We start from the raw sequence: 57,671 nt of genomic DNA on the forward strand, positions 1-57,671 counted from the left end.
ATCTATGATGGTTTCTATGAGAGTTTCCACTTCCCTCAATAAGGAAGAGAACCGCTTAACCCAGAGTTGTTATATAAACCGTTTTGAACATAATCAAAGCCAGGCTGGTTTTGGCCGGGCACTTGGGCGCTGCCGTTATTAAAAATCACTTTGGCGTTCGTTGTATCCGTATCCGCAGGAAGCGTCAGCGTGTAAATACCATCCGCATTCTTGGTCATTGCTTTTCCCGGCCAAGATCCGGTCAACTCTATTGCGCGGCCTCCATCATCTTTATAGATATAAGCATTTACTTGGCCCCAATGATTTGGATTTTGATAGCCGATGATTTTGGCTGAAGACGGGTCTTTTTTGACAAACGTGTATTCTTGGGTCCTCGTTACACCATCACCGTTCGTTCCTTTTAACGTAACGGTGTATGTTGTGCCAAATGGAGCTCCTTTTCCGATTGTTAATTGGTCTCCATCCTTAAACGCTGTCTCTTGCCCATTATTGATTTGATACACGGCTTTTGCTGTATTCGCATCTGCACGCAGGGTAATCGCCAGCTGATCATTGAAAGAATGTGTGACCCCTGTTTTATAATTCTCAAGGAAGACATGAGGCGCATTTGCGATATCGTCAGGATAAATAACAACCACAGATCTGGCATTGATCGTGCCCGTCAGTTTACCATTCGTTACTTGAAATGAACCGTCTCCAGCTTTATTATCATAGCTGCCATCAGGTAATTTTGTTGACGTATTGATAGTGACAGAAGATGAACCTGCATTTGCCAGCACAACGCCGTGCGAGCCGCGCTGATTCATAAATATCTGATTGTTTCCATTCGGATTCGAGAGCTCCTCAGGCTGTCCATCCATCACATTGTGAAATGTATTGACCGCAACGATAGCCTGATCTTCAAATAAACCACTCCCTCGATCGCCGATTTGGCTTTTCCCCGGGAAGCGCACACCATTTCCGCCGCCCTCGGGTCTGGAAAAGAAGAGAGGCGTACTGCCTGAGCGGGAAGCAATCACCGCCCAGCCTAAACGAATATCGTCATCGCTCATCCATGTGGACTCTTCCTCATCATTGGCATACGTATCATGCGATTCCACCCATGTGACTAACTTGTCCGCAGACACAGCAGACGCATAATGGGAGACATTCGACACGCTCAGATTACGGTTCCTTAAAGCAGACCTCATGGAATGTCCATAATTAGATGCTGTTACATTCATATATTTCGCATACGCAGCATCTCTGGAGGCACTATCTTGCAGGATTTCTCCGTATTGGAACTCGGCAGATGTATTTGTGATATTCGGCCAAAATGGACTGCCGTAATTCCCGTCATCCGGCAGTTCTATATGTTTGGCGGCGTCAAAGCGAAATCCGTCAGCGCCGTCAATTAATGCTCGTTCTAAGAAGCCTTTCAGATAGGACTGTACTTGTGTATTTTGTGTATTCCAATCATACAGCCCGAGCAATGAATTCTGCGTGACATCCCATCGATCGGACCAGTTTTTAATTTGTGTGTTTCCATGAGTCCAATTTGGAATACTCTTAATCTCGTTAGAAATCGCAGCATAGTCACTGGTGGTATGATTGATCACAGCGTCAACAATGACCTTTACGCCATATTCTTCAGCAGCAGCGCACATTTCTTTAAATTCTTGTTCAGTACCTAAGTAACGGTTGCCAATTTGGTACGATGTCGGCTGATACAGCCAGTACCAGTTCGACATGCTTTTGTTTCCTTGGTTCCCTTCCTTTACTTGGTTAATCGGAGACGTCTGAATGGCTGTATATCCTGCATCATGAATATCCTTCATATTGTGTTTTAACGTATTAAATGACCAATTCCAGGCATGAAGTATGGTCCCGTCTTTGACCGATGGCGCTGTAAGCTCATTCGATTTGTCCGCTGTTTCAGCATTCGCAGCCGCCGGTCCTGCCAGAACCAAATGAAACAGCAGAAAAAATCCAGCGAATAACGGCAGTAAAGAGGTTTTGAATCGTTTTTCAAACATTATTGACACTCCTTATTTAATTATTAAAGACTTAATGCGGAGTCAAACATATCCCTCTTACTTCATTCTTCCGCTTCCTCCTTTCAAACTGATGTGAAGACTGGAGAATTTTGTTAACGCTTACATTTTAAATTATCACAATCACTCTATCAAAACAACTTAGTAGAGTGAATTCAAATCCATGTGCCTATCCAACTAGAAAACGCTGCCCGGAACATGAGCCGTTTTCCCAAACAAAAAAAAAGAAACCATCTCACCTAAGATGATTTCTTCTCTATTTCTTCTTTTACCGCTCTTCTGTAAGCCCACTTCACAATAACATACCGAAGCAGAAACAGTGCGCCGCCGCAGACGATAAAAAGAAGGATCATTTTCAGCCAAGCGAAGAATGTATGGGGAATCCCCCTGTCGTACATCGTAAGCATCACTACCGCAAAAGCAACCGCAATTGAATCTATTCGCTGCTGCTTCACCCGTTTTTTCAATTCTTCTTCGGTGTTTATTCTCGGCAGGAGCATTCCAGACGCCGCTGCCCTGATGCAGTAATATAAGATCATAACAAACAAAAACACAAGGCTTGCAGCCCATTCGTTAAACGGAAATTCAAACATAATACCGCGGATGATCACATCAAGGAGTGCAAACGCTCCCGCTATCATCCCAATCTCCGTCCAGATTTTTTGTTCTTTTTCTTTTACTCTCTTATTTTCCCCATTCACGCCTGAAAGTCTATTACGCAGATTATTCATGACCTTCCTCCCGCACTTTTACGAATGGCTTTGGCTTACATCTTACAATAACAGCCTGTGCTTCTGCAATGAATAACTCAAAAGCCCGTCGTACAAGCCGGCGGGCAGCATCATAGAAAAACGCTCCCTAGTTACAACTCAACACAAAGACCGCTTAAGACCGAATCAGAGCAAGCAGGAGCATATACCGAAGCCACTTCACTTACGAAATCCCGCTTGCGGCATGCACAGCCATACAAGATATCTGCACCCGGACTTGGCTGCGGCCTTCAGCCAGGTTTTCACCATTCGCCACTGCCTATGTAAGAGCTGATCATGTAGAAGCTTTTCCTTTTTCATTAAAATTTCGATCATCAATTTTTGAACAATGGGCAACAATAGGTTCAAACGGTTAGCTTAGATGGTTGTAAATTCGTTTCTCCACCAATTTCCAAAAGCAAATCAAACAAGCGTATCAGAATCTTACATAAGTAATGCGGCTACAAATGTGAAATGAGGGTAATGGATGAATGAAATCATGCTAAGATATAAAAACTTTTTTTCAGTTCTTGTTCGATGGATTATTTTTGGAAGCATTATTGGTATCATTGTTGGCTCGACAACAACTTTTCTTTTAGAGACAAACGATTATCTAGGAGAAATACGAGAAAAAAGGGATTGGTTAATTTTCCTTCTCCCTTTAGGCGGGTTGGTCTTAGGATACATCTATATGAGCTACGGAAAGGTATTTTTGAATAATACCTTAAATGATACTGCTGAATTAAATAATCTAGTGATAGACGCGGTTCATGGAAAAAAAAGCGTTCCGCGGAGAATGGGACCTATCGTCTACTTGGGAACCTTCATAACAGTCTTTTTTGGCGGTTCTACAGGAAGAGAAGGTGCGGCTGTTCAAATGGGAGGAAGTATCGCCGCAGCAGTAAACAGGTTCTTTCGTTTAAACATATTCGACAGTAAATTGTTCATCATGAGCGGCATAAGCGCCGGGTTTGGCGCCGCCTTTGGAGCCCCCATAACAGGTGCTGTTTTTGGGATGGAAATGGCTGCTTTAGGAAAGCTGAAATTTGAAGCACTTGTTCCTTGTCTGGCGGCCAGCTTTGTCGGTCACTTTATGACAACAGCAGCTTTGGGACATAAACACGAAGAATTCATTATACAAATTGTGCCGCAACTATCTGTTATAACGTTTATAAAAGTGATTCTCGCAGCTGTTATGTTCAGTCTATTAAGTGTTTTATACTGCCAAATGAGACACGGTATACAAACATTTTCGGAGAAGCTTTTCAAAAAAAATCATATGAAGAGAGCCTTTGTTGGCGGGATAGTCATTGTGGCATTAACGCTAATAGCAGGTTCACAAGATTACAATGGCCGGGGATTAGAGATGCTGCAGCAATCCTTTAAAGAAGATGTTCCTCCTTTTGCCTTCCTCGCCAAACTGGTTTTTACAGCAGTTACGCTTGGAACCGGCTTTGTTGGCGGAGAGGCCATACCTTTATTTTTTATGGGGGCAACATTAGGGAACACCTTACACACATTCATGGATTTACCTATGTCATTTCTCGCTGCATTAGGATTGATCGCTGTTTTTTGCGGCGGTGCCAATACTCCTATAGCAGCCTTCCTATTGGCAATGGAGATGTTTGACGGAAAGGGGTTAGAGTACTTTTTTGTCGCTTGTATCGTTAGTTATTTATTTTCAGGACATCATGGACTATGGCCTTCTCAAAAAATATATGAACCTAAAAGCAGGTTATATCAAATCGCTCACGGAGAAACCATTGAAAATGTCGAAAAGAAAAAAAAGCCTTAGGCATAATGAAATTAAAAAAGCAGTCTGCTGCATTTAGATTCCGTTTGGTGATTATCGCTGAAGAATAGAATTCAAAATTTAATCCACAATAAAAACAGCGCAGGAATTTATTGATTGGTTGAAAAGAGGGGATGTTTTTTTGGATTTCAACTTCATATGGAAATCTATAGTGGTCGTCGCAGGAGGAGTTCTTATTTTGCGGTTAGCTGGGAGAAAATCCGTTTCTCAGCTTACGGTAGCTCAGACTGTCATGATGATAGCTGTTGGATCATTAATTATTCAACCTGTTGGCAACAGGAACATTTGGATTACAATGGTGATTACGTTTTTAATGGTACTCACACTTCTTTTCATTGAATATATCGTTTTGAAATCGGATACCCTTGAGACGTTTATTTATGGAAAATCACTTACAGTAGTCGAAAACGGCGAAGTGAATGAAAAAAATTTAAAAAAACTGCGCTTAACAGTTGATATGCTTGAAGTAAGGTTAAGACAACAAAATATTCAGCACTTGGCTGATTTACAATGGGCTACAATAGAATCGAACGGCCAGTTAGGTTATATGTTAAAATCCGAAAAACAATCCGCGACGAAAGAGGATATTCAAATGCTAAAATCACTGATTGAATCACATCACTCTAAGCCCTCCAATGAATTTGAAAAACCTGCAAATAATATATTTACGGAAGTGAAAGCTAGAAATCATAAAGAAAAACCTAAAGACCATTTGGATTAGGAAAAAGTGATAAGTGACTAAGTCATCATAACCTTTTTACATTCTCACTTAAGGTTTTCTTTGTTGGCTTCGCTTTTCTTGAAGGAAAAAATGAAGGCTGTCGAGAATTACTCGGCAGCCTTCATTATCTTTACTTCTTCAAATCTTCAATTGAGTTAACGTTTTTCATATATTGAGGCACAACAAGTCCCATCTTCACGCCAGTCATACTGGTGCCAACATCGTCATATTTGCCCTTATATTTGGCAGCGTATGCTTTATGGGTATTCGGCAGCCATGCGGAAAGGGATGCATCCGCGCTTCCCGTGGCAATCGCGGTCCACATCGGGCCAGCCTCTACCTGAGTAAACGTTACGTCATAGCCCAAGTCTTCAAAGACTTTGCCAATCACGTTTGTACTGGCAATCTCACTGTCCCACGCCACATAGGCAAGGTTGATTTTGTCTCCCTTCACCTTCTGAACGCCTTTTGTCCACTCCCCAATTTGATCTTTGTGGTTCTTCACATACTCAGCAGCGGCTTTGGCAGGTTTCTCGCCTTCTTCCACCTTGATCATGACTTCACCCATGTCGTCTTGCGTCCATTTAAACTGGCTCAGAAGCTTAGCGGCATTCGGCTGTTCTTTGCTGAAGCCTTTGCGTGTGATCGTATGGATTTCCTCTGCGCTGCCATATGATTGTTTCGGATCATCGAGATATTTCAGCTTATATCTGGAGAACATCCAGTGCGGTGTCCACCCTGTAATGATAATCGGTTTCTTACGGTCGTATGACTTTTTAAGTGTTGCGGTCATCGCGGCGCTTGACGCCGAAATCAATGTCCAGTCGTTCAGCTCATAATCCTTCATCGCTTTGTCGGTCAGGGCCATAATCCCTGAACCGGGATCAATCCCGATGATGGTCTTATTCACCTGTTGAGCCGCGGTTGCATTTTCATCGCTTTCTGAACCGCAAGCCGCAAGTGAGAGCGCCAGCATAGCGGAAACGCCGATACCGATGATTTTTTTAAGCATCAGGCATTCCCCCTGCTTTTCTTCTTCACTTTAATGTTTTGAGTAATGCGGTCCAGCGTAATGGCAACGATAACGATGGCGATACCGGCCTCTACGCCGACCCCGGTTTTCAGCTGTGTAACGGCACTGTATACTTCAGAACCAAGTCCCGGTGCACCGACCATTGCGGCGATAACAACCATTGATAACGCAAGCATGATGCTTTGGTTGATTCCGGCCAGAATGGTTTTTGTCGCAAGCGGAAGCTGAACTTTAAACAAACGCTGAGCTGTCGTAGAACCGAACGCCTCAGTTGCTTCAATCAGATCTGCCGGCACTTGCTTAATACCGAGAACAGTCATGCGGATTGTCGGCGGCATCGCGAAGATAACAGATGCTACAACCCCCGGCACAACACCGATGTTGAAGAAGAAAATCGCCGGCAATAGATATACGAAAGCAGGCATTGTCTGCATTAAATCAAGAATAGGTGTTACAATACGGCGAACCGTTTCTTTCTGGGACGCCCAAACTCCGATCGGTACCCCGACCACAATCGAAATAATGACCGATGTCAGAACAAGCGCCAATGTTTGAAGCATTGGGTCCCAATATCCTAAATAATCGATCAAGAGGAAACCAATCAACGTAAATAACGCAATTCCCCTTGTGCTGATCCACCACGCAAGTGCGGCGAAAATAATCGTTAACAAAATAGATGGTATAAATCCAAGTCCGCTGACAATTCCATTTACAAAAGCGGCAAGTCCATTTGAGATTCCGTCGAAGAATCCGCCAAACGTCATCGTAATCCAGTCAACAAAACGGTCAATGATATCTGCTAAAGGTATTCTAGGCAGTCTATCCATCTTACTTCACCTCCTGTACAGAAGGATCTTGTGTTTGTTCGTCAGTGCTTTCAGCATTGATATACTCGTTATTGCCGGCAAGCGCGCCAATCAGTGCGCCTTTTACGACAATCCCTTTCATTCTTTGCTTCTCATCTACAACCGCAATTGGAATATTTGCGTCAGAAACAGCATCAAAAATCTCTGTCAGATACGTATCTTCTGGTACAGTCGTAAATTCTGTATTCAAGATATCTTGAAGTGACAAATCAGACTCAGCCGCTTTTTTCGCATCAGACGCATAGATAACACCTAACAATTTCTTTTGTTTATCCACTGCGTAAATCGAAGAAATTCCAAGGTTTTTCATCAGTGTCAAAGCTACGCGAGGCCCTTTATCAATCCGCACCGTTTCAGCGCGTTTCATAATATGGCCTGCTGTGAGGACTTTAGATAAATCAACATCCTCGACGAATTTCTCAACATATTCGTTAGATGGATTCATCAGGATTTCTTCAGGCGTGCCGATTTGAACAATGTTACCGTCCTTCATTAGAACAATTCTGTCACCGATCCGCAACGCTTCGTCCAAGTCGTGCGTAATAAAGATAATTGTTTTCCCGACATTTTCGTGAAGATCAAGAAGCTCATCCTGCATATCTTTACGAATCAATGGATCGAGCGCACTAAACGCTTCGTCCATCAGAAGGATGTCCGGATCATTCGTCAACGCGCGGGCAAGGCCGACACGCTGCTGCATTCCGCCGGAAAGCTGGTCAGGATATTGCTGTTCAAATCCTTCAAGTCCGACAAGCTTAAGGGACTCAAGCGCTTTTTGCTGACGTTCTTGTTTGTCTATACCTTGAAGCTCCAGCCCGTATTCCGTGTTTTCAAGTATCGTTCTGTGCGGGAACAGAGCGAACTTTTGGAAGACCATACTGATTTTTTTCCGGCGGACTTCCCGGAGCTGGTCTTTAGACATATTTGTTATCATGTCACCATCAATGTAAATGTTTCCGGCAGTCGGTTCAATCAAACGGTTTAGCAGCCGTACTAATGTTGATTTACCGCTCCCTGATAGACCCATGATGACAAATATCTCACCATCATACACATCAAAATCTGCTTGATTTACCCCAACGGTTGATCCAGTCGCTTTCAGGATCTCTTTTTTTGTCTTTCCGTTGGCAAGCATTTGAGCTGCTTTCTTTGTTTGTTTCCCAAAAATTTTAGATACTTTCTCGACTTTTATCTTAATTGATTTCTCATCTACACTCATATTTTCCCTCCATATGAAGCAATCTTTATTACCGTAACACTTATGTAACATTCCATACAAACAGCATATACGCTTTTATTCTGTATCATTTCTCTATATTCTTTATTATAGCTCCTTAACCTTGTGAATACTCCTAAATACTCTTTAATCCTTCTTAATTAGTGCATATTGCAGATAAAATTCAGGCTTTTTCTACTATTAAGCGCTTACAAAAAATCTTTTGTTCTTTATATTTCAGGACTTATTGCTCTCGATCTGGAAAAATAAGTTGACTTATTTGCAGTTTCACGACTAGAAACAACCAAATGATCAAACAACTGCCAAATTTTTAAAATGCTGTCTGATAAATCAGGACTTGCTATTATTCGTACGCTTGATTACAGCGGAAAAGAACTCACCTACCGACATGCAGGTCAAAATGCAACATTGTCAAAATCACCGCATCTTACTCATGTGAGAAGCGGGGTAGACGCACCCCGAAAAGATTCGTGGACGAAATAGAGGTTTCTCAATACATATCTGTTTCATATTTTCAACATTATAAAATTTATAGGCGTGATAAGAAGTGATGGTGTCTTTCAATCCATTTTGCGGCGAGGAACCACTGTCGGCACATGTCTTGCAGGTTTTCTATATCAACACACACCGTTTCGGTACTTTACACGATTCTGTTTATACTGCCATGGCGCTCTGCCAGACAAACACGATGATCCGCAGCCCGGGTTCAAATGTAAAAAAGCACCTCAATCGCGAGGTGCTTTTCCTATTCAAGCTCAGTTTGTTTCGTTTCTTTTCCCATAATCAAAATACAAGCAACCGCGAGTAAGATCGCAATGCAAAAGATTGAAAAAATCACTGAAAACGAAATATGGCGAGCGGCGAGCGTTCCAACGAGCAGCGGCCCGAAGATACCGCCGATTCTTCCAAACGCCGCTGTCGTCCCTGAACCTGTGGCGCGAATCGCTGTCGGGTATTGCTCCGGTGTATAGGCATACAGCACGCCCCACGCACCAAGATTGAAAAACGATAACAGCATTCCAGCTGTAAGCAGAAGGCCTAATGAATCCGCAGTTCCGAAGAAATAGGCGCTTCCTGCTGTACCAATCAGGTAAAAGACGAGTATCCACTTCCGTCCCGCTTTTTCGATCAGCCACGCAGCAGAAAAATAGCCCGGAAGCTGAGCAAGCGTCATCAGCAGGACGTATTCAAAGCTTTCAATCATGCTGAAGCCTTTGAGCAGCATGACACTAGGCAGCCATAGGAACATGCCGTAATAAGAAAACACCACGCAAAACCAAACGATCGACAGCATCACAGTCGACCGTAAGTACTGTCTTGCCCAAACGCTTTTTACATTCTCCCATACCGATGTCTTTTTAGCAGAAAGCGACTCATATTTCGGCGAATCAGGCAGACTCGTCCGCAAGTACAGAGCATAAAAAGCAGTCAGCGACGTCAACAGCAGGGCGGCCTGCCAGCCGAAGCTCGGTATCACAAAGTAAGAAATCAGTGCTGCTACGAGCCAGCCTACTGCCCAAAAGCTTTCCAGTAGCACAATCACTCTGCCCCGCTTTTCAGGCGCAACCGCTTCAGAAACAAGAGTTGAAGCGACTGGCAGCTCGCCGCCAAGCCCCATCCCAATAACAAAACGCAGAATAAGGAATGCAGATAAGCTTGTCACAAAAGCTGATATGCCGCTTCCGATGGAAAAGCACAAAAGGGTAATGATAAACACCTTTTTTCGGCCGATTCGATCAGCCAGCAGCCCAAATAAAAACGCACCCACAGCCATGCCGATGGAATTCACGCTTCCGATCCATTTCATTTCTTCAGGCGCAAGATTCCACTCCACGTGGAGCGCGGCGATAATAAACGATAATATTCCGACATCCATTGCATCAAACAGCCACCCTAAACCGGCGACACCCAGCAGCTTACGCTGGGATATAGGCTGTTGTTTTCCCATTGTCAACACCTCTGATATGCAAAATGATTACCGTTTAAGTTTACAACTGTCTTTACACAATGTCATTAACTAAATGGTGTAAATGTAGAACCCCCGCTTATATTTCACAAGCGGGGGGCTTTTTATTGCTGCAATGCTGCTTTTTTAATATTATCCTGAAGCTCGGCAATTCGTCTTGCACCATCTTCGCGGAGACGTTTGTTTTCTTCTTCAATTTGTTTTGTTTCCTGCATACCGCTGACGATCGTGTTCCAAGACGATTCAATCGTTTCAATATCTATGCTCGGTCTGCCGGCCATTCTGGCAATTTCAACACTCTGGCTCGAGATGTTTTCCGCATTTCGTTTCAGCATCTCGTTTGTCCGGCGATCAAGCTCGCTCATGGAGTCAGCCACAAGCTTTTGCCGTTTTACTGTGACAGCCTGAATAATGCCGTTTTTGAAAATCGGAATGGTGATGATGAAAGCGGAGTTGATTTTTCCGATCAGCTTCGCATTACCGCGCTGAAGAAGGCGGATTTGCGGTGCGGTTTGAAGTGCCACCATTCGCGCCATATCAAGGTCGTATACCCGCTCCTCAAGCGCCTGAATGCCGTTGCGCAGCGTATCAAGCTGCATTTGCGCTAGCTGATTTCCGCTTGCTGCTTTTTCTTCATATGAAGGGAGAGTGGACTGCATCTCTTCCAGCTTCATTTGTCCGGCAACAACGTATTTTTCAAGCTCCATATAGTAATTAATATTGTTTTCATACATTTCATCGAGCGTATAGTTTGTTTTGGTCATCTCATCTTTATATTTAGAAATCTCAACGTTGATTTTTTCAATTTCTCCGCCGAGCGTCTGGTACTTTTTAAAGATTTTCTCAATCATGCTGCCGCCGCGTTTGAAAATCTTAGCCATCAGTCCCTTTGGCTCGTCAAAATCGTTTTTGTCAAAACGGTCCATGATTTTTCCAAGCTGGGTCAGCATCGTGCCTGAGTCTGTCACGCTTGTCGTTTTCATCATCCCCAAGATGCGGTCAGAGAACTTAGAGATTTCAACGGCCGGCTCCTTTCCGTACTCAAGCAGCTCCATTTGGTTTTTAACGTCAATTTGTTGTACTAGCCGTTTCACCTCTGGTTCCTGGCGGAGCTGCAGGCGGATATCGTCAGCTTTTTGCTGGGAAATTTCTTCGTTTTTATCAAGAATAAGCGGGTTTTGATTTTCTGTTGTCATGCTTTTCTTCTCTCCTTACTTTTGGGTAATCGTTCTGAACAGCCTTTTTACAAGTGAAGGCTCCTTATAGTCCTGCTGAAACACCATGTCGTCCAGCCAGTGGATATCATACTGATCCTCTTCAATAAACTGCTCAATGTCTTGATGGCCGGGAGGGTTATACATGATGATATCGATTCCGATTTCATTCAGGAACAGCAGGGCGGCAGCATCTGAACGCGTGAGTCCGCCGCTCATTTCCGTATGATATAAAACGAGTTTCGGAACAGTTTGCGCATAGTCGAACATCTGAATCAATTTCAGCAGCTTAGCAGACAGGTTCGTTGTTTGTTTAAACAAGTAAATTTGAACATCCTTGACTTGTTCCTGATGCAAAGCTTTAAGACGCGGGTGCCTGCACATTCTCGAAATCGTTTTGGCAATGGCAGCCTGAACGCCCGCCGGAAGCTGCTTGTACTGCCACACATTGCTTGCCATCAGCTTGTCCGGATCAATGTTCCCTTCATGGTCTAGCGCGTGGCTGTAATGAAATTGATAGTTCGATTTGATTTCTTCTGTAAACGGAAAGCTTCTGATCATTTCTGTTTCCTGGTAATCCTCTAATGTATGAAGCCTGTTCCAATATTCTTTATGGTCTTTCGACACGCCCATGATTTTGGCGAATACATTCGGAATCTCAATGGAATGTTTATCGGCTTTGAAATTCGGCCGAATGAAGGCCCGCTCTTTTGCGATTAAAAACAGTTCATCATAGGTCGTTTTCAGCGTAACAGACATCGGTGTATGATCCCTGAACTGCCATGGCTTGTACAGCATGGATTCCTCATGATTCAGCACATGTTCAATTTCCTTTGTTGAGCGGTAGGCTACGGTTGATTTCCGATCCGGTTTTTCTTTTGGAAACGGCTGAAGCTCCGAAACATCAGGGAGCTTTTCCGTAAAACTGAGCTCCTGCTTCGGATCGACAAGCGCCAGCTGATCGGTTCCCGCCGGATGGAACAATAGGACATCGCAGCCGGCTAACATCAGATAATATAAGAAATAGAGCTGACTCTTCGTTGCGTCTCCGTACCAAACAACTTTTGGCATCTCCCGTTCTATATCGGTTTTTTCCAGCCAAGGATTCAGGTGATTCAAAGAAAACTTAGAGACATCAAGCAATACTCTGCGAAAATCAGGATGATTCAGCCCCTGCTCATGATGGTCTGCAAAGGTATGTAAAAGCGTCATCAATGCTTTTCTCAAATGGCGGTGCATGAGGGGGTTTGTATGCTTCGCAATCAGCTGCTCCCCGTCCAGAAAGGCGACAAAACGGCTGACCGACAGCCCTTTTTCTTTCTGGTTGATGGAATGAATATGCTGAAGCGCCTGAAACGTTTCCGGCGCGATCGTTTTATCAAGCGTCTCGCTTAAGATATAAATATGATCCTTAACCGATAGCTCATACAAGTCGTTATAATAGTCCGTTTCATCTATGGGCGTACCCAGTATTTGTCCGGCGAGCCTCGAAAAAGACAGCCCGTTTTCCTTCTCATAGCGCTCCCGCTCGGGCAGCGTCTGAAACAACATGTTTTTCCAATCCCCGTCGGCGGGAACTGTTTTATGAATGATTAACTCTTCTTGTCTCATCATATCCTCCTTTCTGGTCTGTTTGTATGCATTATACTTGTTTTAATCGGGTTATTCGGGATAAAACAGACGCTGTGATTTCTTCACCTGCCATCATGCCGCTTGCTTTCGTTTTGCGTAATTCCGGACAGTGGCGCAGCACCTCGCCATGAGCGGGCGCGATGCCGAAATCAGCTTCCTGAATCAGTTCAAGATCCAGCAGCGAATCTCCCGCTGTATAGATTTCATCAAGCGAAAGCCTCGATTTCAGATATTCGACCGCCCTCCATTTATTAAGCGGCTTCGGAATAAAGTAAAGCTTTCGCCCCTGCAGGGATACCTGCCATCCTTTTTCAGCCCCCCACTCCTTCACAGCAGCGGGATCGAGGCCGGCTATTTTCTCTTCGTTCAAGATAAGATAGACAAAATAATGATGTGCCGTTCGGGTTCTTTCAACCGCTTGCGCTACAGGCAGACTTGCGATTTCTCTCAGCATAGCCTCAATCGGCAGACACGATGCGAGCTGCTCTTTTATGAACTCGTCCCACTCTTTCAGAGGCTGGCCGTCCTTTAAAATACAGCCGCCATTCGTAGTCACAGCATATTCGGGCACAATGTCCTGCTGAAAACAAACAATTCTCTTATACTGCTCATTTGTGCGTGTGGTGACAGGAATAAAATAGTGATCCTTCTGAATTTGCCTTAAGTTCTCTTTTGTCACTCCCGAGATATAAGAGATGTCACGGCCGTTCAGTGTTTCTATCAGCTCAACCCCCGCTTCCTTATCAGGATTGCTGATCATGCGCCTCGAGTAAATTAATGTTCTGTCTAAATCACTGGCGAATGCGTTCATAGGCTTTTCTCCGCCGGACGAATCAGCCCGCAGCAGCGATATGACATATTCTTGTATTCTTCCACAGGCACGCCCCGATCCTTCGCAAGCAATAAAATATGCTGCAATGCTTCTTCAGCACCCGGCTGAATGAGTATTTTCCAAGGCACTCTTCGCAAAAGCACGCGGGTCGTTTCCCCAACACCCGGCTTAATCAGATTTGTGTTGCTGATGCCGAATTGCTTTTGGATAGTCTCAATGGAAGCTAGACCGTTCCAATCTGGTTTCACACGATCGTTTTGCAGCCTAAGTGCCAGGCGTTCTGCTTCTTTATGAATAGACGGAAATTGCTCCGCTATCGTTTCAATATAGAGATTGGATACATCCTCTTCGCTGAGCTCTTTGTAATATTTCGCCCCATGAAAGTCAGACGGCCCGATCCACTTTTCATTTAAAACTGTGCGGCTGACAAGTCCTGATACAGTAGAATTCAAGCAAGCGCTCGGAATCAGAAAGTCTTCCTTCGTACCATAAATATCCGCGCAATGCCCCGGATCGGCAAGCACCGCGATTTCAGAAGACAGCCTTGTTCCAAAGCGTTGATTAAAGCGTTCTACAGAGCGGATCAGTTCTTTCGTGATGGCGCCTTTGCCTGTCCATCCGTCGATAAACGCAACCTTGCCTTCCGGATGATGCTTCAACATATAATGCAAGGCAATCTCATCAATTCCCCTGTCCCGAATGATAGAGATGCTATAGTGCGGCAGCGAGACATGATACTTCATTTTGATATAACGTTTGATCAAGACACCGATCGGCGTGCCTGCTCTTGCCAAACTGCACAAAACCGCATCTTTCCCGCTTTTTTCATAAATCTGCTCCGCAACAACTCCCGCCGCTAATGCGACCTTCTGTTTGCTGTCTTCCAGCGAGGCATAAAACAGTTTCATGTATTCATCTGTCGGCTTGTATTCGATCGGCAGCATTTCTGAATAATGGATGCCGCTTTGAATTGACTTCTCCCGTTCTTCCGTACTTTTTTCAATGGATACAGCGGACAAGTCTTTTAATAGAAAGGTCACATCTTCTTCTGGATAGCTCCCAATACGGTCAATAACGTCTTTCAAATCAGATCACGCCTTTCCTGAGAGAGTTACAATGTGGATATGAGGCACTTCTTTTTCTTTGAAAATATCAAAAATCGGCTGTAACGCCTCATCCGAAACGTTCTTTTCCAGACAGAAAAAGACTTCGTCATACGCTCCGGCAGGAAGGTTATAGACAAAATGGCGAACCGCCTCATCTTCCGGATTCATAAATGAATAACCGTTTTGCACGGCATAACCTTGTTTTGCAACCGGGTGAATCGGACTGCGCGTGGTAGAGTGATAGGAAACCGAACCGCCAAGCTTTGAGGCGATTTTCATTGGCAGATACATCAGCTCTCCCGTTCCAAGCACGAGTGTTCTTTTGCCCTTCCGATATTGTTCGATGTAAAGCGCTGCTTGGCGGCAAGCTTCGTGAACAGCCTTTCGCTCAGACGGCTTTACGCCGAATCGCCCTGTTTCTTTCACGTAAGAATGAACGTTTGCGGATGTTTCCGGCTGATAAGGAACGGATGTGAAGAAATCCGATATATCAATGTCCGTTCTGTTTATCGCTGTTCCTTGCGGCTTCGGGCTGTAGTTGCAGGAGGACTCGGACAACGGCACACCCTTAAAGGAAATCCGCCCTGATAATAAAGCAACGGTTGAAATTGTGACGCCTAATTCCCGTTCAGCCTCTGCGTATGCCTTCTTATGCTCCTCCGTCCGCCAATCCAATAAAGACAGGACAGCGTATTCTTTGCGCGGAAATTTGGATTGGATATCCCGAATCATATGTAATGCGGTTTTCCCTGTGGTGATTTCATCATCTACAAGAAGAATCGGACAGCTGTTGTTCATCATATCTGGTTCTGCGTAACACAGCTGATCAGTGGCATGGGAATGCTCTTCCACAAATGTGATCGAAGGCTCTGTGTTTCGGATCTGTTCACGTGTTGTATGGACAAACGACGCTTGTTCAATGCAATCATAAACCGCGTGTCCAAGCGCCGTCGCCGTTTCCGCAAACCCGATTACAAGCGGCGCTTCGTCCAGTGTAACAGGGTGCTGTTGAAGCGTTTGATAAGCAGCTTGAAGCTCGCTTTCCGTTTCTGAAAGAAGTCCGTTCAAGATCTCGTTTTTTTCCTTTAGCTCCTGTCCGGTTTTCCGCTCAGCGTATTCCAAGGCAAGCAGCCCGGACGCTAAAAGCGGCTTCAGCGGGTGAACCGGGATATGTTTGCCCAGCACTTTGCTGACAAATAAAAAGCCCCTTTTTTTATTCACTCTTGCCGCCATCTCGAATAATGCTTGTTCAGGTATGAAAAGCGGGTTGTCTGTGACCGACAGATCAACCGCCATATTGTCCAATATTTGAAGGGTTTTGCTGTTCGTTGAGCAAATCGGTGAAAGATCGGTTTTCATGATACACCCCATAAATTTCTGATTTTAATAAGATTTTTTCAGCCCATTTCATATGAGGCTTGATTTCATTCATTTTGTTAGAAAAATGGCTTTTCATCACGCCGATTGAACCGTTTCCGTGATGAATAATGCTTAACGCATCCATATAGTCTTCCTTTGTTACAACATACAGGCTGTTTACAATTTTGAGATGGGTCGGATGAATGACCGTTTTTCCGTGAATGCCGTTGGCGATGTCAAGTTCGGTTTCCTTCACCAAACCTTTTACATACTCATTCAGCTCAACTGGCGGGTGCGCCGATAGCAGATGGGGCTTTTGCGATGCCTGAAAATACTCCCATACAGGGCCTGAAATAACGAACTCCCGGCCGAAGTAATTGATGATATCTGACATAAAGTCCGCAATCATACGGATATCATATATCGTTTGCTCCGACTTTCTTCTGATGCCGTATAATCCGCATAAATCAGTCGCACCGATCCGCACATTTAAGATCAAGTCCTGATGCTGATGCAAAATCATACTCATTTCAGACAAAGCAGCAGCCCTTGTCTCTTTCATTAACAAATCGGGTGTTTCCAATATCGGCATGCCGTAAAGCGGCACCGTCATGTCACCGGATATGCCTTCAAGTGCTTCAACATAGTCACGGGCGTTTTCCGCTGAGAATTTTGGGAAGACAAATCCTGTTAACAAATGGAGTGCAGGTTTCAGGGTATCGGCTAATTGCAGCAGCTGTTTCGGAGACCGTACACGCACAAACATAAACGGGAGATGGTCCGGCTTTATCTTGCGGTGCTGGATCGCCTGCTCAATCAACTCTAATTGGCGGCTCACATTATGTTCAGCCCGCTTGACCTCATGATCTCCAATCGCATCCTCCAGACAGAAAACAATAGATGATAAATCCTCATATTTGTGTTCCGTTATCATCGCCGCTATGTCCGGGCGGGTTGCCGGCATATATAATACGGCCCCCAGTGCGTGCTCAAGCAGCTTCTTAGGCGCCTCTTTCGTGACCTGTTTCGGCGCTTGATAAAATACATTTTCTTCTTGATGTGTTGATAAATAGTGGAAATACCGCACACACGTCACCTCTTTTCTGTAACAAAAAAGGAAGGACATAAACCTCCCTCCTTGTTTTGTTTTATTCTTCTTTTGACGCGGCTGTCTGTTCGCGCACTTGCTTTTGTTTGTTGATATAGTGAATGATAAATGTAATCGCAAAAGCAGCGATAATGATAATGAAGAATACAGAGTGCGGCATTTCGTAATGGAAGGCACTCCCGGCCATTTTCAGCGCGATAATTCCGATTAACACGAATGCTGTGTTTTCCAGCTCAGGAATTTTATCAATCAGTACAAGGAATACTTTTGCCACTGTACGCATCATTAATATACCGAGCATACCGCCGACCAGAAGCACCCATACTTTTTCAGATACCGCAAATGCGGCCAGAATGCTGTCCACAGAGAAGGCAAGGTCCATCAATTCAACTGAAATAACAGTCGCCCAGAAAATACCGAACGTGCGGACCATCCAAGAGTTTTTCTTCATGCCGTCCGTTTCCTCATCTTTTTCGCCGATCCAGAAGTGCTTAATGACGAGCCAAGCCAGATAAAGCGCGCCAAGCACCTTGATCCACCAAAACTTGATGAGGAGCATACCGAGCCCGATAAAAATAAACCTGAAAATATAAGCTCCAAATAAACCATACGTTAACGCTTTTTTCCGCTGTTTTTCCGGCAGGTGTTTGACCATCACCGCAAGAACAAGCGCGTTATCGGCCGATAAAAGGCCTTCCAAAACAACAAGAGAACCAATCAGACCCCAGGAAACAGGATCAGACAACACTTCCCCCCACATTTTCCAATCGAAAAATGAAGCATACGTAGACATGATATGATGTAAAAAGTCCAAATTTTTTCCTCCTATTAATTGAAAACGGTGACTTCTCTATTTGTCACTCGCTTACACTTGCAAACCGTAGTTCCGGCACAATGCAGCCAGCCCGCCGGAAAAACCGCTGCCGATCGCATTGAATTTCCACTCCTCGCCGTGTCTGTAAAGCTCACAAACGACAACGGCTGTCTCAATAGAGAAATCTTCTCCCAAGTCGAAGCGAAGAAGTTCATTCTGCGTCTCTTCGTCCACAACGCGTACAAACGCATTGGAAACTTGTCCGAAGTTTTGGCTGCGTGCTTCAGCGTCGTGAATGGTCACTGTGATACCTATTTTCTCAATGTGAGCAGGGATTTTTGAAAAATCAACGATGAGCTGCTCATCATCTCCGTCACCTTCACCCGTGCGGTTGTCACCCGTATGGATGACACCGCCGCTCGGATGCTCAAGGTTATTATAGAAGACGAAATCGAGATCATTCACGCAGTTGTCATGCGCATCAACTAAAAAAGCTGAAGCATCCAGGTCAAAATCGTCTCCGCCTGAGTACTTATTTGTATCCCAGCCTAAACCGATCACCGCTTTTGTGAGTCCCGGATTTGTTTTCGTTAAATCAACACGCTGTCCTTTTGCTAATTGAATAGCCATACTGCCTCTCTCCTTTCTGCTCTTCGTAATCTGTCCTAACCAACTTGCAAGCCGAAGTCTGTTGCGATACGGGCAAGACCGCCTTGGTAGCCTGAGCCGATAGCGGAGAATTTCCACTCTCCGTTATGCCGGTAAAGCTCTCCAGCGATAATTGCTGTTTCAATAGAGAAATCTTCCGCCAGATCGTAACGGATGAGCTCTTCATTTGTTTCTTCATTGACGATGCGAACGAACGCGTTTGACACTTGTCCAAAGTTTTGGCTGCGCGCTTCTGCTTCGTGAATCGTGATGACAAATGAGATTTTGTCGATATTGGCAGGTACGGCGCTGAGATTCACTTTTACATTCTCATCATCGCCTTCACCAAGACCTGTCAGGTTATCGCCTGAATGAACGACTGAACCATTGCCGCCTTCAAGCTGGTTGTAGAAAATAAAATCATTTTGAGATGCGCATTTTCCAGACGCATCTAAAAGAAATACACTTGAGTCAAGGTCAAAGTCATGTCCGCCGTCATACTTATTCGTATCCCAGCCTAAACCGACAACAACCTTTGAAAGACCTGGATTCGTTTTTGTTAAATCTACTTTTTGTCCTTTTGCCAATGAAATTGCCATGTTTCATCCACTCCTTTTTTCTTTTATACGTATTTGCTGATAATATCTTCTAATCTCGTATCGTTTGTGCCTTCACCGATCGCCGCGAATTTCCACTCGCCGTCCTGGCGGTAGATTTCAGCCGTAATTAAGCTTGTTCTGCCGGCATAATTGTCTTTTAAATTGTATTTGAGCATTTCTTCATTTTTAGATTGATCGACCACACGGATAAACGCATTTTGAATCATGCCGAAATCTTGTTTTCTTCTGACACAATCATAAATATTAACAACAAATACAAGCCTGTCGATATTTGCAGGCACTTTTTCCAAATCTATCATAATTTGTTCGTCATCACCCGCACCGTCGCCTGTCAGGTTATCGCCTGTATGTTTGACACCGCCGCAGCGGCTTTTCAGGTTGCCGAAATAGATGATATTTTTCTTATCGGTGAATTTGCCGTTTTCGAGCATCAATACTGAAGCGTCACAGTCGACATTGGGTCCGCCCCCGCCGAGCAGCTTTCCGAAAAAACCGCCTCCGCCTGATGAAACCGGGTCCCAGCCGAGACCGACCATCAATTTTGATAAGCCCGCTTTTCCTTTTGTTAAATCAATACGCTGTCCTTTTTCTAAAGAAATCGCCACACGATTCACTCCTAATCATCAAGATGTGAATATAGTCACATTTATTTTTACGTACAAAGGGAAGATGAGTATGCCGTAAATTATTAATAGATACGTTTGTTATTATAGCAAAGTTTCATAAAAGTTAAGAATAATTGACGAAAATCCTCGAAAAAAACTTCCATATTTGATGTGATTTTTGCAAATCATATGAATTGTGATTCTAAAACAAACCATTTGACGTGAGCGAGTCATTTTGCCTATTCTTGTGTCACATTCTAAAAACAGACAGAAAGGAAGCGGCCTTTTGATTCATTTCAGCATACTAGACCAGGCACCTGTTTCTAAAGGAGAAAGCCCTGTGACAACTCTTCAGCATTCGGTTGAGCTTGCCCAATTAAGCGAACAGTGGGGCTATAAGCGTTATTGGTTTGCCGAACATCACAGCACGAAAGGACTGGCAAGCACGGCGCCGGAAATTATGATCGCCCGCATCGCGGCACAGACAAACACGATCCGTGTCGGGTCAGGCGGCGTGCTGCTGCCCCAGTACAGCCCGTTTAAAGTGGCCGAAACCTTTCGCCAGCTTGAGGCCCTGTATCCCAACCGGATTGACCTCGGTGTCGGGCGTTCCCCCGGCGGCACGACAAAAACCCGCCTTGCGCTAACGGACGGGGTGAAAAAAAGCTTAACCGATTTCAACAGACAACTGCAGGATGTCTCTTATTTTCTCACGAATTCGCTTCCTGCCGGGCATCCGTATGCCGGAATCAAAGCGGCGCCGCTTATTGACACTGCACCGGAGCTATGGGTGCTCGGTCTCGGTGAAAACAGCGCAAGACGCGCGGCGCATCAGGGGATTGGATATGTATTTGGGCATTTCATTAACCCCGAGCGAGGAGAAAATGCATTTCGTGTTTACCGGGAAAACTTTCGGCCGTCAGCTCATTTCTCGTCTCCGGCCGCATTGTTTACGATTTTTGTCATTTGCGCAAAAACAGATGAGGAGGCAGAAGAGCTCGCGTTAAGCCAGGATTTATGGCTTCTTCGCGTCGGAAAAGGCTTGGACAGCCGCGTGCCGAGCAGCGGGGAAGCAAAAGCGTATCCCTACACAGAGTCCGATAAAAAGCTCATAGAAGAAAACAGAAAGCGAATGGTGATCGGTTCTCCAAACACTGTCAAACAGCAGCTTTTAGAGCTCACAGACCGTTATGAAACAAATGAAATCATGGTTCTTTGCAATGTGTTTGATTTTGAGGCGAAAAAGGAATCATATGAGCGTCTTGCCGGGTTGTTTCTATAAAAAAAGCAGTTTTTCCGATGGAAAAACTGCTTTTCGTGTTACCGGCGCCCTTTTTTACGCAGGGCTTCTTTTTTGATAAACGTCCAAACTCCCTGAACCGCGAATCCAATCAAAAGCAGAACGATCAAAAGCAGGGTAATAGACGGCCCTGGCGGCGTTCCGAGCTGATAAGATGATGTCAGTCCCATAAAAACGCTGAATAACGAAATGAGTATAGCTGCGATAAATACCATGTTAAAGCCTTTTGCAATTCTAATGGCGAATGCTGCCGGCAATACGAGCAGGGCTGATACAAGAAGAACCCCGATGATCGGAATAATGACTGAGATCGCCAGCCCTGTGACGATACTGAATGACATCGACAGGACGTTTGTATTGATTCCGGACGTTTTTGCTGTTGCTTCATCAAACGTCAGCAGGTAGAGCGGTCTTCTCAGTACGATAAAGTAAAGCAGGATCAGCAGTGTAATGATGCCGATAATATAGACCTGCTGCTGGTTTACGGTCACGAGCGATCCAAATAGGTATTGGTCAATGCTCATATTGGCTGTGCCTTTTGAAAGGCTGATTAAAAACATCGCGAAGGACAAACCAGCCGCCATTAAGATGGCAATGGACACTTCTGAATATGTCCGGTATGCCCGCCGCATGTATTCAATCCCGATTGCGCCGACGGTCACGACGACGATGCTCGCCGCGGTAATATTGGTGCTGAGAAAAAAGCCGATGGCCACACCTGACAATGAAATATGTGATAGTGTGTCAGCCATTAAGGCCTGTCTTCTGAGAACGAGATAAACCCCTAAAATCGGGGCCATGATGGCGATCATGCCGCCTGCTAGAAAAGCTCGTCGCATGAATTCCAAGTCAAACATTTCCATCCGCCTTTTTCTCCTCTCTCTAATCGAATTACTTTATCTAAAAATTGCTGCACTTCATTTTGTTCATGAGTGACCATCACAACTGTGCGGTTGTGATTTTTCACGAGATGGTGCATAAATTCGTAAAATCCTTTTCTGCTGTCATAGTCAACGGCTGTTGTCGGTTCGTCCAGCATTAAGAGATCCGGATTGCTGGCAAGCATTCTTGCGATACAGATTTTCTGCTTCTGTCCGCCTGATAAGTCGCCGATTTTCCGCTCGCGGAGCTCCCACATTTCCACCATTTTCAACGCTTTTTCCACTTCGATATGATCTTCTTCATTTAAACGTTTAAACCATTTCCCTTTTGTGTATCGGCCTGACTGCACAAGCTCCAGCACCGTACTTGGAAAACCGGCATTAAATGAAGAAATTTGCTGCGGGACGTAGCCTATCGTCAGGCGTTTTCCTTCTGTATTCCTTTTACTGATCGTCACCGTGCCTTCCCACGGTTTCAGCATGCCGAGCATGACTTTCATAAGCGTCGATTTAGCGGCGCCGTTTGGGCCCGTGATGCCGACAAACTCACCGCTTTCAATATCAAGTGATACTTTATCCAAAACAGGCGTATGGGAATAGCCGAAAACGATATCTTTCAATGAGACGAGATTCATGTCAATCTTCCTTTCTCACAAAGAAATAGTGTGCACCCTCCGGCGCACACTATCTTATGATTTATCCAATAGTGAATCTTTAAGGGCATCGAGGTTTTGTTTCATAATGTCGATATACCCTAAACCTTTATCTTGTTCTTCTTTGCTTAAGCCCTCCAGTGTATTGAGCACTTCAGTCTTTGCGCCGATTTCACTGGCCAGCGTTTCTGCGACCTTTGAGGATGCAATTTCTTCAAAGTAAATGACTTTTACGTTATGTTCTTTGGCATACGTTTTCAGTTTTGCTAAGTCGGCTGCGCTCGGTTCTTGGTCAGGCGAAAGCCCTGCAATCGGAACCTGCGTCAGACCGTATTCTTTTGCCAAATAGCTAAAAGCTGTATGCTGTGTGATGAATTCTTTCTTCACCGCTTTTTTTACGGTTGTACGATATAGTTTATCAAGATCCTGCAGTTTTGCAATATATTCTTTACTATTTTTCTCATAGTATTCTTTGTTATCCGGGTCCTGCTTTACGATCTGCGCCGTAATATTTTCAACTTCCTTCTGCGCCAGAACAGGGCTGAGCCATACGTGAGGGTCCATTGCATGGCTATGGCTGTGCTCATGCTCCTCGTGCTCTCCGTGTTCTTCATGCTCTTCGTGTTCTTCTTCTTCCGAACCTTCCATTAAATCAATGCCTTTGCTCGCGTTGACGAAAACGGCATGGCCTTGACCCATGCTTTTTTCAGCTGACGGAACCCAAGTTTCCATGTATTCACTATTATAAACGAACAAATCAGCATCTTGAATGTTGGCAATGTCTTTTGGCGTCGGTTCCCAATCATGCGGTTCAATGGAAGATGGAATTAACAAATCCACATCTCCTTTATCTTTTACAATTTGTTTCGTAAATTCATACATCGGGTAGAACGTTGTGACAATGTGCAGTTTATCACTCTTAGAATCCGCCGACCCTTTTGTTGATGAATTGCCGCATGCTGCGACTAATAAAAAGCACGCTGCAATCACAAACAAGCCGCTCCATTTTTTAAACATATCGTATATCCCCTCTTTTTCACATGAACTTTAAATCAAAATGATAACGATTTTGTAATCCTATATCATAATAAACCGAAGTCATTACGTTTTGCAAGAGTAATTTTCGTTTTGATGTTATTCTTCCCGTCTATGGGGCGAATATATGTACTTAAAAAACCCGGCTAAAAAGCCGGGCGGGCTGAGTCATTTGATTGTTTTGTCCAGAAGATATACTCTGCTCTCGTAAGGCTGAAACACCATTTCGTCAGCCAGATCACCGTTGTTTTTATAATTGCTGAGAAGCAAGGATGCCTGATCCTTTCCGCAATACTTAGGCCAACGGAAAACAGCCTGCTCTTTTGAAAAGTTATTGACCGACAAAAGCTGCTGTTTTCCATTTTCTCTCATGTATACAAACAGCTGCGGATCATCCGGAAGCAAAAGATCATAGCTTCCTTTCATGAGGTCAGCGTACTGCTTTCTCAGGCTGAACAGCTTTTTGTAGTAGGTTAAGATCGAATCAGGATCTCCCTGTGCTTCCTCCACATTGATAGTCGAGAAGTTCGGGTTGACCTTCAGCCAAGGCGTGCCGTCAGTAAATCCGGCATTCTTGCCGCTGCTCCACTGCATCGGCGTCCGGGCGTGATCCCGGCTTTTGGCTAAGATCGATCTCATCACATCTTCTGGATCATAGCCTTTTTCAAACACCCGTTTATGATACATATTGACCGTTTGGATATCTTTATAGTCCTCAATTCGGGTAAACGGCGCGTTTGTCATCCCGATTTCTTCTCCTTGATAAATATACGGCGTGCCCTTCATGAAATAAAGAACGGCGGCCAGCATTTTCGCGGATTCTTTCCGGTATTCCCCATCGTCTCCGAATCGCGACACAATCCGGGGCTGATCATGGTTGCACCAAAACAATGTATTCCACCCTTCATATTCAAGCTTCTTTTGCCATGTTGTCAAAACAGACTTTAAATCAGAAAGCTCAAGGGGCTTTACATCCCAATGTTCTTTTCCCGGCTGCTGGTCAAGCTCCATATGCTGAAAGTGAAAAATCATGTTCAGTTCATGCTTATCTGTTCCCGTATACTTCAGGCCTTCCTCCGGTGTGGCAATTCCTGCCTCTCCGACGGACATGACATCATATTGAGAAAATACTTTATCTGTCATTTCTTTTAAATAGTCATGAATTCGTTCGCCATTTGGCTGGAAAGGCTTGGGCTCTGCCTGCCGGTTGATATAGTCCTCATACGGAGGAAGATAATCTTTCTTAGAGATGAGATGGAGCTGATCAATCCGTAACCCGTCCACCCCTTTATCAAGCCAAAATCTCATCATGTCAAATACCGCTTGGCGCACCTCAGGATGTTCCCAATTTAAATCAGCTTGTTTGACGGCATTCATATGGAGATAATATTCTCCCGTGTGCTCCTCGTATTGCCAGACCGGGCATCCGTAGTCAGACACCCAGTCCGTCGGTAGGCCGTTCTTTGTGCCAGGGCGCCAAATGTAATAGCTGCGGTATTTGCTGTTTTTGTCCAGCTCCGCTTCTTTAAACCACGGGTGCTCGACCGAGGTGTGATTTAACACAAAATCCATCACTAGCTTTAATCCTCGCTGATGCACCTGGTCAAGCAGCTCGTGAAAATCGTCCATCGTTCCGTATGAATCCATAATCGTCTTATGGTCTGTCACATCATAGCCGTAATCAACATTCGGAGAAGGATAAATCGGGCAAATCCAAATCACGTCTGCTCCGAGCTCCTTTATGTAATCAAGGCGGGACATAATTCCCCGCAAATCTCCAATTCCATCTCCATTGCTGTCCTGAAAGCTTCTCGGATAAACTTGATAGACCACCGCATCCTTCCACCAGTCTGTCTTCATCCCGCAATCCCCCTGTTTTATGTTCTATTCAAGCTGAGACGGATAAATTGTCATTCCGCCATCGACGAAGAGTGTGGTGCCGGTTACATAGCTCGCTTCCTCAGAAACAAGCCAAGCCGCTGCTGCTGCCACTTCTTCCGGCTTTCCGAAGGCATTCATTGGGATTTTTTTCAATTGTTTTTGTCTGCTCTCTTCCTTTTTCGTATCCACATTTGATTCTGTGGCAATGGTGCCGGGCGCTATTGCGTTGACGCGAATTCCTTTATCCGCATAATTGAGCGCCAGCGTTTCTGTCATCATCTTGATGCCGCCTTTCGACGTGGAATACTGAACATTGACGGGGCGCGGGATCTGCTGGTGAACGCTCGAAATATTCAGCACATTGCCTTTGATGTTGTTTTTCATCATGTGGCTAAGGGCTGCTTTTGCTCCCAGAAAGGTTCCGGTGATGTTGACATCAATGACTCTCTGCCAATCTTCAAGACTCATCTCATGCGGCATAGCCTCCGCGCCGTTAAAACCCGAGTTGTTCACCAGAACATCGAGCGTGCCGAAATGGTCTAAAGCGGTGTCCAAGAGCGCCTGAATTCCTTCTTCTTTTGACACGTCCGCCTCAACTGCGACGGCTTTCCCTCCGTTATGCTTAATGATGTCCACCGTTTCATCGGCTCCAGACGGGTCGCTGTGATAATTCACAACAACATTCATTTTCTCCTGCCCGAACCGTTCCGCAATGGCTTTCCCGATTCCTTTTGAAGAACCTGTCACGATCGCTGTTTTTCCGGTTAAATCTTTATACATAAACGATATCCTCCTCTGATTTTCCATTATGCAGTGGAAAATACCCCATTTTTCCGGGTTGAAAACAGCATAAAAAAGCAGAGAACCTGTATGTTCTCTGCCATTTTCTATCGAAAACGCTGCTCAGCAAGCTTCTTTTTAATATTCATCAGCCTGCGGTAAAAGAAAGCGGCGGACTCGTAATGTTCTTGCTGATTGAAATGTTCCGCTGTATCATGCAGCAGTTCTTCAGCATCGGCAAGAAGCTGGCGGGATTCCAGCAGGTCGAAGCATTCTTCAAGCACCTTCCAGTCGCCGCTGCCAAGATAAAGCTCATGAATGAGGCGGAATTTCGTCAAGTACATGTCATCTGCCCATTCAGCAGCGCTCTTGATCCCGCGGTCATATGCTTCTGCCGCTTTGTCGTATTTTCCCTGTTTACAGTAGATATGGGTCAGTGAAAAAACGGCTTGAACGGCCTGCTGAAAGCTGTGCCTCTCAAAAATGGCGGCGGCTGTTTTGATATAGCCCTCCGCTTCATTGAAATCTCCCAGACTGTACTTACAGTGTCCGACATTGTAATGGGCAGCGGCGATCATATACGATTCTTCAAGCTGCCTCGCATGATCTAAGGCACTGCACAAGTGTATCAGCGCTTTTTCATAATGATAAACATCGGTCAAATTTCCGGCAATGATAAATTCACACTGCACGCGGCGGCGCCCGTACAGCTCATATTTCGTATAGATATCAAGCGCCTGGCTCGCATAATTCATGGAAAAATACGTTTGTTTGATGTGATAATACACTTCTGCAACCTTAAAAAGAAACTCAGCTTTTTCGATCTCATCCTCGACATACTCAAGCTTTTCCTCGGCATGTTTATAATGGTCAATCGCTAATATGAAATTTTTCTGTTTAAATTCGTACATCCCTCTGAAATAATAAAAGTAGTATTCCAATAAGCCTGTGAGTTTTTGCTGATTGCTTTCAATTTCGTTCAGCATATCAGAGAACGGAGGCTTGGTGTCGCTGTCTTTCACCGGCATCAGCTTATCCAGCATGATTCGATGCCGGAATTCCATCAAAGAAAAATATAAAAGCAAGTCCTGATTTTCTTCCATGTCTTCTAAATCGTATTCGATCTCCTGCTTTAACGCTTCTGCTTGATCTGCTTCAAATGCGCGAATGAGCTTGTACCATTCGTTTAGCTTTACTGCTACTTCCTCAGATGGAATCTTTGCTCTCATCTATCTGCCTCCTTCCTCCTGCTACTATTTATGTTATATTTTATCATAGCTGTTCTCTTTTAGAGAGAGTCAATCACTTAAAAGCGAAAACATTCAGCACATCATGAGAAAGTGAGACCGATATGAAATTATCCGCAAAAATATCCGTTATCTTATGTATTCTGTTTCTTCTTGATCTGTGTTTTAGTTATATACGAAACGAATGGCATTCTCAAAACGCCCTGCAGAATATGCCTGTCCCTTCGGATCTTCATCCGATTGTGAAACAGAACGCCGATGCTCTCAAGGCCGCAGCGGCGAAAAAAGGCATTAACGTTGTCATTACAGAAGGATTCAGGTCCTTTAAGGAACAAGACGAATTATATAAACAGGGGCGTACAAAAGAAGGGAATATTGTCACCTATGCAAGAGGAGGAGAATCGTATCATAACTATGGTTTCGCCATAGATTTCGCCCTGCAAAAAAAGGATGGCAGCATCATTTGGGACATAGAATATGACGGCAATCAAAACGGTCAATCAGATTGGGTGGAGGTTGTCGAGATTGCTAAGAAGCTCGGTTTTGAGTGGGGCGGCGACTGGAAACGATTCAAGGACTACCCCCACTTGCAGATGATTCCTGACTAGACACCCTCACAGCCTTTTCTTTTTCCTTATGTGCGCATCAATGTAGGAAGGATAAACAGGCTTATACACCAGCTTGTAATGCTGAACGCTGCCCGCTGTAAAATCAGGCTGCCATTCCAGCTTCACATCAAAAGCGGCTAAAAACGTTTCTCTCGCTTCTTGAGCTGAAACATCCGGCCTGTGATTGATTGATTCTAATTGTTCAGGATCAATATCCGGCGCCATAAAAGCATCTATCATTCCGGTTTCCGGATTGACAATGATTCGGGCAGCACCGAACCGCAGCGGCACTTCTTTATACCAGACAGAAAAATGATTGCGGATTCTCCCTCTTTCATCAATTAGGATGGGATTCACTTTGAAAAACTCAGCCGCTCTAGGATAAAGCGCATATAAAAACTGAAGCGCTGTCCTTTGGCATTCTTCTATTGAGCATTGGCGGGTGTTCCGCTGTTCCATAAAAGAGAGCGCTGCTTTTAACTTCCCTGTTGTTTTGTCCGTTTTTATTTTGATTGTGTTTTTATTTCTCGTTTCAAAATAACTCCCTATGCTTAAATCCTTCCGCTCCGGCGCAGTTCCTTCGCGCCACGTGCTTCCCATTTCTTCTCCAAAGTCCTTTTCACTGACTTTCTGCATATCAGGGGTGAAGCCCAGCATCGTATATATATCGATTTTTTCCGTGTTCTGAAGCGTCGGCAGGGGCGTCCCGTTTTCTATTCTTTCATCAGCGATATGCTGGTCGGGAACGATTTCGTCTACATCGGCGGGATAGCTGTATCCCGGCAGAATCGGTTCATACAGAAGCCTTGGTGCCTGTTCGCCATCTATGACATCGTACATCAGCCGCAAAGACATTGTATTTACGTAATGGGACACAACCTTCTCTTTTGCTACAAATTCCTTTGGAACTTCGGCTTTATGCCCTTCTCCGTAATATAAAAAATGGACAATCTGTCCGCTGCGTGTCATATCAATCAAAAAGCCTGAATTGGGAAGCGGAAGCCCCAGTTCCATTTTGGCATATATAAAACGGATGCGTTGCCCCCGTTCTTCCTTGCCCTGAAAATGAAATTTCATAAATGTGCCGGGATGGTTGGCAGCAGCAAATTGAAGAGCCTTCAGCTTCAGCTCGGCATCTGGGAGCTTTTTGTCTGCCTCGGAGCGCACGGTTGTTGAAAAGGTGAGCAAAGCGCCGTCATTTCCAAGTTCAACTGTAATGTGCTTTTCAGGATCTTTAGGGTCCTTCCAGATGAAGTACGCCTGCCCCTTTTTCTTTTGCTTTTGGTCGTAATCTTCTATCTCAAGCTCATAATGCGGCGGTACATTCCCGATTCCTTGCGCCTTCTTTTTCAGCTGTTTATTAACCAATGAAGTCATCCTTTCAAAAGAGTCTACGACAAAGAGAATCCTGTTTATTATATAAAAGGACCCTTCTTCATTTAAAGTGAAGAAAGGTCCTTTTATATTATTGTCTTTATTCTCTAATATTCTTTCTGTTACTTTCATCACACGTCATCTTATATATTTGTTGGCATTTGTATGGCCTTTTACTGTTTTACCAGACACTCATCACTGGCTCTCCTGTATGGGCTTCAATAAAACACGGATACACCGGCTTGTAGACGAGCCGGTAGCTGTTTCCTTCATCATCACGGTATTCCCTCTCCCAGCTAAGCTCAACTTTAAAATGCTTCCAGAAGATAGACTTCGCTTGTTCTGCTGAAATAGCCGGAACCGGATGAATGGTTTCCAGCTCCTTCGGGTCAATATCCGGTCCCATATAAGCGGTAATGCGGCCGGTCTGGCGGCTGACGCAGATTCTGGTCTGTCCAAACCGGAGCGGCACTCCATGACAGTGCGCTTCAAATGTAAAACCAGCGACTGCGTTATCTTCTTCATCCGGTTCGTCGTACCTGATCTTAAAATATTGATCGGCATTCGGAAATAAAGCAAACAGGAAGCGAATCGCAATTTTTTCACACTCTGCCTCAGTTACTGTCAACGGCCCTTTTTTCTCCATAAATGACATGACACTTTCGAGTTTTCCGGTATCTTTGTTATGGATGGTTTTCAGCACTTGATGAACCCGTCCTCTAAACCAGCTGTCCATGCTTTTATCCGCCGGCTGATATACAGGATCATCCGGATTCCGCCAAACAGTCCCGATTTTTCCGTCTCCCAAATCCGCTTCCCGCTCTTTGACAAACTCTTTTTCGATGCCGATCATGCTGCTTAGATCAACCTTTTCATAAATGTCTTCGAATAAAGGGAGAGGAAAGCTTTCACGCTCCCTGTCATCGTCATCAATTGCCCATTCTTCTAGAACCAAATCCGCGGGCACGGTGATGGCTCTGCATTCAGGCTCATACACCAAATGCGGCTGATCGTCCCCGTTTTTGTAAACAGAACGATTGAGAACTTCAAACAATAGGTTGAACTCCACATCCTTCTTGATAAAGGCAAGTGCCTCCTCATCATCAGCGATCCGCTTTGGTTTGATGATGCTGCCCGCTTTCCCGTAATAGCGGAAGTAAATGATCTCGCCTGATAAGGTGATATCCGCCATAAATCCGCTCATGGGAAGAGGAAGACCGTCCTCTATTTGAACATATGAAAATCTCACTTTATCGTCGGAGGTACAGTCATTTTCATCACGGACAAAGGCAGAGAGCGCTCCGGGATAATGAGTCTCGACAAATTGGCGCATGATATTCTCTAATTGCTCTTCAGACAGCCTTTTTTTGCTCTCAGGCTCAATATCACGGGAAAGTGACGTAAGCTGCCCGTCCGGATCAAGTTCCACGATAATGCCGATGTGTTCATCGTGAGGATCTATCCAACAAAAATAGGTTCTTTTTTCATCATCGCCATAATCTTCAATTTCCAGTTTTAAGTGTTCCGGAACCCGGCCGATTTCCAGTGCTTTTTGTTTCATTTCCTCTTTGTTCAACAAGACGCCCCCTCTAACTAATCAAAAAGTAATAGTCTAAAATACACAAATTTCTGAGTTTACCAGTTTTACCAGAACATTTTTCACCAAAAATAGGATGATGAACCTATTCAATATAAAAGCCAATAATCTTAAAATTAAATCCGTTGTAACTTTTATAGGTCCATTTATAACAAAGAAGGGCGGAGTTTCCATAAAACCCGGTGAAAACCGTGAGAAAAGAACTGATTTTTTTGGTTATTTGATGCTAATCCATTCAAAAAGATCCATTTCTCAAAGACAAAAGACTCTCTTACCCAAAACCACTTGAGGAGGAAAAAGAATGTTCCAGAAAAAAACGCAAGCTGTTTTCCTAATTCTTCTGCTGATGATGTTTACAGCCGCTTGTTCCGGAAGCAAAACAAGCGCGGAGAAGAAAGAGTCAGAAACAGAAAAAAGCTCAGATATAGCTCAAGTCAAACTTAAAGATGTCTCTTATACACTGCCGTCTAAATATGATAAGTCCACTACAGATGGCCAGCTTGTGTTAAAAGTCAATGTCGCTGTGAAAAACACAGGGAAAGAGCCGCTGAATGTAGACAGTATGGATTTCACTTTGTACCAAGATGATACCAAAATGTCTGACACAGACCCTGAAGACTATAACGAAAAGCTGCGCAGCAGCACGATTAACGCTGATAAATCCGTTGAAGGAAGCCTTTTCTTTGTTGTAGATAAAGGCGAGAAATACGAGCTTAACTATACGCCGGAATCTTACGGTGATAAAAAGCCAAAATCAGTTACTTTCAAAATTAATGGTAAAGACAAAAAAATCCTTGCAACAGCCGATCAGCTACAAGACTCTGCAAAAGCATTATCGGCTTATGTTGACGTCCTTCTTTTCGGTAAAGACAACGCTGATTTCGAAAAAATCACCGGTGCCAACAAAAACGAAATTGTACATGATTTCAACGAATCAGCCAAAGACGGCTATCTCTCAGCTTCCGGTCTTTCAAGCACATACGCGGACAGCAAAGCGCTTGATAATATCGTGAACGGCATTAAAGCGGGATTAAGCAAAAACTCTTCCATCCAGGCGAAAACAACATCGCTCTCTAAAGACGAAGCAATTGTTGAAGCCACTATCAAACCTGTAGATGCGTCTTCGCTCTCAGACCGCATCGAAGACAGAGTGAAAGACTACTACAGCAAGAATGCTGGCGCGAGCTATGAGGATGCTGTGAAATACGCGCTTCAAGTATATCCTGAGGAATTCAAAAAGCTCGGACCGGCTTCATCTGAAAAAACGGTTGAAGTGAAAATGAAGAAGAACGACATCGACCAATGGCAGCTTGATATGGACGATTACAGAGCGGCAGAATTAGTCGAAGCATTCATCAAAGAATAAAACACCAAAAGGAAATAGCCCGCGGCTATTTCCTTTTTTATGTAAAAATCCCGCTGATAAATTCCACTTCATCTTCGGTCAGTTCAATGTTCAAGGTTTTCAGGTTATCTTTCAATTGCTCTGGACGCTTAGCGCCTGGAATGATGGCGTCTATTGCCGGTCTCGTTAACAGCCACGCCAATGCGACATGTGCCGTCTCCGCTTGTTTTTCCTCCGCCACCGCTTTCAGCTTATCTACTTTTTTGAGGTTGTGAATAAACGTTTCTCCCTGAAATTGCGGCTTATCCTTTCTAAAGTCATCAAAGACCGTATCTTTCGTGAATTTTCCTGTCAGCAGTCCGGACGCGAGCGGAAAATAAGGAATAAAGGATATGCCGTGTTTTTCACAGTATGGAAGAATCTCCCTCTCGGCATCACGCTGAATGAGAGAGTATTCTGCCTGGAAGACCTCCAAATAGCCGTCTGCATTAAATTCCTGCAATTGCTGATCATTGAGGTTTGAAGCGCCGATCGCTTTGATTTTCCCCTCATCCTTCAGCTCCTTCAGCGTGCCTGCCACCTCAGCAAGAGGGGTTTTGCCATCAGGGAAATGAACATAATACAAATCAATGTAATCTGTTTTCAAGCGCTTCAGACTCTTTTCCACCTCGCCGCGAAGAAACTCCCGGCTGTTGTCTAATTCAATGCTGCCATTCACTTCTTTATGGGCCCCTTTGGTGGCAATCATGAGCTCATTCCGTGCGCCGCGTTCCTGCACAACTTCGCCGATTAATTCTTCAGAACGCCCCAGACCGTATATAAAGGCGGTATCAATAAAATTCACGCCGCCATCCAATGCCGTTCTCACCAAATCCTTCCCTGTTTCATCATTCAGGTTCGGAAATAGATTATGTCCGCCGACCGCATTCGCGCCGAATCCGATCCGCTTCACCCGCAGCTTCGTTTTGCCAAGAGTACGTGTTTGATCCATTGTTTCTTCTCCTTCGAAACAAATTTTGATGAAAAATAGTGCAGGGTCACTTTCTGTATTAGATATCCTTTTTCTATTTTCCTCCTTTTATCAGGATATACAAAAAGGAGAAAGTGTATTTCTCCTTTTGCAAGTTTATTTTGGCAGAACCCATTTATCCTTCAAGAAGCAGGCTCTGGCCAGTAAAAAGAATATGGCGATGAGCACGGCGATGGTTCCTGATGTATACAAAATGGCAGCCGGGTCAATCATCCCGAATAAAAGCTGTTTGAATAAAGCGTGCAGGTTCAGAAATGGGATGAAAAAGTATGATAAATCAAATTGGTTCGGTGCCTTGCTGAGGATGAAAAACATCGGGAACACAGGCAGAAAGACGACAAGAGACATATAGCTTTGCGCTTCTTTTACCGAGCTGGAAATGATGCTGATGAAAAGCTCCATCGCAGAGATCAGCAATGCAGAAAGCACGATGATTAAGGCGGAAGCGCCGAGCACAACCCACATATGATCTCCCAACTGGAAGGCGGTCCTTAAATTTTCGGTAAATAACACGGTGGACAAAATCAAAAACATCAAAGCCAATACGCCTGAAGCAATTCCAAAAGTGGAAACCGCAAGCCACTTGCCGACCAGCACTTTGTTTCGGCTGACCGGCGTCAACAGCAGTGCTTCGATTGATTTCCTGTCCTTTTCCCCAGCCATGATATCAAGAGCAATCGGCATTGCGCCCGAAACAATGGATGTCAGGATCAGCATGGGCAAAATGGCAGAAATCATAATAGCCGAAGCCCCTTTCTCCTCGTCCCCTTCCTTTTGCTGAATCATAAACGGCTGGATTACCGATTGATCAATATGCTTATTTGTTAAACGGTCTTGGACAATTTCATTTTTGTACTGATCTAAGGCAGATTGCACAAGCTGCATGGCATTTGACGAGCCTTGATCGATTGAATTGCCGTAAACATCGATTTTAAAAGGCGTCATGCTGTTGACATATGAGTCGAACTCTTTCGGGACGTTCAGGTACACATCTGCTTTTCCGTCATCAACCGCCTCTTCAGGATTTGTAAATGTTTTTACACTGATCTCGTTAATCACATTGAGCTTGCTTTCCAGTGCGGACGGCAGAGAATGGCCGACAGCCAGTGTGTATTGCTCCCCTTTGTCGGACAGCATGCTTTCATAAAAGTATACAAGCCCAAGCATTGTAATCATTGGAACTAAAATCGTGAGTAATATCGTTTTTCTGTCGCGCAGCGCGTCGATCATTTCTTTTTTATAAATATGGCTCAGCATTTAAGAAATCCCCCTGACAAGCTTAGACATAAAGATGTAATTCAAATCGTTGCTCCGCTCGCTCTCGTATAATGATTCAAGCGCTCCCCGGTAAATCACCTCTCCGCTGTGAATCATGATGACACTGTCACAGAGCGCCTGCACTTCCTCCATAATGTGGCTGGAAAATAGAATGGTTTTTTGTTCTCTTTTCAGCTGCTGGATAAATTCGCGGAAGATGTTGCTTGATGTAATATCAAGTCCTGTTGTCGGCTCATCAAATAAAATGATGTCCGGATCGTGAATCAGCGCTCTAGCAATGGCAACTTTCTGCCTCATCCCTTTAGAAAACCCACCCACTCTCCTGTTCATATAATCACGCATACCGAACCGTTTCGATAAATCTTCTATTCTTGCTTTGATTTCGTGGCGGTTTAACCCGTACAGCCGGCCGAAATATTGTAAATTTTCTTTAGCGGTCATCCGGTCGTAAAGTCCGGTTTCTCCTCCGAATAAGACGCCGATTCTTTTTTTGACCTCGGCGGGCTGCTTGACCGTGTCAAAGCCGGCTACAGTGATAGCACCCTGTGATGGTTCAAGCAAGGCAGCAATCATTCTCAGCATCGTGGTTTTGCCGGCACCGTTTTCTCCGAGAATGCCGACGACTTCTCCTTTTTGAATGGTTAAGCTTACATCTCGCACCGCTTTGACTACTTTTTTCTTATCATGAAACCTGCGGCTGCAATCGGTCAGTGTAATCATGTCACAATCTCCCTTTTCGTTATTTCTAGTAATGACTATATACGAATTGCTGGATTTGTTGGATAAAGTTGTCGCGAAGAGTTCTTTTTATGTCGCGAAATGGGATAAAATAAAGATGATTCTATGTAACTAGGGGAATGATAATGGTAAAAGTCGGACTTGTCGATGATTATCGAGTAGATTTAGAGAAACTGGAAGCGATCGTGTCCAGAATACAGGATATCGAATTAGTCTTTTCGACCGATTCAGCGAAGGAAGCCTACAGGCGGGTGAAGAACGGAGACATTGATTTGCTGCTTGCCGATATCGAGATGCCTCACATGTCTGGCTACGAGCTTGCTGATTTGATCAGGTCCCACTCGCTTGATGTGGATGTGATTTTCGTTACCGGCAACGGCGGCTATGCAGTCCACGCCTTTGACCTGAACGTCCATGATTATATTATGAAGCCGTACCATGCCGACCGGCTGAAGGCTTCTTTCGACCGTTATGTGAAAAAGAAAACGGAAACGAGTTTGAATGGACGGATATTAATTAAGCAAAAATCTGAAATGCACGTCCTGCAAAAGAAAGATATCATCTTCGCAGAACGGACGGGACGTTCGACGACGATTGTGACAACCGCCGAAGAGGTGCAGACGTATCAAACATTAAATGATATTAAAGGTGACCTGCCTGAGAAAGATTTTCTCCGTTCACACCGTTCCTTTATTATCAACATCCATTACATAAAGCATTTTTCCGCTTATACAAAGCATTCGTTTACGGTTGCTTTTGAGGGAACGCCTAAAAAAGCGATGATCACCAAGCAGCAGCTTGATTATTTTCAAAACTACTATTTTTGAGGAGTTCGGAACGTGATTACCTTTTTTCAATGTCTTTGCTTGTTTATTTTTAGTTTCATATTTTATCAGGGGGCTGCTGCTCTTTCACTCAGTACAGCCGTCTCTTTGCTTGCGGCTGCTTTAGGCACAGCTGCAGCAGGCTTGTACCTCTGGAAAACGAAGCGGGTGTGGGATCGCTGTTCCCCTCAGCTCTGTATGTGGATCGCTGTCATTCAAGTGATGTCAGCGGCGGTGCTGATTGGCGCTTCTATACTGCCGGCATTGTTTGTGATCGTGATATTTACAGCATGTGAAGGGCTTCGTATCGGACAGTCTGCCTTGCAGGCAAGGCTTTCTGATCAAATTGATAAGCTGGTGAAAGCTGAACAGCACGCCAATCACATGCTGATGGATGTCAGAAGCCGAAATCACGACACAATGAAGCATATGACAGCGATCCGTGCAGCGCAGTCCAAGGCAGATACACAAGCATATATCCAAAACTGGACGGATCTGTATAGTCAATATGACCGTTTTTTAAAGGGAGAGAATGCGTACCTTGCAGGGGTGCTTTATGATTTTCTTGAAAAAGCACGTGCTTCAGGTGTGAAGGTTGCGCTGAATATGCATACCCCGCTTTCCTCACTTCCGTTTTCACCCGCTGACCAGGTCAGCTTGGTCGGCAACCTATTGGAAAATGCGCTAGACAGTGCAGCGGAGGCCCGAGAAAAAGGGGAGATTAAACTGGAAACCTCGCTGCGCAGCGGGCTTTATGTGCTGATTTGTGAAAACAGCACGCCCGGCATGGACCCAAAAGTGCTCGACACACTGTATCAATCATTTGGCCGTTCAACGAAAAGCGGCGGCGATCATGAAGGCATGGGCACATATATCATTCAAAAACTGGTGAAAAGCGCTTCTGGCAGACTGGATTTCACCTATCGCCATCCTGTCTTCCGGTTAGAAATCAAAATTCCGTTCCAGAAATAAAAAAACCTTGAAAAGCCCGGCTTTTCAAGGTTTTTTTCATTATGAGGATAACGCTTGCGCAAAGCGATCCGCTTCGTCTTGCAGCGTGCTTTCAATTTCTTTGTAGCGGCTGGAAATGGTAGATGCGCTTACGCCGTATTTTTTCGCCAGTTTAGCTTGAGAAACGGACGCGCCGTTAAGAGAAATCGCATTTACATAATATTCAACTGCCGCCGCAAAAGCTTCCGGTTTTCTGATGACAGGTGATTTTTTCTCGCAGAATGTTTTCCAGATATCAATGACAGCCGGAATCAATTCAGTCGGATACTCATCTCCGCTCATGCCTTCTTCGATAGCCGCAGCTGTTTCTTTCTCCATGTCGTTTGCCCACTCAACGCTGCTCTCTTCCGCTGCCTCTGCTTGCGGCTCTTCCTCTTTCTCCGCTAACAGCGCGAACAGAACGTTGTTGAATTCTTGTTTCATGAAATCCTCCGGCGTTTTGCCGTTCTTCACAGCGGCATCCGCATATTTCTTCACCTTGCTGATCAGCGCTTCGGTTCTCTTCACCGGAAAGATCGTGAACTGCATGAAGAATTCTGCTTTTTCCGCTTCATGGATCGGATAGCCGAGAATCAGGCTTCCCACTGGCGGAAGGTCTTGGTTATTTTTATCCATTTCCACTTCGAATTGTTTTGTCGTAATCACATCCTCAAAGTGAATGACACCTTCTTTCAGGTCTTGCAGCAGCAATAACGCAGGTGTCATGCTCTTCCATGATTCAACGATCTCACGCGTTTTCGGACGAGTGATCGAATCGCCTTTTTTCTGAAGGTAATCTTCGAAAATGGTCTTTTCACCAGCAAGAGGGTGGAAGAAGATTCCCCAGATCCCTAAGTTAAATACGCTGATGTCTTTCGTCTGTCTGTCCATAGCTGAAAGAAAATCATGCTGATTGATAAATCCTGACATGCTTTCTCTATGTACGGTGAAGGCAAACTCCACTAAGTCTTCCTGAATTTGTTTTGCTTCTTTTGCCGCTAGTTCTGTCGGGAAGTCGACAACTTTACTTCCGCAGCATTTTTTATATTTCTTGCCGCTGCCGCACGGGCAAGGGGCATTTCGTTTCACTTTTCCCACAATAAACCCTCCGAATTCTGTTGTAACTTTTCTATTTTAACAAAAATAACTTCTGAGGGCTTGGTTTCGGGCTAAAAAAGAATTTGGTAATATGAAAAGCCGGCTGGCGATGTTAATTTACCTATGACATTTTAACTAGATTTTGTGATTTATGACTTTTAACCGATTCCCGCTTAAGGCTCTTCTTTTTTACAATCATTAGGCGTTTATCAAAATGTAAGGAAGTGTTTATGTTGGAACCAGCTGGTTTTATGCTGCGCGCCTGCGCTCTCATACTTGATGTGATCATCGCAGCCGCAGTGATTTTGGCATCCGGATTTACGTTGGGGGACGGGTCCGCCGGCGTCATTGTTGCCGCCATTTTGATGCTGCTTGTGTATCCTTTGCTGATGCCGCTGACAAATTGGAAGGGTACACTCGGAAAAAAAATCATCGGGCTGCAAATTGTGAGGGACGAAACATGCGAGAAAATCACCCTCCCACAGGCCATTGCCCGTTACATGATCGCGTGGGTGCATGTATTCTCCCGCCTGATCTATTTGACAGCCGCCTTTACGAAGAAAAAACAAGCCGTTCATGATATGGCGGCGAAAACGATTGTGCTGAAAGCAGAATAACCTTGAAGAATAGACATTCTTCAAGGTTATGTTTCTCATTAGTTCGTATTTTGGCCACCGCCGTTGAGTCCTTCTTTAATCAGGCTGTTGACTTGGCTGCTGTATAGAAGGCCGATGTGGCCAACACCATGAATTTGAACGTTTTTAGCACCGTCTAATCTTGATAAATAATTCATGACAATCATATCGGCACTGCTGTAAATGGATGTGTACAAAATCTTTTGATTAGGATCTGTTCCCGGCAGCGCCTTGCCTGTCGTCAAACGATTCGCGCCGCCAAGCGTTACGACGTTTTCAATTTTGTTTCCGCCGTCCAGATTTTTTATGTAATAAAGTGAGTTCGCGCCCCCCATGCTGTGAGCGACAATATCCACTTTTTGCGCACCTGTTTCGTCCAACACCTTTTGCACAAAACGTGATAATACAGGGCCATTGTTATAATTCGTGCCTGTCTTGTCCCAAAAATCAACTGCATACAGCTTGCTCCGTGACCAGCCTTGAGAGACGAGATAACTCTTAATACCCGCAAAATTGAATGATGCTCCTCCAATACCGTGTACCATAACAACCGGATTGTGTTCAGCGGCCTTTGCTGACGGCTGCACCGCAAACAGCGATGTAACAGACAGTACCAAAATTGTTACAAGTGCAATGAACTTACTTTTTACAAATTTCATAAAATCCTCCTTTTTTTGTAACAAATTCTTCAATTATATTACGTTACCAAATTAATTAGGTAAAGGGTAATTTCACCTTATTTTTAAAGAGATTTTAAGGTTCGGAGGGATACCTTTTTTCCTATTTTTGTTTTTAAAATGAATATATTGACAATATTCTCGCCGCTGAGTTCAATATGACCATCATTTTCGGTGCTGTCTCGATTTGTTTCTGTTCATTGTTAGGTTGTTAAGCAGTGAGTATCACGTCGTCTTTACTAAAGGTCATTCAATTTTTGCACTTACTTCCAATCAATAGTTCTGGCATTATTTTCCTACTAAAATGAAGAAAGGTTTGAACTTCGCAGTGAATTTACTAAAGAGTTTTGTGTTTGGAGTATTAGGGGCATTATTCATGTCAATTGTTAGAGAACATTTTTCTTTCACTGTGACATTAACAGTTTTAGTTGTTGTTATTACAGTTGCATTCTTTCTTGATGGTGTGTGGAAAAGGCATAAAAAAAAGAGAGAAGAGGAGTAATCCTTTTCTCTCTTTTTTATTTGGTTTGATTTTCGTCTTTGGGTTTAGTGAATTTCGTGGAATAGCCAGCGAATAATAAAAAGATAATGGCAAGAAGATAAGCTAAGATGCCTTGGTGAAATACGTATATTGAAATGACGTGAGATACTGCGGCAAGAAGAATAAGGATCATTGTGTATCTATTGAATCGCAAATGAGGGAGACCTCCCTTATCGGTTTCTTAGATCATTTTACCATTTGCAAATTCAAAGATAAAGATAGCCAAAAGCACCCAGAGTCCCTTCAATTTTTGTTTTTCATACAGTCAATTTCTCTTGACAACTGATGGTTGAATCATGATAATAGACCAGTCACTATATTTTTGATTGCAATTCAGTGAGGTGGGAATGTTATGAGTTATGGAGATTCCCGTGAGAAAATCCTTTCGGCAGCTACCCGGCTTTTTCAGCTGCAAGGTTATTACGGCACGGGGCTGAGCCAGATTATAAAGGAAAGCGGCGCGCCTAAAGGCTCTCTTTATTACCACTTTCCGGGCGGTAAAGAACAGCTGGCGATCGAAGCGGTGAATGAGATGAAGGATTATATCCGCCAGAAAATCGCGGACTGCATGGAAGCGTACACCGATCCGGCGGAAGGCATTCAAGCCTTTTTGAAGGAGTTATCGTGCCAATTTTCATGTACGGAAGACATAGAAGGCTTGCCTGTCGGTTTGCTTGCGGCTGAGACGTCATTGAAAAGCGAACCATTGAGGGATGCCTGTCATGAAGCCTACAAAGAGTGGGCCCTTGTGTATGAGGAAAAACTGCGGCAGGCAGGCTTTAGCGAAAGCCATGCTAAGGAAGCCAGCACCGTGATTAACGCGATGATTGAAGGCGGTATTCTTCTATCTTTGACGGCAAAAAACAGCACACCGCTCCTTCATATCTCCAACCGCATTCCTGCCCTGCTGAAGAGATAAAAAAAGACATACTTATACAAGCTGAATGAATACATTCAGCTGACAGAGAGGGGAAATGATTTTGGAAACAGCAGCTAAAGCATCTCCGCAATACAAAGTGATGCCGATTATGATTTCCTTGCTGTTGGCCGGTTTTATCGGCATGTTCAGTGAAACGGCACTGAATATCGCGTTAACCGATCTTATGAAGGAATTGAACATTACAGCGTCAACTGTTCAATGGTTGACGACAGGCTACCTGCTTGTACTTGGTATCCTCGTTCCTGTATCTGGCCTGCTATTGCAGTGGTTCACAACAAGACAGCTTTTTACCGTGTCACTTATCTTTTCAATTGCAGGCACCTTGATCGCGGCGCTTGCGCCGAGCTTTCCGTTTTTATTAGCGGCTAGAATCGTTCAGGCTATTGGAACGGGGCTTTTACTGCCGCTGATGTTTAACACGATTTTGGTGATTTTTCCGCCGCATAAACGAGGCGCGGCGATGGGAACGATCGGGCTTGTCATTATGTTTGCGCCAGCCATCGGCCCGACTTTTTCCGGATTGGTTCTGGAGCACCTCAACTGGCACTGGATTTTCTGGATCTCTCTTCCGTTCCTTGTGCTTGCACTTGTTTACGGTATGGCATACATGCAAAATGTATCTGAGATTACAAAGCCGAAAATTGATGTTTTGTCTATCATCCTGTCGACGATTGGTTTCGGCGGCATTGTGTTTGGATTCAGCAACGCTGGTGAAGGCTCCGGCGGATGGTCCAGCCCGACTGTTATCGTCTCACTGATTGTCGGCGTTGTCGGTCTTATCCTATTTTCAATCCGCCAGCTAACGATGAAGCAGCCGATGATGAACCTCCGTGCATTCAAATACCCGATGTTTATTTTGGGCGTGCTCATGGTGTTCATTTGCATGATGGTCATCCTGTCGTCTATGCTGCTTCTGCCGATGTATCTGCAAGGCGGCTTAGTCCTGACGGCATTTGCTGCTGGTCTCATTCTCTTGCCGGGCGGCATTTTAAACGGTTTAATGTCCCCTGTTACAGGCCGTCTGTTCGACAAATACGGACCGAAATGGCTTGTCATTCCGGGATTTGTGATTGTCACTGTTGTCCTTTGGCTCTTCTCGAACGTCACTACAACTTCAACGGCTGTGATGATTATCATCTTGCACACCTGCTTGATGATCGGGATCTCTATGATTATGATGCCTGCGCAGACAAATGGTTTAAACCAGCTTCCGCGCGAGTTTTATCCAGACGGCACCGCCATCATGAACACGCTCCAGCAAATGGCGGGCGCTATCGGAACAGCGGTTGCGGTCAGCATTATGGCTGCGGGCCAGCATGATTATATGAACACAGCCAAAAATCCTGCCGATCCGGCAGTCATCCCGCAGGCTTTGACAGCGGGCGTACAGCATGCGTTTGTGTTCGCGATGATTGTGGCGATTATCGGTTTAATTGGCGCTTTCTTTTTGAAGCGGGTTAAGGTTGATCATTAATATGAAAAAGCCCCTGATCTCAAGGTCAGGGGCTTTTGTATGTTTACATGTGCCGCAATCAGCGCGCGGAGAAAACCGCTGCGATTTCATCAATCGCATGACGCAATTCATCCTTCGTGTTGTAAAAGTGGGGAGCCAGACGGATGACAGTGTCCCGCGGCGCGCAAATCACTTTTTTCTTCTTCAGCAGCGCCGCCGTTTCCGATGCCCGCTCATCCCGGATCGCAACCATTCCGGGATGATGCCCCGCTTGTGCCGCCGCCAGCTTCAGGCCTTTTTCAGCAGCATATCGACAGGCATCGGCACAGATCGTTTTCACATGATCCCGGATATGAGAAACCCCGATATGATTCAGCAGTGATAAAGCCGATGCCGCTGCGTATACACTGATAAAAGCAGGGGTGCCTGTTTGAAAACGCCGCGCACCTGTCGCATAAGCCTCATCAAATCCGTTCTCTCTGCCGAACCAAGCTGATGCTTTCGGCTTAAGCGCATCCGCCAGCTCCTTTCTCACATAAAGAAACGCCATTCCCGGTATACCAAGCAAATACTTCCGCGTGCCTGCCGCCAGCATATCTACTCCCCACTCCTTCACATCAATGGGAATGTGCCCCGCTGATTGATAAGCATCCACAAATAACAAAGAACCCTTTCTCTTAGAAATCGCAGCGATCGCTTTTACATCCTGAACAAAGCCGTCACGATAATGAACGTGCGGAACACACGTCAGCACTGTTTCATCGGTAATATGTGTTTCATATTGTTCGAGAGGCAGTCCCCCGTCTAATGACGGAATGACAGATACGGTATAATCGGATTGTGACTGCCAAACATGGGACACCGCCGGAAAATCCATCTCCGTATACACAACATGCTTCTTTTCAAAAACAGATAAAGAGGCTGCGACAGAGACCAGCGCATCGGAAACTGACGGCACAATCGCAATTTCATCCGGTTCAGCCCCTATCAGCTTTGCAAACTCGTTCCTCGCACTCTCTGTTTTTTCGACCGCTTCATTCCAGTTTGTCCCCATATGGAGCAGGCTGTCATGATAGTCGTTGATCGCCCTTGACACCGGCTCTGCCAACGCGCTCTGAGAACAGCTGGCAAGCATCGTATGTGTCTGCACGGTTGGGAACAACTGACGATACTGCTGCGGTAAATGTTCCATTGGCGATTCACTCCTTTTCATTATTTTGAGGAAAAACCTAAAAATAAACAATAGAATAAAAGGAAAAAGGAGATGGGAAGATGAGAAAAAAAGTGCTGATCACAGGCTTTGACCCTTTTGACAAAGAAACCGTCAATCCATCATGGGAAGCGGCGAAACGGCTGAATGGCTTTGAAACAGATGAAGCAATCATCACAGCAGAACAAATTCCGACTGTTTTTAAAACCGCTCTGGACACTCTGCGGCAAGCCATTCAGAAGCATCAGCCGGATGTCGTGATCTGTGTCGGCCAAGCCGGCGGGCGAATGCAAATCACGCCCGAACGGGTGGCGATCAATCTTACAGACGCGCGCATCCCCGATAATGAAGGACATCAGCCGATTGATGAAGAGATTTCTCCAGGCGGGCCCGCCGCTTACTGGACCGGGCTTCCCGTGAAACGCATGACTGCGAAAATGAAGGAAAACGGCATTCCAGCCGCTGTCTCTTATACAGCAGGCACATTTGTATGCAATTATTTGTTCTACGGATTAATGGATCACATTAGCCGGACATCCCCGCACATACGCGGCGGGTTTATTCATATCCCCTTCATTCCGGAGCAGACCATCGACAAAACAGCGCCGAGCCTCAGCTTGGACACGATGGTCCGGGCATTGAGGATCGCCGCTGTTACGGCCGCACAATACGAGCAAGATTTGAAGTCACCCGGCGGGACGCTGCACTAAGCGGCCGCCGTTTCGCTCGTCAGCCTCTTTTTGTAGACAAACGCCGATAGGGTGACACTCACTTCAAACAAGACAAACAGAGGGATCATAACGAGAAAATCAGAAATGAAATCAGGCGGTGTAATCAATACGGACACGACAATCAGCAAAAAATAGGACAACTTTCTCGCTTTGGCCAGCCTGTAGGGATTTAAGATGCCCAGCCTTGTTAAAAACATCACCACTAAAGGCATTTCAAACAGAAAGCCAAACGGCAGGCTCAAATTCACCATAAACCTGAAATAGCGGTCCGCCGTAAACATTGTTTCAAAATGCCCGGAAGACAAATGAGTCAAAAAACTGAGTACGATCGGAAATAAGACAAAGTATCCAAAAGAGATGCCCGCCAAAAATAACGCAAATAACCCGGGTATGTACATGACCGTCACCTTGCGCTCCGTTTTCGTCAGCGCCGGGGCTACGAAACGCCATAGCTGGTAAGCGGCAACAGGGATGGAAGCCGCAATGGCACAAATACCGGCAAGCATCATATACACCCAGAGAATTTCACTCGGTCCAAGCACAGCCAGCTTCCCATCCAAATCTCGAATCAGCCAGTCATAAATATCCTGCACAAACAAAAAAGCCGTGATAAGAAATAGAAGAAAGACCGCGAGTGTCACGATAATCCGGCGGCGAAGCTCTTCTAAATGCCCGATCAGATGGGTTTCTTTTTTATCCATTCAAAAAAGCCCTCCTTTTCATAAAAAAAGAGGCAGACCCGGTGTCTGCCTCATCAGCACTCAGCCCGCGTTTTTGTCCTGCTTTACCGCTGTCAGCTCAGCTGATTTTTCATCTTTTTCATCACCAGACACAAGTGATTTTGTGGCGCTTTTAAATTCCAGCAGTGTCCGTCCGGCGGCACGTCCGATTTCCGGCAGCTTTGAAGGGCCAAAAATAATGAGGGCGATGACAAAGATCAGAATCAAGCCCGGTATTCCAATGTTTGAAAACATACTTTCCACTCCTTAATTCGTGATTTTTGCCCGTTTCTTAATCATTTGTTTTTCGTGGGCTTTGTTGTGTGCAAAAAAACGATCCTCTTCGACTTCATCGGATTGCTTCACCCCGCCTTGGACTGTCGTGGAGGATACCTTTTTCAATCCAGTTTGGTCCTTTTGATAAACGAATGAAGCCCTAGTTGAAATGGCTGCGCCAGGCTCTGTCACAAACGGTATTACCCGATAATCGGCTTTCCACTGGTGAGGCGTCACGGTACAGCGGACATATCCGCGATAGTCGTTAAAAAACTTAATGTGCGGATTTTCTTTTAAAATTTTGTCTGTGTCCGCCCGTTTATCCGCGCCGTTCCCTCCAGAGGTGATCGAAGTTCCGACAAACTCAGCCCCGAAAATCTTTGAACTTGTCTTCTCAAAGTCGACGTGCAGATTTGATGCCCAGCTTGCATGTACATCACCTGTCAGCACAACAACATTATTCAGATTTTTACTTTTAATGAAATTGATGACCCGCTCGCGCTGAGCCGGATAGCCGTCCCACGAATCCATGCTGTAGATCGGGCTAGCGCTTGTTCCAAAGTTCCACTTCGCAAAGAAAATCTGCTGCGGCAGCACATTCCAGTGGGCGGTCGAGCTGCTCAAATTGTTGAAAAGCCATTGCTCCTGTTCTTTTCCTAACAGGGTCCGATTCGGATTGCGCGATTCATCGGAAGGCGGCTTATTGCCGTCGTTATTGGCTTGGTCGTCCCTGTACTGGCGGGTATCAAGAACATTGAAGGACGCCAGATTTCCGTACGTAAAATGACGGTACAACTGCATATCCGGACCGTTCGGCAGAGAGGAGATGCGGAGCGGCATATGTTCATAGTACGCCTGATACGCAGCCGCGCGGCGGAGCACGAACGCTTCAACCGACTGTCCTTTTTCCGGGATTTTATTGGCATAGTTGTTTTCGACTTCATGGTCATCCCATGTCATAACCCAAGGGAACGCCGCATGTGCAGCTTTTAAATTGGCATCAGAACGATATTGGGCATGGCGGTTCCGATAGTCTTGCAGCGTTATGATTTCCGCGCTGTTGTGCGTGCGGACATTGCCCGTTTTTGATACATATTCATTCGGGCCGTATTCATAGATGTAATCGCCGAGATGGAAGACAAGATCAAGTTTTTCCTTCGCCATATGCTTGTAGGCCGTATAATATCCATGCTCATATTGCTGGCAGGAAGCGAACGCAAAGGTCATTTTCGGCACATTGGCACCAGGGGCGGGCAATGTTTTTGTTTTTCCGACAGGGCTTAGTTCATGTCCGGTTTTGAAACGATAATAGTACACTTTATTTGGCTCAAGCCCGTCCGCTTCTATGTGAACAGAGTGGGCGAGGCTCGGTTTGGCCATCTCGGTGCCCTTTCTCACGATCTTGCGGAAATGCTCATCCTTTGCGACCTCCCATTTGACTGGGATCGCCTGCTTCGGCATTCCCCCGCCGTTCAGCGGATCTGGCGCAAGACGCGTCCAGAGCACGACACTGTCAGAAAGCGGATCTCCAGACGCGACCCCTAGCGTAAACGGATAGCTAGAGAACTTAGGCGCGGCATTGACTTCAAATGCACCAACTGACTGAGCAATCGTTAATCCAAGAGAAAGCCCTGCAATCTTCCCCGCTCCTTGAATAAATTTGCGACGGTCAAACGTATTGTTTTGAAAGCTTTCCTCTTTTAACTTCTGTACCCATTCATCAAAACGACTGTCGTATGCCATTCAAGATCCCCTCTCTTCTCATTGATCGCCTCCATTATAGAAAATCATTGTTAAATGGATGTGAAGAAGTGTGAACCGATTGTAAGCGCTGAACTACAGAAACAGGTCTTCACTCACAATCCTGCCGCTGAAACTTGCCGAAAGCTGGCTAAATGGCGCGTTTTCCGCTTATCCTGTCGATTGCAAGCCGCCCATTCGAACTATTTTTCTTCACAGGATCTTAAAAAAACAAAAACACCGAGCCATTTCCCAGAATGACTCAGTGCCGTATCAGTTATTTTGAAAACAATCTGCTGAAAAAACCCTTCTTTTTCGGCTTTTCAGCAGGAGGCTCTTGTTCTCTTACAATTCCTTTTTGCCTCGCTTCTTTCAGCCAAAATGGAAATTCAGTAAGCAGAGCGTCATAAAGCTCATCATCAGAAATGCGGTCGATTTCTTCAATACGCAGGAAATTCGTATTATCAACAGCGCGTCCTTCTAACGTATCCAGTTTATTGAGAAAATCGAAGTTTCCGTTTCCGATGCCGACAAACTGCCAAAACACCGGCTTGTCAGAAGAGGCTGCAATAATTGGTTTAATCGACTTTTTACAGCCTCCATCATTAATAAAAACGACGAAAGCGGGATAAGAACTGGGTTCCTCTGCAACATATTTGCGCAGCACGTCCTTCATGACCGGCGGCTCATCATTTCTGCCGAATTTATGCAAGCGGTCATTATTCAAAATTTCTCGATTGACATAGCCCGAAAAATCTTTTTCAGAAACTGGCTTTAATCGGGAGAATTCGTTATCATACACCCATACATCCAGTAAGCCGTTATCATCAAATTGATCGGCCACCGCCAATATCCGTTCCACCACGTTTTGAACCGTTCCGTTTTTATAGAGCGTTCTCATTGAACCCGTAATATCAAGCACAAGTCCGACACGAGCCGTCACCTTCGTTAATTGCTTTTTCTCCAGTACGATTTTTACGCTTTTCTTTTGCAGGTCTATTGTTGCCATTCTGTCATCTCCGTTTTTTTCTTTGATTATCTCACAGGAATATTTTCCATTGTATATCTTTTCAAAAAAAGGCACCGTTCGATTTGAACGGCGCCCTGTCTCTAAAATGTGTTATATACATTTTCACACGTTTCCGCAGTCGGCTGATAAAAGCAATGTGACTTGTATCTGGCCACTAGCGGCTGGTTATACCACTGGGGCGGACAGTCCCCCTCCGGTCTGAAGTACCACAAACTAAATTTTGCAGGCCAGATCCTTTCGCCATTAATCGACCGGCGTGCAAGGCTTTTCTCGCTCTCCCGTGCCCTTTGATAAAAATATCCATGAGTCACCGCCTCAAATGCGTGCGGCTGAAAAATCATCTGCCTGATGGTGCGGAGGCCTTTAAAATCTGAGCAATTCGCCCTTAGCCGGTTAACTCCCACGTTGCCAACAAGCAGCATCCCCTGTTTGCCTTCGCCTTCCGCTTCAGCTCTGAGCAGCCTTGCCAGCAAATCGATATCTTCACTCGTTGCTCTTACGACCGCCATCACGTCACCTCCCCTTGATCTCCTTTCATCATATTGCAATACTTCAAAAGTAATGACGGAGGACAGGAGAAGTTTTTAATTTATTCATGCGGATTTGCGACAAAGCCTAAAAACAAAAGACTTGTTGTTTGCTCATCAGTGATGGCAAAGAAAAATGGGCGGTTGGCCGTCAAGGTAACATCTGGCGCCAGTCCGGCCTCAACAATTTCCGCTGACGAGGCAGCCGCAGCCTCGGTGCCAGATTCATTCACCTTGATAAATGTATGGTGATTCACATCGTCGATTGAAACACCCCGGCCTTCAGTAAACATTCTGGAAAAGTCAGCATCGGAAAAGACGGAAATAAGCCCCATATCACGAAGAGCGTGTTTTACGTTATACCTCCCTTTCAATGTAAAACGGGGCATACTCAGCTTTACTGTTTTTGGCTGAAATTCGCGGTCCCATGCTTTTATGTTTTGATTGGTGAAAAGAGACATAAAAGAACCCGGCGTTTTCTTCGGCAGAAATAAAGTAAACGAAAGTTGTTGATCTTCGTATGGCAGCTTGACTGCTTGGAACAGATCATTTTCTAAGTAAGCGAGGCGTGCAGTCTGCTTCATCATCAGCAGTTTTTTGGCCGATCCGTCTGGCAGAAAAAAATGCTCCTCAGCGCTCACATGCGGGTCAAACGGCAGCGCCCACTTTGCTTGAAAATAGAAGGTGTTTACCAAAAGCGAAACAGCTTTCGGCGAAAGGTGATCCGCTATATCGTCAATTCGCCCTTTTGTTTGGCCAGCCGCCCACTGACTGATCGAGTTTTTTGCGGTTTTAATATTGTCATCCATTTTAAAGACATTTCCAAAGAAGTATTGTTTAATCGTTTGTTTAAAGTCCGGCTCAGTCTCAAGCCTTGTCCATACAGCATTGGCCGTCATCAGGTCACCTTCAGGCAAAGATTCAAACCTTTTCATGAGCCCGAACGATGACTCATTAATGGCGCTGTCATGAATGTCCGACAAATATAGAGCAGCTTTCATTTCTTTTAATGTATCTCCCGCCGCTCCATTTGCCGTCATCATCAGCATCTGCTGTAAGCTGTACGGGGAAATTAGAAGATTGTCCTTTAACCCGCCTTGAGCTGACATGTATTGAAACAACTCGGTTCCGAATGTACGCTCCGCTTTAATAAAACCCTCATGAATATCATAAGCTTTGTTTTTTGCAGAATCAGATAGTGAAGACGATTGAGCAGTTGACGCGGGTTCTTCAGCAGGTTTGCACCCGCCTCCGAACATTATACACACCAGCACCACTGCGAACATCTTTCCTTTCATACAAACCATCCACTCCTTTTATACAGCATGCAAAAACGCAATATAAGGTTTAACTTTCTGCATTTGAGGAATCATACATAACAAATAAAAATAGAAGGAGGTACTTTGGAATGACACATGTGAAAGCACTCGCGATTAAAGGTATTATGACAATCATTGTGTTGTATCTAGTGCTTGGTCTGGGCTTCGGTTTCACGTTTGGTGATACGCTCTTAATGACACTTGTGTTAGGGGTTATTTCTTATTTGCTGGGCGATCTTTATGTATTGCCGAGATGGAATAATATGATTGCTACTTTAGCTGATTTCGGTCTGGCCTTCCTCGTCATTTGGCTGATGGGCATGCCGCTTTCTATGGGGATGACTGGCGGTGAAGTTGCACTGGCGGCTCTATTTGGCGCGATCGCCATGGCCATCGGTGAATATTGCTTCCATTTCTATATGATGAGCAAAGAGATTGGCAAGAAGCATTATCTTGAAACAAGAACAGATTCATAATAGAATGGCCGGTGCTGATAGCATCGGCCTTTCATGTTGGGCGCCTTTTTTCAAGCATCCTGTTTGTCTGCGTTCCTGATCGCCATGTATGAAAACAACAAACCGAAAGCTGCCAAGGATAACGGGATATAAACAACAGACGAAATGGAGAAACCCGGGCTTGTTGAACTGATAAGCATTACAATCACGACAGACGAAATGATGGTAGCCGGAACCGAATGTTTACGCATCCCAAAAAAGATGGGAACTAAACTCGTTCCAGCGGCGCCAAAAGCGAAAACCGCCATTTTTATGGCCTGCTGTGACATGATTTCAGAAGTTAGCTCTCCCGGTATGAAATGATAGATCGAGTTCATCACAAAGAAACCGGCGGCGATAAGTATATTCGATAATAGGATCGTGATAAATGTCAGTCCGGCCGCGATCATGAGTTTAGCAGTGAGCAGTTTTTTACGGCTGATCGGGTACGTGAACATCACAAGAATGGTTTTGTTTTTATATTCGGAAATCACCAATTTTGCGATCAGCACCGCGCCAAAAACGATGAATACCGCTCTGACGAAAGTGCCGATGATGAGAAACGCTTCCTCCATGCTTTGGAACGAAACCCCGCCATCGGCTTTTTCGGAATAACTAATCAGCCACAAAAAGCCCATGATTATCAGATTGGCAATAAGGACACCTCTGACATACCAGCCCAACTTCATTTTTCTTAATTCAATTCTGATCAAATTCATCAACGTGTCTCTCCCCCTTTACGCACCGATGCTATTGCCGTTGATCAAGCTGATAAAATAATCCTCCAGCGACGTATACTTTTTGTTCATTGATTCAATGTCTACATCATTTAAAATCAGCGCTTTGGATATGGCAGCTTGAGAGGCTTCTGCCTCGTAAATCCGAATCGTTTTCTCATTTAAGATTTTAAAGTTGGTTAATCGCAGCTCTTTCTCCAGCACAAAGCAGGCTCTTGTCTGATCCGGTGTGACAAGCTCGATGTATTCAGTATTCTGGCCTCTGACGGCTTCCATTGACACCTCTTCAAGCAGCCTGCCGTCTCGAATGACGCCAATTGTGTCCGCAATTTGTTCGATTTCACCCAGCAAGTGGCTTGAAATCAGCAGCGTCATACCGTACTCTTTGCTCAGCACTTGAAATAATTGCCTGATCTTTTTAATGCCGATGGGATCAAGCCCATTTACCGGTTCATCCAAAATAAGCAGATCCGGCTTCGTGAGGATGGCACGCGCAATCCCCAGACGCTGCTTCATCCCGAGCGAAAATGTTTTGACGGGCTTCTTGTCAATTTGTTTTAAGTTCACCATATCCAGCACTTCTTGAATGGCTTTTTTATTGTGGTACCCCATGTATTCACAATGCAGATCTAAGTTTTCTGCAGCTGTCAGACTTTCATAAAAAATCGGATATTCAATCATGCTGCCGATGTTCCCCAGCACCTCGTATGATGTGTGGGTGAGCTTGTTCCCTAGGATGCTGATTTCACCGCTTGTCGGTTTAACAAGGCTCGTCAGCATTTTCATAATGGTTGTTTTCCCCGCGCCGTTCGGGCCCAGAAAGCCATAGATTTCACCTTTTTTAATATGCATGCTGACATTGGTTACGACTTCTTTTCCCTGATACGCTTTGGTCAGTCCGTTCGTTTGTACGATATAAGTCAACTTTGTTTCTCCTTCCCTCTCTTTTCCTGTTTTCTATTGTAGCGGCGATCCCTGTCATTTTTATTTCTCAAATCTTAAGAAATTCTTACGTTTGCTAGTATGTCATTCGTTTCAATGTAATCGTAAATGCGGTCCGTTCGTACGGCTTGCTTTGAATGGATATAGTGCCTCCCATTTTTTCCGTAAGCCGTTTTGTAATGGTTAAACCGAGACCGCTTCCTTGAAATGCTTTATTTCTGGATTCTTCAAGTGTGTACAGCCTCTCAAACACACGCTGCTGATCGGTTTCACCGATCCCTTTTCCGCGATCCCATACAGTGATGGCAACGCTCGTCTCATCATACGACAGCGTCATGCCGATAAACTTGCCGGCCGCGCCATATTGAATCGAATTGGATAAGAGGTTTTGCAGGATTCTGTCCAATGCCTCTTCATTCGCCTGCGCAAACACCGGCGTGTCCGGGATATCGATGGCAGCTTGAAAGCCTTTTGACTGAACGGCGTCATAATAGTGCAGGATATTTCGTTTGCATATTTCGTTCATATGTATTTTGGTGATCGGGATGTCTTGATCTTCAGATTCTAATTTCGCTAAATCAAAAAAGGAGTTGATCATCTGAATGAGTTCATTTGTTTTCTGGCCGAGCTTACCCAGCAATCTTTCCCGCTCTTCGTCCGGCATGTCATGATCACTTTTAATGGTTTCGATATAACCGAGAATGACTGTTAACGGCGTTTTAAGGTCGTGTGACATATTGGTCAGCATTCGCTTCATAGACTGCTCTGTTTTGGCAAACCGGGCGCTGATCTGCTGACGATTCTCAACGAATAGGTTGGTGTTGACAAGCAGGTCTTTCACCGCCTGATCGTCTGTATGAAGCAAAATTTGCCCTGCCGAATCCCGATTGAGCATGGCTCCGAGCTGTTCAGCCATGTATGCCAAATTCCCATCCCGCTTCTTTTTCATCATGAATTGAATGACATTCAGACATACCAGAACGATGACAGCGGCCATCCATAACACTGTCATGCTAAAACTCTCCTAATTTATAACCGATGCCCCATAACGTTTTAATGTATTGAGGTGAAGAGGGATCGTCTTCAATCTTTTCTCTAAGACGCCGCATATGTACGTTAATGATATTTTGATCGCCAAAGTACTCGTCATTCCAGACCGAACGGAAGATTTGTTCTTTCGTAAACACTTTTTTAGGATTTTCCGCAAACAGGCACAGCAGCTGCCATTCTGTTGACGTTAGCTGAAGCGGCTTCCCACTTTTCAACACTGAGACATTATCTGTATCTATCGTAAGCTGTTGAATCTGGATCACCTTATTCTCAGCCGGTTCCTCTGCCGAATATTGCGTCGCCCGCCGTATCGCGGCCTTTACTCTAGCTGTCAGCTCAATCATCGAAAACGGTTTGGAGATATAATCATCCGCCCCAAACCCCAGTCCCAATGCCTTATCCACATCTCCGTCTTTTGCCGAAATCATTAAAACTGGAATGTTGCTTTTTTCGCGGATGATTTTCAGAAAATCCATGCCGTTCAGCTTCGGGAGCATGATATCAAGGAGAATCAAATCATATGAATCCTGACGAAACAGCCGGATGCCTTCTTCTCCATCGAAAGCATGCACCATCTCAAAACCCTCTTTTGTTAAATAATGATCCACCATTTCACTGATTGAGTGGTCGTCTTCTACAAGCAATATGCGCTGCATCTTCTCACCTAACCTTTACAAAATCAAAAAACACACACGTAATTACACTTATTGTAATTGAAAAACGTGTGTGTTTTACAAAAATTATTTATTTTTTCCTGTTTTCAGCTTCCTGTATTCCATGCCCGTAATGACAAAGAATACGGCAGCGCATCCGATGGTTTGAGTAAGTTTGAGCCGCTCACCGAGAAATAAGGCTCCAAAGAAAATCGTCAGGACAGGCCCTGCCATTGAAATAGTGGCAGCTCGCAGTGCCCCGATTCGTTTTATGCCCTCAAGCATCAGCACAAATGGAATCACAGTGGAGACGACTGCGATGAACACAAACAAACCGTACACAGCAAGCGGATATGCTGTCATTGGCGTATTTATGCCGATCGCCGCCTTTATGCCTGTGTAAAGCATCATGGCCGCTCCGGCTGCTGTCATCCCATAAGCATTGAGTCGGATGCCGCCGATTTGATGGACGAGCCGCCCGGAAAGAACAAGATAGCCAGCATAAACGGCCGAGGATAACAAAATGAATACAGAACCAATCATATTCGCCTGAAAAAGCTCGGCATTCCAGCCGCCGAGCGCAAAGAAAAAACCGATCATGACCATCAGCACTGCGAAAAGGTCTTGGATGGAAACCATTTTCCGGTCACAACACGCGTTGAATCCGATCATAAACACCGGATAGCTCATCAGCAAAATACGCTCAACCATTGCGGATACATGGTTCAACCCGATAAAATCAAACAAGGGAGACAGAAAAAAACAAAACACTCCCGCGACACACGCCCTCCATAGATCTCCTTTTTTCATACCGTCTGGCATTGGAGGACGGTATAACAAAAAAATCAACCAAAACAGCGGAACAGCAAACAGCTGTCTGTATAACAACACCGCGTCTGGCTCAGCACCCATTTGATATGCCCATTTAATCCAAATCGACTTAGATGCAAAACAAACCGTTCCGATCAGCAAAAAAACCGTACCTGCCGATGCCTTGCGAATCTTACTCTGCTCTTCTACTCTCATCTCAGCTCAGCTTTTCTCCTTTACTTGTTCAAATGCTTTTGTATAAAATCCAGAAGCGTATTTCCTTGAGCCGTCAGAATGACACCCTTCCCGCCGCAAGCTGGACATGGGCTGCCTTCGATTTCTCCTGCTCTTTCACACTCAGGGCATGCGACCTCAAGATCATCAGTTGCTATGACCACATGACATCCTCCTTTCCTATTTTCTGTTATGCACCACCAGCCATCATCCATTGGCCGTCACCTCCTTTAAGACACAAAAAAACCCCGTCCTATGCAAAGGACGAGGGTCTCGCGGTACCACCTTTATTAACAGCTATACGCCGTTCACTCTCAGTACAGAAAACATCCGTTTCGATACTCCTCTCTTGGTAACGGGGAGAGAATCCCGGCATCGCCTACTATCCGTTCAGCAAAGCAATTCAGAAGCCCATTCGGCATCAGGGGAGGATCGGTTCACACCTGCCACCGACTCTCTGAACCTCACACATTGACGCGTACTCACTCTTCCTCACGATTGTTGATCCGTCCTATTAATTGTAGAGTTTATAATACTCTGATTATTTTTAGAAGTCAATCACAAGATGTATCAAGTCACCGGAGCAGGATTAAACAAGCACAAATCATTATGAAGGCCCCAGCGGTCCGCCCACGTTTGTTTGCGGCCGCTCGCCACAGCCAGAATTGTCCTGAAGATTTCCCAGCCTACGTCTTCAATACTGGCCTCTCCTGTCGCGATTCGTCCGGCATTGATATCGATTAAATCCGCCCAATGCTCTGATAATGAATGCCGTGTGGATACTTTCAGCACCGGGGCAGCGGCCAGGCCGTACGGTGTTCCTCTCCCTGTCGTAAAAACCTGCAGATTCATGCCTGCCGCCAGTTGCAGGGTTCCGCACACAAAATCGCTCGCCGGTGTCGCTGCGAACAGCAGCCCTTTTCGCTCTGCCTTTTCCCCCGGGCCGAGCACGCCGGAGATGGGGCTTGTGCCTGATTTGGCTACCGAGCCTAACGCTTTTTCCACTACATTGGATAGCCCGCCTTTTTTATTGCCTGGTGACGGGTTCGCGCTTCGGTCCGCTTCCCCCCGCCGCAGATAGCTGTCATACCACTTCATCTCTCTGATCAGCGATTGTCCAACCTCTTCACTGACAGCCCGCGGTGTTAATAAATGAATCGCATCCCGCACCTCTGTCACTTCAGAAAACAAAACGGTCGCACCTGCCCGAACCAATAAATCAGCCGCATACCCCACGGCAGGGTTCGCCGTCACGCCGGAAAACGCATCACTGCCGCCGCATTGCAGGCCGATAACCAGATCCGAAACAGGGCAGGTCACACGGGTTCTGCTGTTCAGCCTGATTAACCGTTCCTCCGCCATTTCCAAAATGGATTGAATCATCGCCGCAAAACCTTGGTGATCTTGGAGTGAGAGGATATCATCATGCTTCTCAGGCGCAATCCTTGCCGGGAGGAGCTTTTCACATCCCAATCCGATCACCATCACTTCACCGCCGAAGTTCGGATGCTTCGCCAGATTTTGAATTGTGCGGATCGGAATGACAGCATCAGGCGCATTGATCGCCACCCCGCAGCCGTATTGATGATGCAACGGCACAACGTCATCGACATTTGGATATTTCGGCAGCAGCTCTTCTTTGATCCGTTTGACCGCATAATCCAAAACGCCAACGACACATTGGACACTTGTGGTGATGCCGAGAATATTTTTCGTCCCGGCACTACCGTCCGCATTTCGATACCCTTCAAACGTGTAACCTTCAAGAGTTGGCAGCGGTTTGGGCACTCTGTTTGCGAGAGGAAGATCATCTAAAGCGGGTGGAGCGGGCATTCTCACGAGGGCTTCCCGTATCCAGCTCCCTCGTTTGATCGTCTCATCGGCAAATCCGATCACCTCTCCGTAACGCACGATCTCATCCCCTTGATTGAGATCGGT

Annotated in this window: 56 protein-coding genes, 4 pseudogenes and 1 other annotated feature (1 of these 61 only partly in view); of the genes and pseudogenes, 16 read left to right on the forward strand and 44 right to left on the reverse strand. The window is 45.1% G+C overall.

Annotation, left to right across the window (positions count from 1 at the left end; translation table 11 throughout):
- Positions 1-35: 35 nt before the first annotated feature.
- Together amyE and V6D44_RS19285 are read right to left on the reverse strand one after the other, a co-directional pair.
- Entirely contained in the window at positions 36-2,015 is a 1,980-nt protein-coding gene (amyE, locus tag V6D44_RS19280; protein WP_087993132.1) for an alpha-amylase, read from the reverse strand.
- A gap of 173 nt (positions 2,016-2,188) precedes the next feature.
- Positions 2,189-2,764 (reverse strand): annotated as a pseudogene (locus tag V6D44_RS19285) (DUF6773 family protein).
- Between the two features lie 505 nt (positions 2,765-3,269).
- Between V6D44_RS19285 and V6D44_RS19290 the strand changes: the two are divergent.
- Both V6D44_RS19290 and V6D44_RS19295 read left to right on the forward strand, forming a co-directional pair.
- On the forward strand, positions 3,270-4,577 hold the full coding sequence (locus V6D44_RS19290) for a chloride channel protein (RefSeq protein WP_333516820.1): 1,308 nt from the start codon (positions 3,270-3,272) through the stop codon (positions 4,575-4,577).
- Between the two features lie 139 nt (positions 4,578-4,716).
- Positions 4,717-5,316 (forward strand): DUF421 domain-containing protein, encoded by a 600-nt coding sequence (locus V6D44_RS19295; RefSeq protein WP_176365303.1) that lies wholly within the window; start codon positions 4,717-4,719, stop codon positions 5,314-5,316.
- 130 nt (positions 5,317-5,446) lie between these two features.
- On the opposite strand, the gene opuAC is transcribed toward V6D44_RS19295, so the two are convergent.
- From opuAC to opuAA, 3 genes are read right to left on the reverse strand one after another with little or no spacing between them, the layout of a single operon-like run.
- Positions 5,447-6,328: a glycine/proline betaine ABC transporter substrate-binding protein OpuAC gene (gene opuAC / locus V6D44_RS19300; RefSeq protein WP_087993127.1), complete on the reverse strand. Its 882-nt coding sequence runs from the start codon at positions 6,326-6,328 to the stop codon at positions 5,447-5,449.
- Positions 6,328-7,176 carry a glycine/proline betaine ABC transporter permease subunit OpuAB gene (opuAB, locus tag V6D44_RS19305; protein WP_010331371.1) on the reverse strand — a complete coding sequence of 283 codons (849 nt, stop codon included), beginning with the start codon at positions 7,174-7,176 and terminating at the stop codon, positions 6,328-6,330. Before opuAB ends, opuAC begins: the two co-directional genes overlap by 1 nt.
- A 1-nt stretch (position 7,177) precedes the next feature.
- Entirely contained in the window at positions 7,178-8,434 is a 1,257-nt protein-coding gene (gene opuAA / locus V6D44_RS19310) for a glycine/proline betaine ABC transporter ATP-binding protein OpuAA (RefSeq protein ID WP_202328709.1), read from the reverse strand.
- A 333-nt stretch (positions 8,435-8,767) separates the two neighbouring features.
- Between opuAA and V6D44_RS21185 the strand changes: the two are divergent.
- Positions 8,768-8,935: pseudogene (locus V6D44_RS21185) on the forward strand (hypothetical protein).
- Positions 8,936-9,197: 262 nt separating this feature from the next.
- On the opposite strand, the gene niaP reads toward V6D44_RS21185, so the two are convergent.
- The 11 genes from niaP to V6D44_RS19370 all read right to left on the reverse strand — a co-directional run bounded on the left by niaP (position 9,198) and on the right by V6D44_RS19370 (position 20,356).
- Positions 9,198-10,400 (reverse strand): niacin permease NiaP, encoded by a 1,203-nt coding sequence (gene niaP / locus V6D44_RS19320; protein WP_253268801.1) that lies wholly within the window; start codon positions 10,398-10,400, stop codon positions 9,198-9,200.
- A 122-nt stretch (positions 10,401-10,522) separates the two neighbouring features.
- Positions 10,523-11,614, reverse strand: coding sequence for a toxic anion resistance protein (locus tag V6D44_RS19325; protein WP_087993123.1), 1,092 nt, complete (start codon positions 11,612-11,614; stop codon positions 10,523-10,525).
- A 15-nt stretch (positions 11,615-11,629) separates the two neighbouring features.
- Positions 11,630-13,243, reverse strand: coding sequence for a YceG family protein (locus V6D44_RS19330; RefSeq protein ID WP_253269143.1), 1,614 nt, complete (start codon positions 13,241-13,243; stop codon positions 11,630-11,632).
- A 31-nt stretch (positions 13,244-13,274) separates the two neighbouring features.
- On the reverse strand, positions 13,275-14,075 hold the full coding sequence (locus V6D44_RS19335) for an HAD family hydrolase (RefSeq protein ID WP_087993121.1): 801 nt from the start codon (positions 14,073-14,075) through the stop codon (positions 13,275-13,277).
- Positions 14,072-15,181, reverse strand: a complete 1,110-nt coding sequence (locus tag V6D44_RS19340) for a cysteine protease StiP family protein (protein ID WP_253268800.1) — start codon at positions 15,179-15,181, stop codon at positions 14,072-14,074. The genes V6D44_RS19335 and V6D44_RS19340 overlap by 4 nt, the downstream gene beginning before the upstream one ends.
- Before the next feature lie 6 nt (positions 15,182-15,187).
- Complete coding sequence (locus V6D44_RS19345; protein WP_087993181.1) at positions 15,188-16,498, reverse strand: phosphoribosyltransferase family protein; 1,311 nt, start codon at positions 16,496-16,498, stop codon at positions 15,188-15,190.
- Positions 16,488-17,648, reverse strand: a complete 1,161-nt coding sequence (locus V6D44_RS19350; protein WP_087993180.1) for an HpcH/HpaI aldolase/citrate lyase family protein — start codon at positions 17,646-17,648, stop codon at positions 16,488-16,490. Before V6D44_RS19350 ends, V6D44_RS19345 begins: the two co-directional genes overlap by 11 nt.
- 61 nt (positions 17,649-17,709) lie before the next feature.
- Positions 17,710-18,483, reverse strand: coding sequence for a TerC family protein (locus V6D44_RS19355; protein ID WP_087993119.1), 774 nt, complete (start codon positions 18,481-18,483; stop codon positions 17,710-17,712).
- A gap of 51 nt (positions 18,484-18,534) precedes the next feature.
- Positions 18,535-19,113 carry a TerD family protein gene (locus tag V6D44_RS19360; protein WP_202328692.1) on the reverse strand — a complete coding sequence of 193 codons (579 nt, stop codon included), beginning with the start codon at positions 19,111-19,113 and terminating at the stop codon, positions 18,535-18,537.
- A 35-nt stretch (positions 19,114-19,148) separates the two neighbouring features.
- Positions 19,149-19,730, reverse strand: coding sequence for a TerD family protein (locus tag V6D44_RS19365; RefSeq protein WP_087993117.1), 582 nt, complete (start codon positions 19,728-19,730; stop codon positions 19,149-19,151).
- Between the two features lie 23 nt (positions 19,731-19,753).
- Positions 19,754-20,356 carry a TerD family protein gene (locus tag V6D44_RS19370; RefSeq protein WP_253268799.1) on the reverse strand — a complete coding sequence of 201 codons (603 nt, stop codon included), beginning with the start codon at positions 20,354-20,356 and terminating at the stop codon, positions 19,754-19,756.
- 286 nt (positions 20,357-20,642) lie between these two features.
- Between V6D44_RS19370 and V6D44_RS19375 the strand changes: the two genes are divergently transcribed.
- On the forward strand, positions 20,643-21,638 hold the full coding sequence (locus V6D44_RS19375; RefSeq protein WP_087993115.1) for an LLM class flavin-dependent oxidoreductase: 996 nt from the start codon (positions 20,643-20,645) through the stop codon (positions 21,636-21,638).
- A 38-nt stretch (positions 21,639-21,676) separates the two neighbouring features.
- On the opposite strand, the gene znuB is transcribed toward V6D44_RS19375, so the two are convergent.
- The 6 genes from znuB to rapJ form a co-directional block, all read right to left on the reverse strand.
- On the reverse strand, positions 21,677-22,519 hold the full coding sequence (znuB, locus tag V6D44_RS19380; protein ID WP_087993114.1) for a zinc ABC transporter permease ZnuB: 843 nt from the start codon (positions 22,517-22,519) through the stop codon (positions 21,677-21,679).
- Positions 22,477-23,172: a zinc ABC transporter ATP-binding protein ZnuC gene (gene znuC / locus V6D44_RS19385; RefSeq protein WP_087993113.1), complete on the reverse strand. Its 696-nt coding sequence runs from the start codon at positions 23,170-23,172 to the stop codon at positions 22,477-22,479. Before znuC ends, znuB begins: the two co-directional genes overlap by 43 nt.
- A 54-nt stretch (positions 23,173-23,226) precedes the next feature.
- Entirely contained in the window at positions 23,227-24,207 is a 981-nt protein-coding gene (locus tag V6D44_RS19390; RefSeq protein ID WP_333516821.1) for a metal ABC transporter substrate-binding protein, read from the reverse strand.
- 186 nt (positions 24,208-24,393) lie between these two features.
- Positions 24,394-26,085, reverse strand: a complete 1,692-nt coding sequence (locus V6D44_RS19395; RefSeq protein WP_333516822.1) for a glycoside hydrolase family 13 protein — start codon at positions 26,083-26,085, stop codon at positions 24,394-24,396.
- Positions 26,086-26,109: 24 nt separating this feature from the next.
- Complete coding sequence (locus V6D44_RS19400) at positions 26,110-26,886, reverse strand: SDR family oxidoreductase (protein ID WP_087993110.1); 777 nt, start codon at positions 26,884-26,886, stop codon at positions 26,110-26,112.
- A 107-nt stretch (positions 26,887-26,993) separates the two neighbouring features.
- Positions 26,994-28,115, reverse strand: coding sequence for a response regulator aspartate phosphatase (rapJ, locus tag V6D44_RS19405; protein ID WP_202328679.1), 1,122 nt, complete (start codon positions 28,113-28,115; stop codon positions 26,994-26,996).
- A 122-nt stretch (positions 28,116-28,237) separates the two neighbouring features.
- Between rapJ and V6D44_RS19410 the strand changes: the two genes are divergently transcribed.
- Positions 28,238-28,741, forward strand: a complete 504-nt coding sequence (locus V6D44_RS19410; RefSeq protein ID WP_087993108.1) for a M15 family metallopeptidase — start codon at positions 28,238-28,240, stop codon at positions 28,739-28,741.
- 6 nt (positions 28,742-28,747) lie between these two features.
- Here V6D44_RS19410 and V6D44_RS19415 read toward each other — a convergent pair whose 3' ends face one another.
- Both V6D44_RS19415 and V6D44_RS19420 read right to left on the reverse strand, forming a co-directional pair.
- Positions 28,748-30,109, reverse strand: coding sequence for a YcdB/YcdC domain-containing protein (locus tag V6D44_RS19415; RefSeq protein ID WP_202328677.1), 1,362 nt, complete (start codon positions 30,107-30,109; stop codon positions 28,748-28,750).
- A 187-nt stretch (positions 30,110-30,296) separates the two neighbouring features.
- Positions 30,297-31,676, reverse strand: a complete 1,380-nt coding sequence (locus tag V6D44_RS19420) for a YcdB/YcdC domain-containing protein (RefSeq protein WP_253269142.1) — start codon at positions 31,674-31,676, stop codon at positions 30,297-30,299.
- A gap of 184 nt (positions 31,677-31,860) precedes the next feature.
- Between V6D44_RS19420 and V6D44_RS19425 the strand changes: the two genes are divergently transcribed.
- A complete protein-coding gene (locus V6D44_RS19425; protein ID WP_141113426.1) occupies positions 31,861-32,001 on the forward strand; it encodes a hypothetical protein in 141 nt (46 codons plus the stop codon).
- A gap of 12 nt (positions 32,002-32,013) precedes the next feature.
- Positions 32,014-33,078: a DUF4352 domain-containing protein gene (locus V6D44_RS19430; protein ID WP_087993107.1), complete on the forward strand. Its 1,065-nt coding sequence runs from the start codon at positions 32,014-32,016 to the stop codon at positions 33,076-33,078.
- Between the two features lie 37 nt (positions 33,079-33,115).
- On the opposite strand, the gene V6D44_RS19435 is transcribed toward V6D44_RS19430, so the two are convergent.
- From V6D44_RS19435 to natA, 3 genes are all read right to left on the reverse strand, one after another.
- Positions 33,116-34,048, reverse strand: a complete 933-nt coding sequence (locus V6D44_RS19435) for an aldo/keto reductase (protein ID WP_253268797.1) — start codon at positions 34,046-34,048, stop codon at positions 33,116-33,118.
- A gap of 135 nt (positions 34,049-34,183) precedes the next feature.
- A complete protein-coding gene (locus V6D44_RS19440) occupies positions 34,184-35,344 on the reverse strand; it encodes an ABC transporter permease (RefSeq protein ID WP_253268796.1) in 1,161 nt (386 codons plus the stop codon).
- The gene (natA, locus tag V6D44_RS19445; RefSeq protein ID WP_087993104.1) at positions 35,345-36,085 is read right to left on the reverse strand and encodes a sodium ABC transporter ATP-binding protein NatA; all 741 of its coding nucleotides are present in this window, start codon (positions 36,083-36,085) and stop codon (positions 35,345-35,347) included. It abuts the gene before it with no gap.
- A gap of 143 nt (positions 36,086-36,228) precedes the next feature.
- Here natA and natR point away from each other — a divergent pair, with 143 nt between their 5' ends.
- Both natR and V6D44_RS19455 read left to right on the forward strand, forming a co-directional pair.
- Complete coding sequence (gene natR / locus V6D44_RS19450; RefSeq protein WP_087993103.1) at positions 36,229-36,930, forward strand: two-component system response regulator NatR; 702 nt, start codon at positions 36,229-36,231, stop codon at positions 36,928-36,930.
- A 12-nt stretch (positions 36,931-36,942) separates the two neighbouring features.
- Positions 36,943-37,899 carry a sensor histidine kinase gene (locus tag V6D44_RS19455; RefSeq protein ID WP_253268795.1) on the forward strand — a complete coding sequence of 319 codons (957 nt, stop codon included), beginning with the start codon at positions 36,943-36,945 and terminating at the stop codon, positions 37,897-37,899.
- 39 nt (positions 37,900-37,938) lie between these two features.
- Here the strand turns inward: V6D44_RS19455 and V6D44_RS19460 are convergent, their stop codons facing one another.
- Positions 37,939-39,015: a helix-turn-helix domain-containing protein gene (locus V6D44_RS19460; RefSeq protein ID WP_087993101.1), complete on the reverse strand. Its 1,077-nt coding sequence runs from the start codon at positions 39,013-39,015 to the stop codon at positions 37,939-37,941.
- A gap of 233 nt (positions 39,016-39,248) precedes the next feature.
- Between V6D44_RS19460 and V6D44_RS19465 the strand changes: the two genes are divergently transcribed.
- Positions 39,249-39,632, forward strand: coding sequence for an RDD family protein (locus V6D44_RS19465; RefSeq protein ID WP_333516830.1), 384 nt, complete (start codon positions 39,249-39,251; stop codon positions 39,630-39,632).
- 38 nt (positions 39,633-39,670) lie between these two features.
- On the opposite strand, the gene lipA is transcribed toward V6D44_RS19465, so the two are convergent.
- On the reverse strand, positions 39,671-40,309 hold the full coding sequence (gene lipA / locus V6D44_RS19470) for a lipase LipA (protein ID WP_087993099.1): 639 nt from the start codon (positions 40,307-40,309) through the stop codon (positions 39,671-39,673).
- A 394-nt stretch (positions 40,310-40,703) separates the two neighbouring features.
- Here lipA and V6D44_RS19475 point away from each other — a divergent pair, with 394 nt between their 5' ends.
- The 3 genes from V6D44_RS19475 to lmr(B) all read left to right on the forward strand — a co-directional run bounded on the left by V6D44_RS19475 (position 40,704) and on the right by lmr(B) (position 43,282).
- Positions 40,704-40,829: a hypothetical protein gene (locus V6D44_RS19475; RefSeq protein WP_277986992.1), complete on the forward strand. Its 126-nt coding sequence runs from the start codon at positions 40,704-40,706 to the stop codon at positions 40,827-40,829.
- Between the two features lie 391 nt (positions 40,830-41,220).
- Entirely contained in the window at positions 41,221-41,787 is a 567-nt protein-coding gene (locus V6D44_RS19480; protein WP_087993098.1) for a TetR/AcrR family transcriptional regulator, read from the forward strand.
- A gap of 55 nt (positions 41,788-41,842) precedes the next feature.
- The gene (gene lmr(B) / locus V6D44_RS19485) at positions 41,843-43,282 is read left to right on the forward strand and encodes a lincomycin efflux MFS transporter Lmr(B) (RefSeq protein WP_087993097.1); all 1,440 of its coding nucleotides are present in this window, start codon (positions 41,843-41,845) and stop codon (positions 43,280-43,282) included.
- A gap of 58 nt (positions 43,283-43,340) precedes the next feature.
- On the opposite strand, the gene V6D44_RS19490 is transcribed toward lmr(B), so the two are convergent.
- The gene (locus V6D44_RS19490) at positions 43,341-44,453 is read right to left on the reverse strand and encodes an aminotransferase class V-fold PLP-dependent enzyme (RefSeq protein ID WP_087993096.1); all 1,113 of its coding nucleotides are present in this window, start codon (positions 44,451-44,453) and stop codon (positions 43,341-43,343) included.
- 80 nt (positions 44,454-44,533) lie between these two features.
- Between V6D44_RS19490 and pcp the strand changes: the two genes are divergently transcribed.
- A complete protein-coding gene (pcp, locus tag V6D44_RS19495; RefSeq protein WP_087993095.1) occupies positions 44,534-45,181 on the forward strand; it encodes a pyroglutamyl-peptidase I in 648 nt (215 codons plus the stop codon).
- On the opposite strand, the gene tatC is transcribed toward pcp, so the two are convergent.
- The 7 genes and pseudogenes from tatC to V6D44_RS19530 all read right to left on the reverse strand — a co-directional run bounded on the left by tatC (position 45,178) and on the right by V6D44_RS19530 (position 50,792).
- Positions 45,178-45,903 carry a twin-arginine translocase subunit TatC gene (gene tatC / locus V6D44_RS19500; RefSeq protein WP_087993094.1) on the reverse strand — a complete coding sequence of 242 codons (726 nt, stop codon included), beginning with the start codon at positions 45,901-45,903 and terminating at the stop codon, positions 45,178-45,180. The genes pcp and tatC overlap by 4 nt on opposite strands.
- Positions 45,904-45,963: 60 nt before the next feature.
- Positions 45,964-46,176, reverse strand: a complete 213-nt coding sequence (gene tatAD, locus V6D44_RS19505) for a sec-independent protein translocase protein TatAD (protein ID WP_166854393.1) — start codon at positions 46,174-46,176, stop codon at positions 45,964-45,966.
- A gap of 12 nt (positions 46,177-46,188) precedes the next feature.
- Positions 46,189-47,940: an alkaline phosphatase PhoD gene (gene phoD / locus V6D44_RS19510; RefSeq protein ID WP_333516823.1), complete on the reverse strand. Its 1,752-nt coding sequence runs from the start codon at positions 47,938-47,940 to the stop codon at positions 46,189-46,191.
- A gap of 18 nt (positions 47,941-47,958) precedes the next feature.
- A pseudogene (locus tag V6D44_RS19515) lies at positions 47,959-48,135 on the reverse strand (hypothetical protein).
- A 79-nt stretch (positions 48,136-48,214) separates the two neighbouring features.
- The gene (locus V6D44_RS19520) at positions 48,215-48,946 is read right to left on the reverse strand and encodes a vWA domain-containing protein (RefSeq protein WP_333516824.1); all 732 of its coding nucleotides are present in this window, start codon (positions 48,944-48,946) and stop codon (positions 48,215-48,217) included.
- 101 nt (positions 48,947-49,047) lie between these two features.
- On the reverse strand, positions 49,048-49,476 hold the full coding sequence (locus tag V6D44_RS19525; RefSeq protein ID WP_333516825.1) for a cell wall hydrolase: 429 nt from the start codon (positions 49,474-49,476) through the stop codon (positions 49,048-49,050).
- Positions 49,477-49,556: 80 nt separating this feature from the next.
- Entirely contained in the window at positions 49,557-50,792 is a 1,236-nt protein-coding gene (locus V6D44_RS19530; RefSeq protein WP_333516826.1) for a serpin family protein, read from the reverse strand.
- A gap of 110 nt (positions 50,793-50,902) precedes the next feature.
- On the opposite strand from V6D44_RS19530, the gene V6D44_RS19535 reads away from it, so the two are divergent.
- Positions 50,903-51,289: a YndM family protein gene (locus V6D44_RS19535; protein ID WP_003223823.1), complete on the forward strand. Its 387-nt coding sequence runs from the start codon at positions 50,903-50,905 to the stop codon at positions 51,287-51,289.
- Positions 51,249-51,376, forward strand: a pseudogene (locus V6D44_RS19540) (hypothetical protein); the annotation flags it as partial. The gene V6D44_RS19535 and the pseudogene V6D44_RS19540, both read left to right, overlap by 41 nt.
- On the opposite strand, the gene V6D44_RS19545 reads toward V6D44_RS19540, so the two are convergent.
- From V6D44_RS19545 to garD, 7 genes are all read right to left on the reverse strand, one after another.
- Entirely contained in the window at positions 51,340-52,026 is a 687-nt protein-coding gene (locus tag V6D44_RS19545) for an ABC transporter permease (RefSeq protein ID WP_087993176.1), read from the reverse strand. The pseudogene V6D44_RS19540 and the gene V6D44_RS19545 overlap by 37 nt on opposite strands.
- An 18-nt stretch (positions 52,027-52,044) precedes the next feature.
- Entirely contained in the window at positions 52,045-52,968 is a 924-nt protein-coding gene (locus V6D44_RS19550) for an ABC transporter ATP-binding protein (protein ID WP_253268792.1), read from the reverse strand.
- 94 nt (positions 52,969-53,062) lie between these two features.
- Positions 53,063-53,998, reverse strand: a complete 936-nt coding sequence (locus tag V6D44_RS19555; protein ID WP_087993090.1) for a HAMP domain-containing histidine kinase — start codon at positions 53,996-53,998, stop codon at positions 53,063-53,065.
- Position 53,999: 1 nt separating this feature from the next.
- Entirely contained in the window at positions 54,000-54,680 is a 681-nt protein-coding gene (locus V6D44_RS19560) for a response regulator transcription factor (RefSeq protein WP_202328878.1), read from the reverse strand.
- 96 nt (positions 54,681-54,776) lie between these two features.
- Positions 54,777-55,715: a DMT family transporter gene (locus V6D44_RS19565; protein WP_202328652.1), complete on the reverse strand. Its 939-nt coding sequence runs from the start codon at positions 55,713-55,715 to the stop codon at positions 54,777-54,779.
- A gap of 20 nt (positions 55,716-55,735) precedes the next feature.
- Positions 55,736-55,897 (reverse strand): hypothetical protein, encoded by a 162-nt coding sequence (locus V6D44_RS19570; protein ID WP_003241325.1) that lies wholly within the window; start codon positions 55,895-55,897, stop codon positions 55,736-55,738.
- Positions 55,898-55,990: 93 nt separating this feature from the next.
- Positions 55,991-56,238: a binding site (T-box leader), on the reverse strand.
- 65 nt (positions 56,239-56,303) lie between these two features.
- Positions 56,304-57,671, reverse strand: the 3' portion of a protein-coding gene (gene garD, locus V6D44_RS19575) for a galactarate dehydratase (protein ID WP_087993088.1). The gene runs 165 nt beyond the window's last position; the window shows 1,368 of its 1,533 coding nt (coding positions 166-1,533); its start codon lies beyond the right edge, outside the window — the gene reads right to left on this strand; the stop codon is at positions 56,304-56,306.

It is taken from the genome of Bacillus sp. 0209A, from assembly GCF_036765095.1.
GTDB classification, from domain to species: Bacteria; Bacillota; Bacilli; order Bacillales; family Bacillaceae; genus Bacillus; species Bacillus subtilis_G.

Excerpts from the sequence above, each read along its gene's own strand:
- tatAD (WP_166854393.1), bottom strand. The coding sequence starts at position 46,176 with ATGTTTTCAAACATTGGAATACCGGGCTTGATTCTGATCTTTGTCATC.
- V6D44_RS19420 (WP_253269142.1), bottom strand. The coding sequence starts at position 31,676 with ATGAAACAAAAAGCACTGGAAATCGGCCGGGTTCCGGAACACTTAAAA.
- opuAC (WP_087993127.1), bottom strand. The coding sequence starts at position 6,328 with ATGCTTAAAAAAATCATCGGTATCGGCGTTTCCGCTATGCTGGCGCTC.
- pcp (WP_087993095.1), top strand. The coding sequence starts at position 44,534 with ATGAGAAAAAAAGTGCTGATCACAGGCTTTGACCCTTTTGACAAAGAA.
- V6D44_RS19395 (WP_333516822.1), bottom strand. The coding sequence starts at position 26,085 with ATGAAGACAGACTGGTGGAAGGATGCGGTGGTCTATCAAGTTTATCCG.
- znuB (WP_087993114.1), bottom strand. The coding sequence starts at position 22,519 with ATGGAAATGTTTGACTTGGAATTCATGCGACGAGCTTTTCTAGCAGGC.
- V6D44_RS19410 (WP_087993108.1), top strand. The coding sequence starts at position 28,238 with ATGAAATTATCCGCAAAAATATCCGTTATCTTATGTATTCTGTTTCTT.
- V6D44_RS19290 (WP_333516820.1), top strand. The coding sequence starts at position 3,270 with ATGAATGAAATCATGCTAAGATATAAAAACTTTTTTTCAGTTCTTGTT.
- V6D44_RS19475 (WP_277986992.1), top strand. The coding sequence starts at position 40,704 with ATGTCAATTGTTAGAGAACATTTTTCTTTCACTGTGACATTAACAGTT.
- znuC (WP_087993113.1), bottom strand. The coding sequence starts at position 23,172 with ATGAATCTCGTCTCATTGAAAGATATCGTTTTCGGCTATTCCCATACG.
- V6D44_RS19345 (WP_087993181.1), bottom strand. The coding sequence starts at position 16,498 with ATGGCGGTTGATCTGTCGGTCACAGACAACCCGCTTTTCATACCTGAA.
- V6D44_RS19545 (WP_087993176.1), bottom strand. The coding sequence starts at position 52,026 with ATGAATTTGATCAGAATTGAATTAAGAAAAATGAAGTTGGGCTGGTAT.
- natA (WP_087993104.1), bottom strand. The coding sequence starts at position 36,085 with ATGATTACACTGACCGATTGCAGCCGCAGGTTTCATGATAAGAAAAAA.
- V6D44_RS19530 (WP_333516826.1), bottom strand. The coding sequence starts at position 50,792 with ATGAAAGGAAAGATGTTCGCAGTGGTGCTGGTGTGTATAATGTTCGGA.
- V6D44_RS19390 (WP_333516821.1), bottom strand. The coding sequence starts at position 24,207 with ATGTTTAAAAAATGGAGCGGCTTGTTTGTGATTGCAGCGTGCTTTTTA.
- V6D44_RS19490 (WP_087993096.1), bottom strand. The coding sequence starts at position 44,453 with ATGGAACATTTACCGCAGCAGTATCGTCAGTTGTTCCCAACCGTGCAG.
- V6D44_RS19360 (WP_202328692.1), bottom strand. The coding sequence starts at position 19,113 with ATGGCTATTCAATTAGCAAAAGGACAGCGTGTTGATTTAACGAAAACA.
- opuAA (WP_202328709.1), bottom strand. The coding sequence starts at position 8,434 with ATGAGTGTAGATGAGAAATCAATTAAGATAAAAGTCGAGAAAGTATCT.
- V6D44_RS19525 (WP_333516825.1), bottom strand. The coding sequence starts at position 49,476 with ATGGCGGTCGTAAGAGCAACGAGTGAAGATATCGATTTGCTGGCAAGG.
- V6D44_RS19430 (WP_087993107.1), top strand. The coding sequence starts at position 32,014 with ATGTTCCAGAAAAAAACGCAAGCTGTTTTCCTAATTCTTCTGCTGATG.
- V6D44_RS19400 (WP_087993110.1), bottom strand. The coding sequence starts at position 26,886 with ATGTATAAAGATTTAACCGGAAAAACAGCGATCGTGACAGGTTCTTCA.
- V6D44_RS19440 (WP_253268796.1), bottom strand. The coding sequence starts at position 35,344 with ATGCTGAGCCATATTTATAAAAAAGAAATGATCGACGCGCTGCGCGAC.
- V6D44_RS19565 (WP_202328652.1), bottom strand. The coding sequence starts at position 55,715 with ATGAGAGTAGAAGAGCAGAGTAAGATTCGCAAGGCATCGGCAGGTACG.
- tatC (WP_087993094.1), bottom strand. The coding sequence starts at position 45,903 with ATGGATAAAAAAGAAACCCATCTGATCGGGCATTTAGAAGAGCTTCGC.
- V6D44_RS19365 (WP_087993117.1), bottom strand. The coding sequence starts at position 19,730 with ATGGCAATTTCATTGGCAAAAGGACAAAAAGTAGATTTAACAAAAACG.
- V6D44_RS19435 (WP_253268797.1), bottom strand. The coding sequence starts at position 34,048 with ATGGATCAAACACGTACTCTTGGCAAAACGAAGCTGCGGGTGAAGCGG.
- V6D44_RS19330 (WP_253269143.1), bottom strand. The coding sequence starts at position 13,243 with ATGAGACAAGAAGAGTTAATCATTCATAAAACAGTTCCCGCCGACGGG.
- phoD (WP_333516823.1), bottom strand. The coding sequence starts at position 47,940 with ATGGCATACGACAGTCGTTTTGATGAATGGGTACAGAAGTTAAAAGAG.
- V6D44_RS19555 (WP_087993090.1), bottom strand. The coding sequence starts at position 53,998 with ATGACAGTGTTATGGATGGCCGCTGTCATCGTTCTGGTATGTCTGAAT.
- natR (WP_087993103.1), top strand. The coding sequence starts at position 36,229 with ATGGTAAAAGTCGGACTTGTCGATGATTATCGAGTAGATTTAGAGAAA.
- V6D44_RS19480 (WP_087993098.1), top strand. The coding sequence starts at position 41,221 with ATGAGTTATGGAGATTCCCGTGAGAAAATCCTTTCGGCAGCTACCCGG.
- V6D44_RS19335 (WP_087993121.1), bottom strand. The coding sequence starts at position 14,075 with ATGAACGCATTCGCCAGTGATTTAGACAGAACATTAATTTACTCGAGG.
- amyE (WP_087993132.1), bottom strand. The coding sequence starts at position 2,015 with ATGTTTGAAAAACGATTCAAAACCTCTTTACTGCCGTTATTCGCTGGA.
- rapJ (WP_202328679.1), bottom strand. The coding sequence starts at position 28,115 with ATGAGAGCAAAGATTCCATCTGAGGAAGTAGCAGTAAAGCTAAACGAA.
- lipA (WP_087993099.1), bottom strand. The coding sequence starts at position 40,309 with ATGAAATTTGTAAAAAGTAAGTTCATTGCACTTGTAACAATTTTGGTA.
- V6D44_RS19535 (WP_003223823.1), top strand. The coding sequence starts at position 50,903 with ATGACACATGTGAAAGCACTCGCGATTAAAGGTATTATGACAATCATT.
- V6D44_RS19325 (WP_087993123.1), bottom strand. The coding sequence starts at position 11,614 with ATGACAACAGAAAATCAAAACCCGCTTATTCTTGATAAAAACGAAGAA.
- opuAB (WP_010331371.1), bottom strand. The coding sequence starts at position 7,176 with ATGGATAGACTGCCTAGAATACCTTTAGCAGATATCATTGACCGTTTT.
- V6D44_RS19520 (WP_333516824.1), bottom strand. The coding sequence starts at position 48,946 with ATGGCAACAATAGACCTGCAAAAGAAAAGCGTAAAAATCGTACTGGAG.
- niaP (WP_253268801.1), bottom strand. The coding sequence starts at position 10,400 with ATGGGAAAACAACAGCCTATATCCCAGCGTAAGCTGCTGGGTGTCGCC.